This window comes from Pseudomonas sp. TMB3-21 (genome assembly GCF_054898145.1).
The window spans coordinates 3,660,146-3,717,816 of sequence record NZ_CM142718.1 but is presented as its reverse complement, the minus strand read 5'-3'; the positions used below and the strand labels follow the sequence as shown (position 1 = coordinate 3,717,816).

Here is a 57,671-nt window from a genome sequence, read left to right as displayed (position 1 = left end):
AGTGTCGAATTGCTCAATTCGACAACGAACTGTTCACCATTGTCCGGCGTCTTCAGATTCAGGATGAAGTGCTCACCCGCGACTTTGCTGCCATCCAGGCTGATGCCGAGGTACTCCAGCCAGAGCTCTGTGCTCATGCCGCGGACCATATCTGGCCCACCGGTTTTTGGCGGAACGCCTTTGGGTACGCCGTGGCGCAGTTCGTAGGCCGCAGCGAGGAAACTGTTGCGCACGCCGGCACTTTCCTTCTGATAGCCGACCTGCTCGTAGACGTCCGCCAGCGAGTCTTTTGCCTGGCTGTTTTGCGGCTCGGCATACACCAGTTTATTGAGAATCTCGTAGGCTTCGCGGTATTTGCCCTGGTCGAACAGGGATTTGCCTTTGGCTAGTATCTTGTCCGCGCCGCCCATCATTTCGACGTACAGCGGTGCCGAGTCTTTTGGTGAAAGCGGCATCAACGTCGCCGGGTTGGCATCCCAGTAGCCCAGGTAGCGGTTGATCACGGCACGGCTATTGTGCTCCTCCGAGCCGTGGTAGCTGTGAGTCGCCCAGTTGTTTTTCAGGCTTTCGGGCAGCTTGTAGACGTTATGAATCTCGTTGATGGTGACGCCCTGGTTAGCGGCGTGCAGCACCGCGTTGTTCAGGTTGGCGTAGGCATCGCGTTGCGCGCGCATGACGTCCTGAATCCGCTCATTGCCCCAACGTGGCCAGCTGTGGGAAGCAAGCATCACGTCGGCCTGTTGTCCGTAACGATACAAGGCGTTGTTGATGTTCTTCGACCAGACCAGCGGATCACGCACCAGGGCACCGCGCAGCGTGTATATGTTATGGATCGTGCCGGTGATGTTCTCGGCGGCCCAGAATGCCTTGAACTGCGGAAACCAGGTGTTCATTTCCGATGGCGCTTCGGTGCCCGGCGTGTTCTGGAACTCCATCACCACCCCGTCAATGGTCAGGGTCTCGAAATCTTTCTCGATATAGCGGTTGGGCTCAATCAGCCCCATGGCGCCAATCGAGGTGTTTTTCCCGATGGCCATATCGACATGGCCGTATGGGCTGTGCGGCAGCAACAAACCGTACTGCAAGAAGGCGCGTCGGGTCATGGCCGTACCGGCGTAGACGTTTTCAGCCACGGCATGCTCCATGAACCCTATCGGCGCGATCAGCGGAACCTTGCCGCTGCGCACGTCTGCTTCATCGACCACGCCGCGGATACCACCGAAATGGTCGGCATGGGAGTGAGAAATCACAACCGCTACGACCGGGCGCTTGCCGATTTTTTCATTGATAAAATCCAGCGCGGCCTTGGCGGTTTCCTTCGACAACAGGGTATCGAACACAATCCAGCCGGTATCGCCCTTGATGAAGGTGATGTTGGCCAGGTCAAAACCGCGCACTTGATAAATCTTTTCCGGAACGACCTCATACAGACCGAAGGCCGTGTTGAGTAACGCCTGGCGTTGCAGCGACGGATTGATACTGTCGTAGTCCTTACCTTCCAGCAGGAAATCATAGCTGCCCATGTTCCAGGCGACATTCCCGGCCTCGGCCATGATCTTGTTATAGGACGGTGCTGCAATGAAGCCTTTTTTCGCTTCTTCAAAGTCGCGCTTGTCCGCAAACGGCAGCGCCTGGCGCACACCCTTTTGCAGTTCGATCGTGTACGGCGAAGGCGCTTTGCCTTTGCTGTCGAAATGGGCAGTTGATGCTGAGGTTGGATCATTGCTCACGCCATTTGCACCGGCTGCAAAAATGGCCGGGCTGACGCTGCTGCCAAGCGTGATTGCAAGTGCCAGATGAAGGGTCTTGTTGTGCATGAAAGTGTTCCTGCGCCAGAAGGATCGCCAATGAGCGTCAATGCTGTCGAGTGCCCACAGCGCCTGTATGTGCGTCGACTGCTTGACCGGTACGGTCATGAATAGCATATTCATTTCATTACGAAAAATTCCGTTTTGATACCTTTCGATAACATAAAGGTTATGAGATGACACCACGTCGCTTACGTCAGTTTCTGGCATTGATTGAACATGCTCACTTCGGTCGAGCGGCGAAAGCATTGGGGGTTTCACAGCCGGCATTGAGCAAAAGCATCCAGTTACTGGAAAGTGAATTGGGGGTCACGCTGTTTGATCGACGCACTGAAGGCGTCGTGTTGACAGCGTTTGGCCAGTTACTGCGTGAAAAGAGCCAGCGCCTGTTGATGGCCGAGGAAGACCTGCGGCGAGACATCGCTTTGCTGGCGGGCGGCGATATTGGCGCACTCAGGGTTGCGTTGGGCCCCTACCCGAGTATCGCCAGCGGTTACACCAGCCTCGCGCGATTGCATGCCCGCCATCCTCAAATCAAGATCACTGCCCACGTCGCCGGTTGGCGAGAAGTTGCGCATCAGGTCGCCACGGGGACAGTGGATCTGGGGATCGCCGAAATCAGCACCTTGCAAGGCCGGGAAGAGTTCACCACTGAGCTGCTGGGTGAGCACGAGGGTCGACTGTTCTGCCGTCCTGGCCATCCACTGCTGTTACAGCATCGTTCACTGAAGCTGGCGCAGACGCTCGCTTACCCGTGGGTGGCCTCGCGTATTCCGCTGCGGCTGGCTACCCATCTGCTTCCGGCAACTTTGGGCCGTGCCGGCACTTACGATGCAATAACGGGTGATTTTGTACCGGCGATTGAATTGGACGTGCCAATGCAAATCGTCAAATTCGTAGAGCACAGTGATGCCCTTGCTTTGGGAAATTTGTCGACGTTTGACCGGGAAATCACGGAGGGAGAAATCGTAGCACTGTCCATCCGCGACCTCGCACTGCGTACCCGTTACGGCTTCATCTACCTCAAAGAGCGCTCACTGCCACCCGCGGTCGAGGCTTACATGAGTGAAGTGAGAGCCGTGGAAGCAGAAATCTGTGAACGGGAAAGCCTTCTTGCGCACATGAGGATGGAGTAATTCACTGGGAGTGCGGGCTCGCACCAAGCCTCCCACTTGCTTGCAGCGCCTTGGCTAGAGAGAGTTCGGCTTGACAACGAGCGGGCGATCTTGAGCGTCGAGGCCCGCAAGATCTACGATGGTTACCGTGAAGTGGGTGGCAATTTCATCGATACGGCCGATCAATACCGAGAAAAAAGGGAACGGATTTATTTTCCAGAAATAAATCCGTCCCCTATGGTCCCTTATGGTCTTTATGGTCCATCCCTGATCGCAATGCGCGTGAACGATGAAAGCTGATCTACAGGCCGCGAAAACATCCTAGTGTGTGGCTAATCCAGAATGAACAAATCCCCTTCCACATCCGAATCTCCGTGTTTACGACTCTGCGCCGCGGAGTCGTACAGGATCAGCAAAGCTTCCCCATGCTGCTCGCCCGATTCGAACAGACACATGGCTTCAGCGTGATCGTCGCCTTCTCCGAAAGGCACCTCCAGCACCTTCTCCAATTGCTCGGAAAAAACCACGCTTTCCTCCTCGGACGCAAAACCGCCGCGCCAGCGAAAGACCGTTACCGGGCCGTCCTGGTCCATGGTCGGACCCGCCAGCATCAGCAGGTCGTCACCGCTGACGCACAGGTCACGTATGCCCAGGCCATTCAGCGCGAAGAAGTGCTTGCGATAGCGGCGCCCGTCCGGGCCTATCTTCTTCAGCACCAGCGTGTCAGTCGAGGCGTCGTCCAGCTCAGGTTCGATCTCCAGCAACAAAGCCCAGCCCCGCAGGACAGGCCCACGCAGCCCCAGCAGAAGACGCGAGCCGATCACCGCCAACCCTTCTATATCGAAGCCGTTGTCTTTACCCGGGATACTCAGGAAGTCGCGTAGCTGAGGATCTTGCGCAATTTCCGCGGTCAGGTCGTTACCGAGTTCGTTGCCCCGCAGCTGCGCTGCCGTACGTCCATCGGCGTCCACTTTTCGGGCGAGTACATAGCTGTCGTTCTGCTGCACCACAGGGATGCGGGCCAGCAGAAAGCGATTGCCGTCCGCCTCTACCGTCGACAGGCGCTTGATATTCTTCTTTGCAGAAGCGCCTGCCTCAGCCTTCTTGCGCTTCAGGCTATGGGAGCCAACCACCCAGAGGTAGCCACTTTCCTGGACATAGGCCAACCCCTCGATATCGATTTCGGCGTCGTGCTGCGGCAGGGGCAGAGCCAGATAATCCAGGAGCGAAAACGATTGGTGCTCATCACACCTGACGACCTCGCCGGGCGCAGCACCGTGGATTTTCAGGCGTTCCAGGCTCGTGGTTTCGTCGTTGGCCACCCAGAGCGTGTCGCCGATCTGCTGAGCGACCGATAGGCCATCGCGCAACGACGCAAACGCCGGATCAAAGCTCAACAGCGCAAAATTGCTTCGGTCGCTCATGAACGATCTCCTGTCTTATGGCGCGGCGCGCCGGTTATTCAGAATTGGATTTGGAGCCTGTTCTTTGTCCAGTGCATGCACTCGTCCAGGTCGAGTGGTCGATCGCTGATGCAACCTACCCCCAGCAATCAATCCTGATCCATCACCTCAACCACGCCCTTGTCCTCGCCCAGAAACCCGCCACTCTGATGCTGCCACAGCCGCGCATAAACACCGTTCTTCCCGAGCAATTCAGCATGGGTGCCCTGCTCGATGATGCGCCCGTCATCCATGACGATAAGCCGATCCATAGCCGCAATCGTCGACAGGCGATGGGCGATGGCGATCACGGTTTTGCCCTGCATCATTTCATCGAGGCTTTCCTGAATGGCCACTTCGACTTCCGAGTCCAGCGCGCTGGTCGCCTCATCGAGCAGCAGGATCGGCGCGTTCTTGAGCATCACCCGGGCAATCGCAACGCGTTGACGCTGGCCGCCGGACAGCTTGATGCCGCGCTCACCCACCAGAGTGTCGTAGCCGGTATGACCTTGTTTATCGCTCAACTGGCTGATAAATCCGTCGGCCTGGGCATTAGCCGCCGCCGTGCGGATTTGTGCGTCGGTCGCATCGGGGCGGCCGTAGGCGATGTTGTCGCGAATGGAACGGTGCAGCAGGGAGGTGTCCTGCGTGACCATACCGATGGAGCTGCGCAAACTGTCTTGCGTCACGTGCGCGATGTTCTGGCCGTCGATGCAAATTTTCCCGCTATCGATGTCGTAGAAACGCAGCAGCAGGTTGATCAGCGTGGATTTGCCGGCACCCGAGCGGCCCACCAGGCCAATTTTTTCGCCCGCGCGGATGTTCAGGCTCAGGCCATCGAGCACCTGGCGTTCGCCGTTGTAGTTGAAGCTCACATTTTCGAATGTGACCGCGCCGCCGGAGGTCACCAGCACGTTCGCGTCCGGCGCATCTTGCACTTTGGTGCCCAGCGTCAGCGTCGCCATGCCGTCCTGAACGGTGCCGATGCTTTCGAACAGCGAGGTCATTTGCCACATGATCCAGTGGGACATGCCGTTGATACGCAACGCCATGGCGGTGATTGCTGCCACGGCACCTGCGCCCACTTCCCCCTGATGCCATAACCACAGGGCATAGCCGCCTGCTGCCATGATCAACATCACCACCAATGCCTGGTTGACGATCTCGAACTGGCTGACCAGGCGCATCTGGCGAAAGCCGGTCTGCTTGAAATCTTCCATTGCCGCACGGGCAAAATGCGCTTCACGATTGGAGTGAGAGAACAGCTTCACCGTGGTGATGTTGGTATAAGCATCCGAGATGCGCCCAGTCATCATCGACCGCGCATTGGCCTGTTCCTGCCCGACTTTCCCCAGGCGCGGCACGAAGTACACCATGGCCAGCCCGAACAACACGATCCAGGCCACGAACGGCAGCATCAGTTTCAGTGCAAAACCGCCGGCCAAGGCGATGATCGCGATGAAATACACGCCGATGCCGGGCGCGATTTCGATCAGAGTGAACAGCACATCGCGCACGGCCAGCGCAGTCTGCATCACCTTGGTCGTGACCCGTCCGGAAAACTCGTCGGAAAAAAACGACAGGCTCTGCCGCAGCATCAGGCGATGGAAATCCCAGCGCAGCCGCAACGGCAAATTGATCGCCAATATCTGGTGCTGCACCATGGTGCGCAACGCCACCAGCCCGACACTGGCGACCATGACGATGCCCATGCCCCACAACACGCGGCTTTCCTGCGCCGCCGCATCACCGCCGGCCTGCCAGGTCGAGAGCAGGTCCACGACCTGGCCGAGGAAGGAAAACAGCCAGGCTTCGTAAATCGACACAGCGGCACTGAGCAGCGCAAACGCCAGGATATAACCGCGGGCGCCGCGGGTGCAGGCCCACAAAAACCGGGCCAGGCCGTTAGGTGGCGGTGGTATCTCGTCGGGAGGAAAAGGGTCGAGCCTTCGTTCAAACGCACGAAGCATGGTGGTCTCCAAAACGATCAAGTTGAGGGGATTCTGCCATTTAACGGCCGCTTTGAGGGTTTTGTGACGTCGGGATGTGGCGCTTTGGGCGGCTTGCCTAAGCGTTGTCTGCATCAAGCACCACATCGAAGAACGATGTGATCAGCCGACTGGAACGGCGCTCGGCCAGGCAATACAGGTAGGTTTCGGTGTAAAGAGGATCGCCGTCGATACGGATCGTGCGGATGCGCGGATCGGGGATGAATTCCGCTTCGGACACAACGCCCAACCCCATACCTCGCACCACCGCTTCGCGCAGGGCCTCGCGGCTACCGATTTCCATCGCGATACGCGGGACGATTCCGCCCGCCATTAGAGCCTGCTCCAGGACCAGTCGAGTCGTAGAGCCGGGCTCGCGTTGGAGCAGCCGCTGGCCCTCCAGCTCTTCAAGTCGTACGCAATCGCGTCTTGCGAAAGGATGATCCTGATGGGCAAACAGGATGATGGCGTGCCGCGCATAGTGCACGGCGCAGAGTCCCGGATCATCATGACGTCCGGCGAGTACCGCGATATCGGTCACGTAACCCTCAAGATCCGCGAGCACCTGCGCTGAGTTGCCCACCCGTATCGAAACGTCGATGCGCGGGTAGCGTTGCAGGTAGCTGTCGACCATCTCGATCACGTGAAAAGGCCCTACCGCCCCGAGCTTCAGTTCGCCGCTGTCGAGCTGGCCGGATCACGCAGCAGGTTGTGCGCATCCAGATCCAGTGCGGCCATCGCCTGGGCAATGGGCAGCAATTGCCGACCGACAGCGGACAACTCGATACGCCGCCCGCGACGATGGAACAGCTCAAGGTTGTATTGGCGCTCCATGCCTTGAACTTGCGTGGTGAGCGTCGGCTGGCTCAGCCCCAAGGCACGCGCGCCGGCGCTGAAACTGCCATGCCGGGCAACGGCCAGGAAGGCGCGCATTTTGGCGGTCGACATCCATAGACTCCATCAATAGTTAGCTGCGAAAACCCATATTGAATTGATCGTATGACTGTCACGTGACATTTCTAGCCTTGGGCAACTCCAACTCATTTGCGGAATTGCCATGAAAAAACTTTCCCGATTTTTGCGCGTCGCCGCTTTCGCTTGCCTCTCACTAAGCGCCAGCCACGCGGTGGCCGCCGAGAAATTGCGGATAGGTTTGATCCCTTCCGAAGATTCACAAGCCATGATCGAGTCCAGCAAGTTGGTGCTCGCCACCCTTGAAACCAGACTGGGCATGCCCGTCGAACCCTTTGTTGCGACCGACTACAACGGCGTCATCGAAGCACTGCGCTCCGGCAAACTGGACGTGGCTTACCTGGGGCCGTTCTCCTACGTTCTGGCCACTTCGGTCGCGGATGTCGAAGCGTTTGCCGTAGCCGTCACGAAAAAAACCGGCCAGAGCGCTTACAAGAGTCTGATTCTTGCGCGCAAGGACAGCGGCATTCGTCAACTGGCCGACCTCAAGGGTCGCACCTTCGCGTTCGTCGACCCCAGCTCTGCATCCGGTCATCTGTTCCCTAAGGCCGGGCTGGAACAGGCGGGCTTTGATCCGGCAAAACTGTTCTCGCGAGTGATCTTCTCCGGTTCGCATGACGCCAGCATCCTCGCGGTGGCCAACCAGAAAGTGGATGCGGCCGCCGTCGCCGATCGCATCCTGGCCAACGCTGTGGCCCGAGGCCTGGTAAAAGAGGATGACTTCCAGGTGGTGTGGAGTTCTCGTCCGATCCCGGAGTCGCCAATGGTCTGGCGCAAAAACCTCGACCCGGCACTCAAGGAAAAAGTCGCCGCCGCGCTGGCTTCGATCAAGGATTTGCCGTGGGGCGATCAGGGCCAGCTGGATGGCTTCCAGCCCACCACCGACGGCGCTTATGACGTCGTGCGCGACACAGCCAAGGTGCTCGATCTGGATTTGCGGAGGATGAAATGATCAGCATCCGCCAACTGACCAAGCACTACGGTCCGAACCCGGTATTGCGCGGGATTGACCTGGACGTTGCAGCGGGAGAATTTGTGGTGGTGCTGGGCCAGTCAGGCGCGGGCAAATCCACGTTATTGCGCTGCATCAACCGGCTGGTTCAGGCGGATTCCGGGACGCTGACTGTGGCCGGAATCGATGCACTCGCCTGCCGCGACACCAGCGTTCTGCGACGTCAGGCGGCGATGATTTTCCAGCACCACAACGTCGTGCCACGCCTCAGCGTACTCAAAAACGTACTGACGGGTTGCCTGGGCAGTGTTTCAACCCTCACCTCGATCATGCAGTTGTTTCGTCGTGAAGAGGTGGCGTTGGCCATGCAGTGCCTGGAGCGCGTAGAGCTGGCGCACAAGGCCCACGAACGGACCGACGCCCTTTCCGGCGGGCAGATGCAACGCGTGGGCATCGCACGTGCCTTGGCGCAACGACCCAAGGTGATTCTGGCGGACGAACCGGTGGCCAGCCTCGATCCGAAGACTGCGCGCCTGGTCCTGCAATATTTGCGCGATGCGACACGGGAGCTCGGTATCACGGTGCTGTGCAACCTGCATCAGGTTGATTACGCCCGCGAATTTGGCGATCGAATTGTCGGCTTGGCGCACGGAAAACTGGTGTACGACGGCGATGCTTCAAGCATGACCGAGGCCGACTTGCAGCGCATTTACCCGGGCCAGGCAGACGAATCGCAAGATGCTCCACCGATAACGCCCAGCCCGAAAAACCACGCCGCGCAACTGAGGGTTGGCGCATGAAACAGCAAAGCTATCTGTGGACCGTAGACCTGCCGAGTGGAACGCGAGGCTGGCTGACCACCAGCGCGATGGTGCTCGCAGTCGTTCTGACACTTCACTGGAGTGCCACGGGCGCACAGTTGAGCGTCGGTGAGCTGGCGGCCGGGTTGCCACAAATCGGTGATTTCCTCGCCCGCACTGTTCCACCCGATTTAAGCATTCTCCCGCGATTGCTCGCGCCTGCGATCGAGACCATTCAAATCGCTATCTGGGGGACATTGCTCGGCGTGTTACTGGCCATTCCACTGTCGTTTCTGGCGGCGCGCAACCTGAGCAAAAACCGCCTGATCTTCCACACGACCCGGCAATTTCTCAATGTTACCCGCAGCATCAACGAACTGATCCTGGCGCTGATATTCGTTTCGGCCGTAGGCCTGGGCCCCTTCCCCGGCGTGCTGGCTCTGGCGCTGCACGGCATGGGCATGCTGGGGAAGTTCTTCGCCGAGAGCATTGAGGAAATCGACCAAGGCCCGATCGAGGCGCTGCAGGCCACCGGTGCGCGGCCGGTGCAGGTCATCGTCTTTGGCGTGTTGCCCCAAGTGATCACCGCCTGGATCGCCGTGGTGCTTTATCGCTTCGAAGTCAACCTGCGTTCGGCCACGGTACTCGGCATGGTTGGTGCCGGCGGGCTTGGATTCGAGCTGGTGAGCAGTCTCAAACTCTTCAAGTATCAGGAGACAGCCACCTGCATCCTCGTCATCACCCTCATGGTGATCGCGGCCGATGCGGTGTCCGGCAGACTGCGTAACGCGATCCAGAGCGGCGCTCACCACTAAGAATTCCTTAGATTGAATCAGGTATCGGCTCAGCCGATTGAAGCCTGCGAATTATCGATTTGAGCTGTTGTTGAAGCCCCCCGAGTATGGGGCCACCTCCAACAACAAAAACCAAGGACCCGTCATGATTGCCCGATTTCACAATCCAGTTGATACACGTTTCGGCTGGGGCAGCCTTCACGAGCTTGCCGACATCACTGAAAACCAGTCAGTCGCCCTGGTGACCTTTCCGGAAGCGCGTGGGCTGGGACTGATCGATCGCATCCAAGACCTGCTGGACGAGCGGCTCGTGTATGTGATCGAGAATGTCCAGCCCAATCCGGACGTGGCTCAATTGCGTGATACCTATGAACGATTCTGGCAACAGGCCGGTGAATGCCACGCGGTCATTGCAGTCGGCGGCGGCAGCGCCATCGATACCGCCAAAGCATTGGTCGTGGGAACTGAATCGGGGCGCTTCGATGAATTGCTCGCGTTGTTGGCAACCGGCAAACCGTTTGTCCCGGCGCGCAGCAAGCTACTGATTGCGGCGCCAACCACCGCCGGCACCGGCAGCGAGGTCACGCCTTGGGCGACGATCTGGGATTCGGCCAGCCATAAAAAATACTCGCTACACCTGGAATGCACCTGGCCCAAGGTCGCCATCGTCGACCCGCAATTGATGCTGACCGTGCCGGGTGGCGTGACCGTTTCAACGGGTCTGGATGCCTTGTCACACGCGTTGGAATCGGTGTGGAACGTCAATGCCAATCCGGTCTCCGACACCTTCGCGATCTCCGCGATTGCCGACATCCTCGAATGCCTGCCCTTGCTGCGCCACGATCTGACCAACCGAGAACTGCGTTCGCGCATGGCCATGGCCGCGCTCAAGGCCGGGCTGGCATTCTCCAACACCAAGACCGCCCTCGCCCATTCCATCTCCTATGAAATGACCCTGCGTTATGGCCTGCCACATGGCATCGCCTGCTCTTTCACGCTGCCGCTGGTGCTCGGCCTTGCCTGGGGCCACGACGCCGCGCGGGACTGCACCCTTCAGCGAATATTCGGTAACGACCTGAAAAAAGCCCAGGGTCAGCTGCGTGATTTCCTGCACAGCCTGGGCGTTAAAACGGAATTTTCCGACTACGGCGTCACGGCCTCGCAGGCCGAAGAAATGATCCATTGCGCCCTGCAGGGCGCGCGCGGCAAGAACTTCATCGGCGCAAAAGCTGCCTAGAACCTGCCAAGCCAAACCACCCATCTGGAGATTTTCCATGCATTACCAACAACCTTCCAATGTACAAGCCGTGGTCCTCGACTGGGCAGGCACCGTCTTTGATTTCGGCTCGTTCGCCCCCACGCAAATTTTCGTCGAGGCCTTCGCCGAGTTCGGCGTGGCGGTTTCTCTGGAAGAAGCACGCGGCCCGATGGGCATGGGCAAATGGGACCACATCCGCACGTTATGCAACCAGCCGCAGATCGCTGAGCGTTACCGTGCAGTGTTTGATCGCTTGCCGGCCGATGAAGACGTCACAGCGCTGTACGAGCGTTTCATGCCGCTGCAAATCGAGAAAATTGCGCTGCACTCGGCGCTGATTCCCGGCGCCCTGGACGCCATTAATGCGCTGCGTGAGCAGGGTTTGAAAATCGGTTCCTGTTCGGGCTATCCAGCTGTCGTCATGGAAAAGGTGGTGGAGCTGGCTCGCCAGAATGGTTATGTCGCCGACCATGTGGTCGCGACCGACGAAGTGCCCAACGGTCGCCCGCACCCGGCGCAGGCGCTGGCTAACGTGATCGCCCTGGGCATCAGCGACGTCGCCGCTTGCGTCAAGGTCGACGACACCTGGCCCGGCATTCTCGAAGGTCGCAGCGCTGGCATGTGGACGGTCGCCCTGACCTGCTCCGGCAACGCACTGGGCCTGACTTACGATCAGTACAAGGCGCTGTCCGTCGAGAAACTGGCCGAAGAGCGCGAACGCATCTGCAAGATGTTCGAAGGCTCTCGCCCGCACTACCTGATCGATACCATCGTCGAGCTGCCGGCCGTCATCGAAGACATCAATGCCCGCCTGGCGCGCGGGGAAACGCCTCAAGGTTGCTGAGCCCGTCGCTACTAAAGTGGCAGTGGCCGTCATCCGGACGGCCACGACCGCAATTGAGCCAGAACCCACGGAAGCTCTACTCCCTTTCTCACGCCTTCCCGTACACCGCTCGGCTGATTTAGCAGCGCTCTGGCTGATCCCTCCGAGGGGTGATGTTAGCATTCAGGAATTCATCACCCTTTCAGGAAAGCACGCCAGCGCTGTTGCTGCCCCCAAAAGCCCTGTTAATCAGGGCTTTTGCTTTGCCTGCGAAATAATCCACGGCCTATCAGGGAACCCTGCATGATCGATCTAAGCACCTGGAACCTCACCATCCCGGTTGGCGCGCCAGCCAGAGTCATCGAAACGCCGCGCCTGGTGGACGGTTATTCGGATTCGTACTTCCGCTCCGGCAATACGCTGTTTTTCTGGGCGCCGGTGACCGGCGGCACTACGTCCAAATCCGAGTTTGCACGCAGCGAACTTCGCGAGACTTACAAGGATGGTGAACTGCGCAACTGGAAGTACCCCAAGGCCGATCACCGGATGACGGCCAGCCTGTCAGTCAACAAGGTGCCGTCCGAAGGTCGGGTGGTCATCGGGCAGATTCATATCTACCAGGGCAAGGGCCCGCTGCTGAAGGTCGAGTATGTCTATGACAAGGCCAGGCAGACCGGCAGCGTGATTGCCAACTATCGACTCAAGCCGGGCAGCGCGGACACCAAGGTGGTGATTGCCGAGGATGTCGATTTGAACAAGCGGTTCACCTACGAGGTTCGCTTGAGCTCGGCGGGCTACCTGCATGTGATTTCGCAAGGTAACCGGTGGGGCAAGCAGCTCAGCAAAAGCTGGCAGAACAAATTTCTGTATTTCAAGGCCGGGGCCTACACCCTGGACAACACTGGCTACAAGTCCGAAGGCTCGCAGGTGACGTTCAACAAGCTGGAGGTCAAGCACAGCAAGGGTTGACTTGGCGAGCTCGACCACGCCGCCAGACAAGCGGTAACGCGAAGTCACGATGATCGGCAACTCGGGCCAGCGCTCAGCTACGAGCCCAGGCAGGCCGTAGCGCTGGCTCAGGTGCGCGAGCGTTTGGCGCATCAGGGAACCCTTTAGATCGGTCGCTGCGTCACAAACGGAGTATCGGAATGCTTGCACGATGGCAGTGGCTATGGATTCAAACAACCAAGCGTCTCTGGTTCAGGGCGGGCCTGTTCTCACTGCTGGGAGTATTGACGGCGCTGATCGCAATCGTGTTCAGAGACTATATTCCGATCGCGCTGCCTGGCCAGATAGGCGCTGACGCGGTCGACAAGATTCTGAGCATCATTGCTTCCAGCATGCTGGCCGTCACTACATTTTCACTGAGCACCATGGTGACAGCCTACGGCGCCGCGAGTACCGGGACCACGCCCCGCGCAACAACGCTGGTCATGCAGGACACCACCACCCAGAACGCGCTGGCAACGTTCATTGGCTCATTCCTGTTCAGCCTGGTCGGCATCATTACCCTCAGCACCGGCGCCTATGGCGCCCAGGGCCGGGTGATTCTGTTTGCCGTGACCATCGCGGTCGTCATCCTGATCGTCTACACCCTGCTCAGGTGGATCGATCATCTGTCCAAACTCGGCCGGGTCGGCGAAACGATCGATCGGGTTGAAGCCGCCACGATCAGCGCTCTGGTCAGCAGGCGCAAGCTGCCCTACCTCGGAGGCACCGCCTACGCTGAGCGGCTGAAGCCGGACCTGCAGGGCAGCAGGATTCTCAGTCGCGAGGTGGGTTACGTTCAGCATATCGACGTGCACGCACTGGAAGCCTTCGCGCAAAAACATGCCCTGCTCATATACCTCGAGATCCTTCCGGGCAGTTTCGTCAATGAGGGCGATTTATTGGCCCAGGTGGTGAGCGGGCAGGCAGTAGTGATCGATGACGCTCGTGTAAAGCGAATCCTGTCTGCCATCACCATCGGCACCTGCAGGACCTTTGAGCATGATCCGCGCTTCGGTCTGTCCGTACTTTCCGAAATCGCATCAAGAGCGCTCTCGCCCGCGGTGAATGATCCGGGCACGGCCATTGATGTTATCGGCAGGGGAATTCGCGCATTCAATACACAGGCCAGACCGATGGATCCGGGCAAGCCTCAAACGCTGTGCAGCTGCGTTCATCTTCGCGGGCTGTCCATGGAAGACATGTTCGACGATTTTTTCTCGCCTATCGCACGTGACGGCGCAGCTTTGATCGAGGTGAACATTCGCCTGATCAAAGCGCTTGCCAGCCTGGCGCAATCGAACCGCGGTTTATACGGCGATTTGTGCGCCAGCCACATCCGTGTCGTTCAAGAGCGGGCTGAAGCGGCTCTCACCCTCAAGGCTGACAAGGCGCGCCTGAGAGCCTGCATCGCCGCCTCGACCCAATGAGCGATTGTGTGCTTTTGCAGGCTCCGGACTTGCTGGTCATATCAGGATGTGGTCTGGTGGCGACAGCATCAGGCAGTCGCAGCCGTTGCCACAGTCAGTTTTTGCCGTCCAAGCCCTCCATCATGAGGTTTCATGCAAATCGAATTACAGGAGATCAGCGACCATCTCTGTCGCTTCGCTCCGTTTGACTCGCTTCCAAGGGAAGTGATCGAGACTATCGCGCGGCGTATCGAAGTCAGTTACTTCAAGGCCGGCAGTGAGATTCTGGAAGCGGGTGCGGTCATTCAGGACTTGCACTACGTGCGCAGTGGCGCAGTCGAGATTTATCGACGCAACGGCGAACTTTATAACCGCCTTGTGGAAGGCGATATCTTTGGTCAGGCCGGGCTGTTGCGCAGTAACAAGGTGCGCTTTCCGGCGCGGGCGCTGGAGGACAGCCTTGTCTATTTCATTCCCGCCGACCTGTTCGCCGACCTCTGCGCGCAACATGATGCCTTCGCTGACTTTGTCGAAGCCGAGGGCCATTCCAGGCTCAAGACTGCAGTCGAGGCACAAGGCCGTGCCAGCGAACTGATCCAGCTCAGATGCCGTGCCTTGCTCTCGCGCTCACTGGTGTGGGTAGCCTCTGACGCCACGGTGGGCGATGCGGCCAGGATCATGGCCGAACAAAGTGTGGCGTGCGTGGTAGTGATGTCGCCCGCCGGGCTTGAGGCGGGAGAAATCCAGGGCATCGTCACCGACCGGGACTTGCGCACCCGCGTAGTCGCAGCCGGGCTTGACGGTGAAGCAACGCAGGTCAGCCGGATCATGACCGCAGACCCGGTATCGATCGACGCAGACGATTCAGTGTTCGAAGCCATGCTGATGATGCTGCGGCGCAATATTCATCACCTTCCCGTGCTCAGGAATGGTCGCCCGGCGGGGTTGATCAACCTGTCGGACATCATTCGCTACGAGTCCCACAGCAGCCTGTACCTGGTGGGCAGGATCTCCAACCAGACATCGGTTGAAGGTCTGCGATCGCTGCTGAGGGACCTCAAAGGCACTTACATCCGTATGGTGCGCGATGGCGCAACGGCGCACATGATTGGCAGTGCCATTTCCGGGATAGGCAGAGCCTTTACACAGCGCCTGCTCGAGCTGGCGGAAAAGAAACTCGGCCCGCCGCCGGTGCCCTACTGCTTCATGGTGCTGGGCTCGATGGCACGGGACGAGCAATTGCTGGTCACGGACCAGGATAACGCGCTGGTGCTCGACGACCGTTTTGATGCGGCGCTGCATGATGGGTACTTTCGCAGCCTGGCCACGTTTGTCAGCGATGGTCTGGCCGCATGCGGCTATACCTATTGCAAAGGCGGAATAATGGCGAGCAATGATCAGTGGCGCCAACCCCTGAGCGTGTGGCGCAATTACTTCAAACAGTGGATCGAAAAGCCGAACCCGGCAACGCTGCTCAACAGCTGCATCTTTTTTGATCTGGACGGGGTTTATGGTCAGCTCGAGTTTGTTCAGGAACTCAAGGAACTGTGTGCCAGCAAATCCGCGTCCAGCCCTGGCTTCTTGAATTCAATGGCCAGAATTGCGCTCAACAGGACGCCACCGCTGGGGTTTTTCCGCACCTTCGTCGTCGAGACCGACGGTCAGCAAAAACGGATCATCAACCTCAAGGGGCGTGGCACCGCGCCATTGACCGACCTGATCCGTATTCATGCCCTTGCCTGCGGCAGCAAAGCGCAGAATTCGTTTGATCGCCTGGACGCTATTGCTGCGGCCAACGTCATGCCGCCTGAGGCGGTGAAACACCTCAGGTATGCCCTGGAGTTTCTCTCCATGGTACGCATCCGGCATCAGGCAGACGCGCTTGAGCACGGCACCAACCCCGATAATTACATCGAACCCGAGCGCTTTTCCCACAGTGAGCGGCACAACCTCAAGGAGGCGTTCCAGGTCTTGAGCAATGGGCAGAACTTTCTGCGCTTCCGCTATCCGGTAAAGGGACGACTTTCGCAATGAAAGACGTCAAGACTGATCCTGATAATCGAATGCAGGACTGGTCTGCCCGGTTCGGACAACTGGCGCTGGAAGCCAGGCATCCGGCCTTGCAGAAGTTCTATCAAGCCGGGGTCGTCTGCGCACAAACAGCCATCGATAGTGTGCAGTTGCTCGCAATGGATGTGGAGACCACCGGCCTTGACGCTCAAACACACAGCATCGTCAGTATCGGCTTGCTACCGTGCACCCTGCAGCGGATTCGATGCCGGGATGCGCAGTATTGGCTGGTAAAGCCCAGTTCGGAACTGAGCGGAAAATCCGTCACATTCCACCACATCACCCACGCAGAGATTTCAGGAGCGCCGGCGTTCGGGGAGATAGTCGAGACGCTTCTGGACGCCATGGCCGGGAAGGTCATGGTCGTTCATTACCGGAACATCGAACGCGGATTCCTCAATCAGGCTTTTCTGAAACACCTGGGTGAAGGGCTGCAATTTCCGGTCATCGACACCATGCAACTGGAAGCACGGATCCACAGGCAGAAACAAGGATGGTGGACGCGGCTCTTGCGCCGCCCGCAACAGTCCATACGACTGGCCGACAGCCGCGCCCGGTACAACCTGCCGATCTATCACGCCCACCATGCGCTGACCGATGCCCTGGCCACCGCAGAGTTGTTACAGGCACAGATTGCCACGCATCACGGCCCGTCTGCGCCGGTCGGAACGCTGTGGAACTGAAATGTGTAAGCGAAGGAAGAATTTCTTGAAACATGCGCTGCCCGTTCTGGGACAGAGGCGTGCCCCGAATGGACAACGCCTCTGCCGAACGTGAGCGCGGAGCGCGATCACTACCGCTCGCTATCGGGGCTCGGACATCAGCCCTTTTACCAATGAGATACAGCCGATCATCAGCACGATGGCGAATGGCAAGCCAGTGGACACGGCCATCGCCTGGAGCGCGACAAGCCCCCCGCCCAACAGCAGCGCAATAGCAATTACGCCCTCGATCACCGCCCAGAATACTCGTTGCGGCACAGGCGCATCGACCTTGCCACCAGCGGTAATGGTATCGATGACCAGTGAGCCGGAATCCGAAGAGGTAATGAAGAAGACGATAACCAGAACAATGCCCAGCAGTGAGGTGATCTCCTTGAGCGGGAGGCCTTCGAACATCGCAAACAGCTTCAACTCCAGGACGGCGTCCTTGACCCCCATCAGGCCTTGCACGGTTGCCTGATCAATTGCAGTGCCGCCAAACGTGGTCATCCACAGCACTGAAACGACTGAAGGCACGAGCAGAACCGAAATCAGGAATTCCCTGACGGTGCGGCCACGACTGACACGGGCAATGAACATGCCTACAAACGGAGACCAACTGATCCACCAGGCCCAGTAGAACGCCGTCCAGCCTTGGGTGAACTCCGTATCAGTGCGTCCGAACGGATTAGACAGGGCGGGCAGGTATTCCACATAGGTCACCAGATTCTTGAAAAACCCGGTAAAGATGGCCAACGTCGGGCCAACGATGATGATGAACACTAGCAACAGCAGGGCCAACCCCATGTTGATCTGGGACAGCATCTTGACGCCCTTGTCCAGCCCGGACAGCACCGACCAAAGGGCGATCAGCGTGATCCCGACGATCAACACCACCTTGCTGAGATTGGTGGATTTTATACCGAACAGGTATTCCATACCGGCAGCTGCCTGCTCTGCGCCGATGCCAAGGGAGGTCGCCAGGCCGAACAAGGTGGCAAATACCGCGAGGATATCAATGATATGCCCCGGCCAGCCCCAGACGCGCTCGCCAAGCAACGGGTAAAAAATCGACCGGATGGAGAGCGGCAAACCTTTGTTGTAGGAAAACAACGCCAGAGACAACGCGACGATGGCGTAGATCGCCCAAGGGTGCAGGCCCCAGTGGAAAATCGTCGCCGCCATCGCCAGATCGGCCGATGCCTTTGCATCGCCTGCCGCCCCGCCCAGTGGCGCCCAGTCCGTGCGGGCTCCACTGGCATCAAGCGTGACACCGCCCATTGATGCCGCAAAGTGCGACATAGGCTCGGCAACGCCGTAAAACATCAGGCCAATGCCCATTCCCGCGGCAAAGAGCATCGAGAACCAGCCGACATAACTGTGGTCCGGAGTTGCATCCCGGCCGCCCAATCTGACCTTGCCCAATGGGGACACGATCAACGCCAGACACAACACTACAAATATATTGGCGATGCTCATAAAGAGCCACGCCAGATGCCCCGTCAACCAGTTGCGAATCGCACTGAAGAGCGGTTCCACTTCATTCTGAAGTGCGAGCGTCATGACGACGAACAGCAAAATGGTAGCGGCGGATATGATGAAAACTTTTCCGTGAATATCGAGTGAGAACGAAAACTCTCCCTTGATATTGTCTTGCCCGATGACGTAATCGGTATCAATCAGATTGGCAGCTCCACTAGGGGCTGGGATGCCGTCGTCGCTGGCAGATTGACCAGTAACGGTCGGATCATTCACAGGTTTGTTACCCATGAGGGGCTCCTTGCTAAAGCACGCAGACGCGTGTGATGGTCTTTTTCCACGCTGTTACATGGCATAAGCTGGGGTAGTACATACCTATCGTAACAAGATTTCGGAAACATTCCGCAAAAGGTCTGGGCGGATTCCGCGATTGGAAGCCTCAAACGAGTGCACAGGTGAGCTTGAAGGAACAATCATGAGGCCGCCCGCAAAAGCATTCAGACGCCTTTAGCGGCGTGCCCAAGTTCTCGTATCAGCTGTCCAGCCACGAATGCTTCGACAGCACCTTCACTGGCGCCCGCCTGGAAAGCTGCGCAACAAGCTGATGCGTCGCCGTCACAGATACGGTAAACGGCAATGACACTGCCAGGCCCGCTGCCTGTGTGTCCGCACAGCGAATGTCCGCCCTCGATCGAGCTCTGCATCACACCAAGGCCATAGCCCGGGGCGATCCATGGGCGTCCGGGAATCGGCCCGCCCAATGTCCGTACAGCCTGCATCTGCTGAAGCAGGTCCGTGGGAAGAAGGTCTGCGCCGAGGAGCCGATCCAGGAAGAGCGCCGCTTGCGAAACGGGGCCGATCAGCAAGCCATGATAGACCCACGCGGGGTCGTAATTCGAGGTACTTGCGAGATGGGTGTTTTGTAAGTCTGCTCGCGTTCTAGCGAAGTAAACGTTCGACAGCCCCAGCGGAGTTAACGCTCGTTGACTTACAGCCTCATCAAGCATCAGATCAGTCAGCTGTTCGATAAGCCTGCCGATGAGCAGGTAGCCAACATTCGAGTAGCGCCAATCAGTTCCCGGGCTATATCGAAGTCGAGCACCGTCGAGGCGTTGCATCATTTCATCTGCCGACCAAGCGGACTCGTTACTAACGACGGCTGCGTGATACTCCGCCAGTTCACCATAATCGGCGAGACCTGCCTCATGCCGTAACAGCTGACGCAACGTGAAAGGCTGATCAAGAATGGGGTCGTCCAAGCCGACCCGCCCATCACGCACCAACGACAGGGCTGTCGCAGCCAACACTGTTTTCGTAAAACTCCACCAGGGGACCATCAGTTCTGATCGGTCCGACGTGCGTGGCCGACCATTTGACAGGAGTGAACTGAGCATGGGTTTCCTTGAAGAATCCAGCGAATAGACAGGTCGACAAGATACTCCATCCACTCTTCTTCAGCCCTTGGCAATGTCCGGCGTCAGTAGCCATTCGGCACTGTCATTCCAGACGTCCATGCGGGTTATCTTGCCGTTACGCACTTCGAAGCGATCCATATAACGGTTACCCGAGAAACTGCGGCCATCGGGCCATTCGCCGTACAGCGTGCCGTTGGAATACACCACCGTGTGGTCGCCCCGATCCATCCAGTCGAAATTCCCCAACTGCTTTTTAACCCACGCATAGCGCGAACCGTTGAACGCGGTGATCGCCTTGGGATCAGGCATTGCTCGCCCCCCGGTGAACGTGATCTTCACATCGTCACTCATGAACGAGGCCGCCCGGACCGGATCCGGAGCCATGGAAGCCTCAAGAAAATTGCTAACAATTTGCACATCTTCATTCGTTTCAAACATGGATAGAACTCCTTTGAGAAGGGAAATCCGCTTAAGCAAAAAATGCCTCTACATGGTGCGAGCCGCTTTAATCTGGCGCGTCATCAGCGTTCAAACCTGCGCAAAACCAGCGGTTTTAAAGGTGACTGCGAGTGGCATCTTACTTGCTAGCAATAATTGTGCAAATGCTAGCAATCAGGAGAATCCACTATGGCCACCCGGCTTCCAAACTTGCAACGCCTGCTATTTCCCGTGGCTGCGGCAGTCACGCTCACTGTGGCAATGTCCGGTGGCGCGCAAGCGGCCGAACCGCCCATCAAGGTCGGTCTGGTCGCCGCCCTTTCGGGCCAGTCGGCCAAGTCCGGCGAAGCCCTGACGCGCGGCCTGACCATGGCGATCAATGAGGTCAACGCCAGCGGCGGCGTGCTGGGGCGTCAGCTGGAGTTGGTGCGTCGCGATGACGAAAGTAATCCATCCAAGGGCATGCTCGCCGCGCGCGAACTGGTTCAGCGAGAAAAGGTCACCGTGCTGTTTGGTGGCCTGGATACGCCAGTTTCTCTGGCCATTGTGCCGCTGGCCAATCAGTTGAAAGTACCGTTCATGGGCATTTGGGCTGCGGGTACGAAAATCACCGAGAACGGTGCAGCCGATAACTATGTGTTCCGGGTCTCCGCGGTTGATGAACTGGTGGACGAGGCGCTGGTGAAATACGGCGTCGATAACGGCATGAAAAAACCGGGAATGATCCTCATCAATAACCCATGGGGCGAGTCCAACGAGGCGGGCTTCAAGCGCGCCCTGGAAAAACGTGGCCTGGCCAATGCCGGCGTAGAACGGATTCAGGACAGCGATCTGGATGTAGTGCCACAACTGACCCGCTTGAAAAACAGCGGTGCGGACACCTTGCTGATGGTCGGCAACGTGGGTCCTTCGGCGCAGGTGGTCAAATCCCTCGATCGCATGGGTTGGGACGTGCCGGTGGTTTCTCACTGGGGCCCGGCAGGTGGTCGCTTCGGCGAGCTGGCGGGGCGGAACGCTTCGCGGGTGCATTTTATCCAGACCTACGTGTTCACCGAGCACAACAGTGCCAAGGGCGATGCACTGCTCGCCGCATTGAAAACTGCTTACCCGCAGATCAAGACCCTGGCTGACGTCACCCCGGCGGTGGGCATCGCCAACGCCTACGACGCGTTGCACCTTGCGGTTAAAGCCATCGAAAAGGCCGGCAGCACCGACGGCCCGGCGGTTCGCAACGGTTTCTACGCAATCAGCGACTACGACGGCTTGATCAAGCACTACAAGCAGCCGTTCAGCGCAACGAAGCATGATGCCCTGGGGCCTGACGACTACATCTTCACGCACTTCGTCAAAGACCAGATCGTACCGCTCAAGCCGCAGGAGTAAGCGATGTTCACCGCCGCCATCATTACCGGGCTCGGCCTGGGCAGCATGTACGCGTTGCTGGCGTTGGGTTTTCACCTGACCTACGTCGTTTCGCGCACCGTCAACTTTGCCCAGGGCAGCGCCATGATGGTCGGTGCGGTGCTGGGTTACACCTTTGCCATTACCTGGGGCTGGTCGTTGTGGCTGGCCCTGCCCCTGACGTTGATCCTCTGCGCGCTGTATGGCCTGGCCATCGAGCGCTGGCTGGTGCGACCTTTCCACAGCCGAGGCTCACAGGCCTGGCTGATGGCAACAGTCGCGGGCGGCATTCTGGTGGACAACCTGACGCTGTATACCTTCGGCAAGGAGCCTCGGCATTTCGAGAGCAGCCTGGTGAACATGAATGTCGAGCTGTTCGGCAGCAATGTCGGTGCTCTGCAATTACTGATTCCGCTGGCAGGCGCGGCCATTGCGTTGGCGTTGTATCTGGTGCGGCGTTACACCCGGCTGGGCAAGGTACTCGAAGCCTGCGTGCAGAACCCCCGCGCAGCGATGCTGATGGGCATCAACGTCAATCGTGTGGTTGCCATCGCCTTTGCAGTTTCCACGGTATTCGCTGCGGTGGCGGGTTTGCTTATTGCGCCGCTGTTCAGCGTCAACGCGGAGATGGGCATGTTGTTCGGCCTGAAAGCGTTTGCGGTGGCCATTCTGGGCGGCATCGGCAGCGCAGGCGGCGTATTCGCCGCCGGGCTGCTGTTCGGCGTGGCGGAAGCGTTGATCACGTTGTACTTCGGCTCTGCATTCACTCAGATATTTACGTTTGCGCTGGTCATCCTGGCGCTGGCGATTCGTTCCAACGGTCTGTTCGGCAGCCAGGCACTGGTGAAAGTATGAAAAACATCCAAACCTTTGCCGCTCCGGCGTTCATTGCTGTGCTCGCTTTGGCCTGCGGCGTCATGGCGTTCACGCTCGACAGCTACTCGTTACTGGTTTTCACCCTCTGCGCTCTCGCGGCGGTGGTCGGTATAGGCCTCAATATCCTGATTGGCCTGAGTGGGCAGATTTCCTTTGGGCACATCGCCTTCTACGCGCTCGGCGCCTACGTATCGGCGCTGTTGACCCTGGCGGGCTGGCCTTTGTGGCTGGCCCTGCCAATGGCCGGCGTTCTTACCGGCCTGATTGGCGCGCTGTTGGCGATCCCCGCACTTCGGGTCAGCGGTCCGTATCTGGCGATGATCACCATCGCCTTCGCTTTTGTGGTGCATCACAGTCTGATCGAATGGCGGGACGTAACGGGCGGTTCCAATGGCTTGATGGGTATCCCGCTGCCGGCATTCGCTGGCCTTGATCCGGCGATCTTGCTCGCCCTGTTGGCCGCAGCGCTGATGATCGGCGCGCTGTTGTTCTATCAGCGCCTGAGCCACAGCAGTTGGGGCAAGGCCATGCGCGCAGTGAAAGCCTCGGAAATTGCTGCGCGCTCGCTGGGCTTTAACCCGGTTATCAGCAAAACCCTGGCGTTCGCATTGTCTGCTGCCATCACCGGCCTGGCGGGCGGTTTGCTCGCGCCGCTGCTGATGTTCATCAACCCGGAATCCTTCCCGTTCTCCCAGTCCATTTTGTTTGTGCTGGCCGTCATCGTCGGCGGTAGCGGCATGCTGTTCGGACCACTGATAGGCGCACTGTTGATCGTGCTGGTGCCGGAACTGCTGTCGGATTTTGCCGAATATCGCTTGCTGATCTTTTCCGTACTGCTGCTGATTGTGCTGTGGATCGCGCCCAACGGTCTGCTGGGCGCCCTCGCCCGCCGCTGGATCAAACCGGCCCGCTTGCTGGCGCCAGTGCAAATCAATCAGGAATGCATCGCCGCTCATTTACGCAGCCGTGGCCCGTCCCAAGGGTTGCGGGTGACTGATATCGGCATTCGCTTCGGCGGCGTCCAGGCAGCGCAAAACGTCAGCCTGTATGCGCCCGCTGGCAGCATCACCAGCATCATCGGCCCCAACGGTGCGGGGAAAACCACTGTGCTGAACATGATCAGCGGTTTTTACGCGCCGGACAGCGGCCAGATCGAACTGCAACAGCCGCTGGCCGGCCTGCCAGCCTGGAAAAGCGCCCGCGCCGGCATCGCCCGCACCTATCAAACCACCCTGCTGTTCGGCGAAATGTCCGTACTCGACAACCTGCTGGTAGCGATGCAAAAGGGTCGCCTTGGATTGCCATTCAGCCTTGCGACGAAGGCGCAGCGCAGCCTGGCGCTGGACTTGCTGGCACTGGTGGGCTATCGCGGCGAAGTTAATATTGCTGCCGAGGATTTACCGCACGTGGATCGCCGCCTGGTGGAAATCGCTCGGGCACTGGCGACTGCGCCTGCGGTGTTGTTGCTGGATGAACCGGCAGCGGGCCTCAGTCGTCGCGACACCGACAATCTGGCCGTACTGTTGCGCAAACTGGCGGACTTTGGCCTGACGGTGATTCTGGTCGAGCACGACATGTCGCTGGTGATGTCGGTGTCCGAGCACTTGTTGGTGCTTGACGCCGGCAAGCCGATTGCGTCGGGTCCGCCGGCTGAAATACGGCAGAACCCGCAGGTGATCGCCGCGTATCTGGGGGGTACCGATTATCAGGCCACGCCACGCGCACAGAGCTGGGATGGCAGCCGCGATGCGCGTCTGTACGTCAAGGATCTGATAATCGACTACGGCGCATCGGCGGTGGTCGACAAGGTCAGTCTGCTGGTCAACCCCGGCGAGCTGGTGGCCATTCTTGGCGCAAACGGTGCGGGCAAGTCGAGCCTGCTGCAGTGCCTGGCCGGCCTGCATCGCGCCAGCGGCGGCAGCATCCTGCTCGACAACGAAAACATCGAACAGGCCAATGCCAGCACGGTTGCGGCAATGGGCCTGGCGCTAGTCCCGGAAGGCCGTCAGGTTTTCCCCTACCTGAGCGTGCGCGACAATTTGTTACTCGGTGGTTATTCACGTCGCGAACCGTTTGATGCCGACGCCGAAATCGACGCCATCCTCAAACGCTTCCCGCGCCTGCGCGACCGCATCGACAACCCCGCCGGGCTGCTTTCCGGTGGCGAGCAACAGATGGTCGCGGTGGGGCGCGGCCTGATGGCCAAACCAAAGATCCTCCTGCTCGATGAGCCGTCTCTGGGCTTGTCGCCTGCCATGATCGGCGAGCTTTACGATGCACTGGCCGCGCTGCGCGACGAGGGCGTGACCATCCTGCTGGTGGATCAAATGGCCAACCTGGCTCTGCAAGTGGCGGATCGCGCCTATGTGCTGGAAACCGGCATCATCGTCAAAGCCGCCGGCGCTGCCGAATTGCGCAACGACAAGCAACTGGCCGTTGCTTACCTCGGTGAGGGAGCCAGCGCTTGAACGCTTTGAAGATCGTTAATGCAAGGCTCGGCGACGGCAATCGCCTCACCGAGTTGTACGTTGAGAATGGCTGTTTCGTCAGCGCCTTGAGCCCGGCCACCCGTCAATGGGAACACCTTGATCTGCACGGCCAGCTCTTGATGCCGGGGCTGATCGAAACCCACATCCATCTGGACAAGGCCTGCATCATGCAGCGCTGCCAGCTGCATGAAGGTACGCTCGCCGAAGCGGTCAGCCAGACCCGTGCGGCGAAAGCCGAATTCACTGAAGACGATGTCTATCGGCGCGGCGCTCAGGTGCTGGACAAGGCGATAGTGCAAGGCACGACGCACATGCGCACCCACGTCGAGCTGGACCCGCAGATCGGCTTGACCGGTTTCAACGCCATTCGCCGCTTGCAGGCTGACTATGCGTGGGCGATCAGCCTGGAGATATGTGTGTTCCCCCAAGAGGGCCTGCTAAACAATCCAGGTACCGAGGCGCTGCTGTGTCAGGCGCTGGACAGCGGCGCAACGGTTCTCGGCGGTTGCCCGTATATGGACAGCGACCCGCTCGGGCAGATCCAGCGCCTGTTCGAACTGGCGACCCGCTACGACTGCGACCTGGACCTGCATCTGGATTTCGATTTGAACCCAGAGGGCATGACAGTCATGGAAGTTGCCCGCTGCACGCAACTGCACGGCTGGGGCGGACGCGTGACCATCGGCCATGTGACCAAGCTGTCGACTCTGCCCAAAGAGCCGTTGACGGTACTGGCTCTGCATTTGGCCAAAACGGGCGTACAGGTGACATGCCTGCCCAGTACCGATCTGTTTCTGATGGGGCGCGAGGCGTTTCACAACAAACCCCGAGGGCTTGCACCCCTGGCGCATTTGCACGCCTGCGGCGTCACCTGTTCAGTGTCCACCAACAACATCGGCAACCCGTTTACGCCTTATGGCGATGCTTCGTTGATCCGTCAGGCCAACCTGTTTGCCAATGTCAGTCAGATGGGTACGGTGCCGGAACTGCTGCAGTGTCTGGCCTGGGTTTCAAGCGAGTCGGCACGTCTGCTGAGGCTGACCGATTACGGCCTGTTGCCCGGTTGCCGCGCCGACTTCATCGTGTTCGATGCGCCCTCGCCAGCAGCGATCATCGCTGAACTAAGCGCGCCGTTGATGGGGTTCAAAGGTGGACGGCAGACGTTCAGTCGACCCGCTGGCGTGTTGTTGGGGCCGTAGTTTTTTCTGGACCGGGCGAGGTTCTGAATGGCCCTCGAAAAAATCAGGTCAGTGGATGAAGCTGCTGGCTGAAAATGCTGAGCGGGCAGGTCTTGCTCCAGACTTGATCAATCGCTCAACGCCTGTTTGAGGTTGAACTCGGCGGGCACGCTTTGCTCCAGCGCCAGTTGCCCTTCCAGTTCGTCCAGATGTTCCAGCATGACTGCCACGGCCTTTTCGTTGTCGCCTTTTTCAAGCGCGTCAACGATTTCCTGGTGTTCATCAGACGCGCAGGATGGCACGTCATTGCGCTGATACAGCGCCACGATCAATGAACTGCGCACCATCAGATTGGAGAGGATGTCGCTAAGCACGGCGTTGCCGCTGATCTCCCCCAGCAGCAAGTGAAACTCGCTCAACTCACGGACGATGGCCCTTCTATCCGTATCGTTGGTTGCCTTGCGCTCGTTGTTCATATGGCTGGCAATGCGCTGGCGATGTTTGCGCATGACGGCCGGGGTAATGGCCTCGACAATCGCCCGCTCAATGGCCCGACGAGCACTGAAGATATCTCGCGCTTCACTCGCGGTTGGCTGAGCTACCATGGCGCCGCGATTGGCTTCGATGGTCACCACTTTTTGCATCGCCAGCCGCTGCAGCGCTACTTGCACATGGTTGCGGTTGGCCTGCAGGGTTTCGACTATGTGGGCTTCGATCAATCGAGTGCCGGGCGGCAGGCGATGCTGCGCAATCGCCCTGAACAACGCATCGACAATACGTTGCACCTCAAGCTGTTTGGCGGTGACAGTGCTCAACCCCATCCTTTCCTCTATCGTTCAGAAAGCCTCATGCCAACACACAAGGCTGCGGATGGCGGGCAATCGGCGGCATTATCCGCCAGCGGCCCCGACCCGGCAAATGCGCGATTGAGGATCAGCCCGCCTGACCGAGGCCAGTGCCCTCGCCTCGCGGGTCATGCATGGCGCTGCGCCGACCGTCTGCATCTATGGAGATGACCCCAGCGTGGCCAGTCATAGGGCTGCGAGCAGGAATGATTTCCACCTCGTGCCCCAGTGTCGCCAGGCCTTCGATCGTCGTGGCGCTCATGTCGCCCTCCAGCTTGAGGTTGTCAGTGCTGTCGAAAAAGCTGCGGCCCAGCAGGAAGCGCGGGGTTTGCAGCGCCTGATCGATGGGCTGCTGATAGTCGATCAGTTGGGTCGCCAAAACCATCTGCGTCTGCGGTTGACCATCGCCCCCTTGCGTGCCGAAGAACCAGCGCCGGCCATCGTCACCCAGGTAGCAGGACGGATTAAGCGTGTGCGCCGGACGCTTGCCGGGCGCACAGCCGTTGACGTGCTCAGGGTTGGCATTGAAACCCGCCGCACGGTTCTGCCACAGCACTCCGGTGTCACCGAGAATGCAGCCCGAACCAAAGTCGTGAAACAGGCTCTGGATAAGGCAGGCCGTGCGCCCCTCGGCATCGGTGGCGGCCATCCATACCGTATCGGCGGGACGTCCCGGTTCGTTCCACGGCGCTGCACGCTGATCATCGATGGCATCGGCGTAATGGCGGATCTGCCCGTCATCGAGATTGGCTGCAAAATCCCAGGGATTGCTCAGCGGATCGCACAACTGCCCGTTACGGCGTAGCAGGCCCTGTTTGATGGCTTCAACCAGATAGTGGTAGTAAAGCGCGCTGCCGTTGCCGACTTGCGCCAGTGGCTTGTGCTGCATTACGGCCATGGCCTGCAACGTATAAAGGCCCTGGCTCGGCGGCGCGACATTGTAGAGTCGGCCTTCGCGGTAACGTACCGAAACCGGTGCCATTTCCTTTGCGTGCGTGGCGGCCAGATCGGCTGTGGTCAAGCCGCAACCCAGCGCCTCAAATGCGGCGCCGAACGCCTGCGCCAGTTCGCCCTTGTAGAAATCCTCGACACCTTGTCTTGCCAAGTGCCGGAGGGTATTGGCCAGCTCCGGCTGGCGCAGCGTATCGCCCTCGCGTAGCCAGCGCCCATCGATATTGCACAGACGATGCAGGCTCGGCAATTGCTCGATGAGTGGCTGGCGCAGGGTCTGCCAGAACAGGTGCGACTGCGAAATCGGGATACCTGCATCAGCCACGCTCGCGGCGTCTTCCAACAAGTCTGCCCAGCCCAGCCTGGAGCCCCATTCATGGCGACTGACGTTCGCCGCAGTCTGCCAACTCGCCATCGCACCCGCCGTAGTGGCGACCGATGCCGGACCTCGCACGCCGATGGCTCCACCCTCAGGCAAACGTTGCCCGGCCTGCCCGATCCCCACGATGGTGCGCACCTTGCTGTCGTGGATCATCCACAGGGCGTCCCCGCCCAAGCCGGTCATGTGAGGAAAAACCGCTGCAAGCATGGCACTCGCCGCCAGCATTGCATCGATGGCAGTGCCGCCCGCGTCGAGAATCCGCATGCCTGCGGCACTGGCCTGGGCATGAGGCGTACAAATCACAGCACGATTGGAGGTGGCGATCATGGTTTCGAGACCCTATCTTTGCTAGCTATCTAAATAGTCATTGTTAGCAAAGCAATTAATATGCCTCCTGTGTCTGTCAGGGTCGGGGTCAGGCAGCGAAGCTTGAATTTGCTGCGCCCCCATTGCTTCAAACCTGAGGGCTGCGACAGGTCGCAAACATATCCAGGCCTGGTTGATAGGCTTGGGTCTGTACGTCCAGCAGCCCCAGCATGGAGTGGAACAGGTTGTCCTGACTCAGTGGTTGCGTGCGTGCCTGTTCGAGGCAGCGGCGGTTCAGGCCGACGTCCTGTTCGTAGCCGGCGGAAAACCAGGCCAGCATGCCGATATGTTTTTGTTGTTCCGGCGCGAACAGATAAGGCGTGCCGTGCAGATACAGATTGAATTCGCCGAGGGATTCACCGTGGTCGGACAGGTAGACCATCGCCGTGTCGACCTTGTTTTGATGGCGGCGCAACACATCGATCAAGCTGGACAACACGTGGTCGGTATAGACGATCGTGTTGTCGTAGGCATTGACGATGCTGTCCTTGCTGCAGTCATTGAGCGCGTTGCTCTGGCACACCGGGGTGAACCGCTCGAAGGCCTTGGGGTAACGCTTGAAATACTCCGGCCCGTGGCTGCCCATTTGGTGCAGCACCAACACCGTATCGCGCTGCAGGTTATCGATATACACATCGAGCCCCAGCAGCAGGATCTCATCCCGGCACTCGCTGTGGTCGCACAACGCCGGGTCGGTGGCTTTGCTCACATCCTCGATGCCGACCCGGTCGCACACCCCTTTGCAGCCGGACTGGTTATCGCGCCAGTGCACGTCAACGCCGGCACGCACCAACACGTCCAGCAGGCCCTCGCGGTTCTGCACCTTGCTGGCGTTGTAGTCCTTGCGGCCCAGATTGCTGAACATGCAGGGCACCGACACCGCGGTTTCGGTACCGCATGAATGCACGTTGGGGAAAGCGATGACCCCCGCCTGCCTGGCCAGTTGCGGCGTGGTGTCGCGGCCATAACCCAGGATGCCGAAATTGTCGGCGCGCGCGCTCTCCCCTACCACCAGCACCGTCAGCGACGGTCGCCGATGGGCCAGCGCCGCGGGCGAGCGATGGGCGTCGTCACCCACTTTCACGAAGGGCTCGCGGGCAGACTCCACCTGTTCACGCAGGTAGCCGGCGGTTGCGCCGATGATGTTGCTGGGCACTACCATCAGGCGCAGTTCATGGTGATTACGAAAAAGCGAAGCCAGGCCTTGGTAGTTGCTCCAGGCCGTGGCGCCCACCAGCACGGCGGCGATGCAGACTAACGCCAGCCTGGCGGCCAGTTCCCTGGGCCAGGCCCGATAAGCAACAGGGGCCTTGAACAGGATCAGCGACGGCACCACCCCCAGCAGAACGATATGCCACAGCAAACCCAGCGAGAGCAGATCGCGAACTTCAGTGACATTGGTTTCGGCGACATTGCGAAACATGCCGGCATCGATCATCACGCCGTAGTGGTTCATGAAGTAAGCGACCAGCGAGCTGACCAGACAAAGCGCCACCAGCATGACTTTCTGAATGTACGGAAAACTCAACAGCGTCAGCGTAATGAAAAACACGCCATACAAGATCACCGCGAACGCCCCGCGCAGATGAAGCACCTGGGTCATGGAGCCCAGGTGCTGCCACAACACCGAGTTGAAGGCCAACAACAGAAAAGCGCTGGCCAGCAGCGACACAAATTCAGGGCGAACGGGTCTGATACGCAACATGGCAGCCTGCGAAATAAGGGATCAGGAAGGGGTGCGCCATCCGCCTGGAACAGCGCTTTCTTGCCGGCAACGATAGGCAGGAATCAATCAATTTTTTGTGAAAAATTTCCCAATAAAACGCGGCTGAGAAAGCCTGTTTCTAATGGGCTTCGACGCACAACCTGTAGCCCAACCCGTGCACCGTGTGCAGTAAAGGTTCAGCCACGTCCTTTTCCAGTGAACGGCGCAGCGTATGGATATTGCTGCGTAAACTTTCACTGCTGGGCGTATCCCGCCGCCACAGCATCTGTTCAAGTTCCTGGCGTTTGACCAGGTGCGGACTTCGGCGCATCAACAACTCGAGCAACTTCATATGGGTGGGATTGAGTTTCAAAAAGCGCCCGCCGCGGGTGACTTCCAGAGTGTCGAGGTCATAGTGCAAATCACCGACACTCATCACCCGGCCACCCTTGCGCAGGCGCCGTGCCGCCACGGCCTGCACACGGGCCAGGACTTCGGCCATGGCAAAGGGCTTGGTGATGTAGTCATCGGCGCCCATGGCGAAGCCTGTCAACCGGTCTTCCAGCTCGTCCCGGGCACTGAGCATCACGATCGTCACTTGCGACTGGGCGTGTTCGCGCAGGCTCTGGCAGATCACGTTGCCGTCGATGCCGGGCAGCATGATGTCGAGGATGATGGCGTCGAACGGCTGCGTAGCCGCCAGGTTCAGGCCGCGCCGGCCATCCAGCGCGCCCACCGCTTCGTGCCCCTTGAGCTGCAGGTATTCGAGCAGGTTGTCATGGATGTCCTGATGATCCTCGATGACCAGAATCTTCATGGCATTGCGCTCCGCAACGACGACTGCACTGTCGGGGTTTGCAGCAAGGGTGCCTGCAGGGCTGCTCGACCATAAAACAGCAAGGCTGTGAGCCAGGTGCTGAACCACACGAAAAGACCTGCCCACAGTGTGTGCGACATGAAGTGCCAGCCCTGCATCACCCGCGTCGTGCCATAGACCATGCCCAGAACGAACACTGCCCAAAACACCACCCTGCTCCACCGCCAGCGATAACGTCGGGCGATGAAATAAAACACGAACAGGCTGAAGGCACTCGATGCGTGACCACCCGGCCAGCAGCGGCCTGCACCTGGGCGCGTCCACGGTTCGAAGTTCTCGAACCACAGGCTGTGCAGTTGCGTGCCGCCATAGAGTGTCGTTTCCACCGGGCAATAGACGCTGGTGTGGCTTTTGAAATAGTGAATCACCGCCGTACTGATGGCGAACGCCACGATCATGTAAAAGAAATCGCGACGATGGCGGGCGCACCACTGCAGGCCCGTGACCAGCCGAGCCAGCCACCGCTGTTGCCGTCCGGCCAGGAGCGGGCCAGTAAACGACAGCAACGCACCGGCAATCGCCAGGGTACCGGCCAGGTTGGGCAGGATTCTCGCCCACTTGTGTGTGATCTTCTCGAACAGCCGATCATGCTGCAGCGGGAACATGGCCGCGGCCGGGTCGTACAGCCGGTCGCTGATCATACGGTCCAGATGAGTCAGGTCGAAGGCCACAAATACGCCCAGTACCAGCAGCAATGGCAGCACCAGATTAAGCAGGTAGTAACGTGCGCGAGCACTCATCGCTGTGGCTCCTGCGCCAGGCTTTGCCACTGAGCCGACGCCACTGAACCGAGGATGCGTGCCGGATGCACACCGTCCACCGCGACGAACACCGCCTCGGTGAATTCACTGGAGCGCCCGCCACCGGCAATGCCTGCCTCGCGCTCGAAGTGATCGATGCAGCCGCTATGGGTAACCACCACCAGATTCTCGCCGGGATGTTTGTGCGCCACGGCGGCGCGACTGAAATCTCTGTCGCATTCACTCGCCCAATCGGCGGTCGGCACCTTATGGCCGGCGATCGCCTCGGCAGTCTGGCGCGTTCGTACCGCCTCGCTGGAAACCGTTTGCGCTCGGCTCAGCCCGAGCTTGCGCAAGCCTTCACCCACCTGCGCCGCCGCATCGCTGCCCTTCACGGTGATACCGGTCGGCTCACCGGCGCAGATGTGCCCGGAGCGATCGCAGCGTTCCGCATGGCGGATCAACAGCAACACGTCACCACTCTGCCAGTGCGCCGCGACCTGGTCATGAAACAGGCGCGGATCGCCACCCAGCTCGACCACGCGCGAAGCACTCGCCAGCCAGGCACAGACAATCGCTATGCTCGCCGCCAGCAGCATCAGCCAACGCGCAGGGTGGCGCGCCGGCGTAGTTTTTTGGACAGGTTCAAGGGGCCCAATGGCCGGGGAATCTTCGATCAGCATGTACGCCATGGCATCGCTCGGTTGCAGAGGGGTATGGCGCCATCGAGAGAGAATGACCGGCACCACGCAAGTGGCGCCAATCTAGGGTTCGAGCAGTTGTTGGGCGGTGAAGGATTTGTGAAAAATAAGTCGGGCTGGTTCGTGGTCGCTTTTATCCGATCAGACCGTCGGGACAACCGTGCTTTGACTTCAAAAAAGTCTCAGCCCACTCCCGATTGTTTTCCGAAAGCGTGTATTTACTTGTGAGCCAATAACGCTTTTCGATCTGCCTTCTCTTGCTTCATCGCGGCGATCTCGCGCTCGCAGGCTTCCACGTCGAAGGAGTTGTCCCATTTAGCGATCGCGATCGTGCCGATCCCGTTACCAATCAGATTGGTCACAGCCCGTGCTTCGTTGAGGAATCGGTCGATGCCCAGCAGCAAAACCAGACCGACCAAGGGGATGGAATGGATGGTGGTAAGGGTTGCAGCAAGCGTTACGAACCCCGCCCCCGCCACACCCGCCGAACCTTTGGAGGTCAGGAGGAACACACCCAACAGGATCATCTGATCCATAAAGGTCAGCGGTGTATTGGTTGCCTGTGCAATGAAGATGGCGGCCATGGTGAGGTAGATGCAGGTGCCGTCCGCATTGAAGGTGTACCCCGTTGGCAACACCATGCCCACTACCGACTTTTTGCAGCCAAGCTTTTCAAGTTTCACCATCATTCGCGGCAGCACAGCTTCGGTTGAACAGGTGCCCAGCGTGATGAGAATCTCGTCCTTGAAATAACGCAGAAATTGCATCAGCGGCATACCCGACCATCTCGCAACCGCACCCAGCACCACCACGATGAAAACCAAGGTCGTGATGTAGAGCGCGATCAGCAACTGGCCGAGCGACAGCAAGGTGCCAATGCCGTATTTGCCGATAGTGAAAGCCATACCGGCGCCGGCACCAATCGGGGCCAGTCGCATGACCATTGCGACGATCTTGAACAGGCCTTGCAGGAACAGATCGATGGTGTTGATGAGTGGCTTACTTGCCTCTCCCAGTTGAACCAGTGCAACACCCATCAGTACCGAAAGCAGGATGACCTGAAGCATGACGCCGTTGGAGAATGCCCCGACGAAGGTATGCGGAATGATATTGAGGAAGAATTCAACGGTGCCGCCTTGTTGAGTGGCGGCTTGGGTGTACTTGTCAACAGCGCTTCCATCCAGTGCGCTAGCGTTGATATTCATACCGACGCCGGGCTTCACGATGTTGACGACGATAAGGCCGAGAACCAGAGCGATGGTTGAAAGAATCTCAAAATAGATCAGCGCTTTTACACCAATCCGTCCGACCTCTTTGATACTGCCCATCTTCGCAATACCAACAACGACCGTGCCGAAAATAATCGGTGCCAGGAGCATTTTGATCAGCTTGATGAAGCCGTCGGCGAAAGGCTGGAGCTTGGCGCCGATATCAGGAACGAAGTAGCCAATTGCTGCACCGATGACGATGCCGATCAGCACTTGCACATACAGCTGGCTATACCAGCGGGTTCTGGAGATTTCCACGAAAGCACCTCATTTTATTGTTGTGATGGGCATGTGGCTTGGCGTCAGTGGGTGACGCCGGAGTCTGCGGCCTCTGTCACAGAGACCGCAGATCGAGGTTGATCAGCCTTCGCCCAACTCGCGCATGACTGCGTACAAGGCGGACTTGGCTTCGAAGCCAACACCTGGAATATCCGGCAGCCCGACGTAGCCGTTTTCCACCTGAATGCCGTCAGCGAAGCCGCCGAAAGGCTGGAACACATCCGGGTAGGATTCGTTACCGCCAAGGTGCAAACCCGCAGCGATGTTCAGGGACATTTGGTGACCACCGTGAGGAACCACGCGACGGGAAGACCAACCCATTTCCTCCATCACTTTGAGGGTGCGCATGTACTCAACGAGCCCGTAGGACAGCGCACAGTCGAACTGGAGGAAGTCGCGATCCGGGCGCATTCCGCCGTGGCGCAAAAGGTTACGGGCATCCTGGTGGGAGAACAGGTTTTCCCCGGTCGCCATGGGCAGTTCATAGTGATTGGCGAGCTCTGCCTGGAGTGCGTAGTCCAGCGGGTCGCCGACTTCTTCGTACCAGAAGAGGTTGTATTTCTTGATGGCTTCCGCGTAAGCAATACCGGTCTGAAGATCAAAGCGACCGTTGGCATCGACCGCCAGTCGACGTCCGTCCCCGACCACTTCAAGTACGGCTTCGATGCGCCGGATATCTTCGTCCAGTGGCACCGCGCCGATCTTCATCTTGACCACGTCGTAGCCGCGATCCAGATAGCTCTGCATTTCTGCCTTGAGCTTTGTCTGATCTTTGCCAGGGTAGTAGTAGCCGCCCGCTGCGTAGACCCAGACCTTGTCGTCTGCCACGCCATTGCGGTAGCGATCGGCCAACAGGCGATACAGCGGCTTGCCTTCGATTTTGGCCACGGCATCCCACACAGCCATGTCGATGGTGCCGACTGCGACCGAGCGCTCACCGTGACCCCCTGGCTTCTCATTCGTCATCAGGGCCTTCCAGATGGCGAACGGATCCAGGTTGTTGTTCTCATGATCGACAAGCGTATCTGGATCAGCTTCCAGGACACGCGCCAGGAATCGATCACGCATCAATGCGCCTTGACCGTAGCGACCGTTGGAGTTGAAACCGTAGCCGATGACAGGCTTGCCATCGCGAATCACGTCCGTGATGACAGCGACAACCGAGCAGGTCATCTTCGAAAAATCGATGTAGGCGTTGGCAATCGGGGAGGCAATGGAAACAGTTTTTTCGCGGATGTCTACGATGCGCATGACGGGTTCCTCTTGTTGTTGATGGCCCCACGTTATGCTTTGCGATGACACCCGCCCAATGCTATTAATGCCGCACCCTATGCACAGGAGGCATGGCCTTGGAACTCGTCTGGCTGGAAGATTTTTCTGCTCTTGCGGAGTACGGCAGCTTTGTCCGGGCGGCTGAAGCACGGCACGTCACTCAGCCGGCGTTCAGTCGCAGAGTGCGGTCATTGGAGAGCTGGATGGGCGTGCAATTATTCATCCGCACCCCTCAAGGCGCTACGCTGACCGAGGCTGGAAGGCAGATTTTACCCAGTGCGCAGGAGGCGGCCAGGCGCTTGTACAGAATACGCAATGAGGCTCAGGAGGTGGCGGGTATGGCAGCCAAATCCCTGCACTTTGCCGCCACCCATTCCCTGTCGTTTACCTTCTTTCCAAAGTGGCTTCGCAGCGCTGAGAAAGGTGCCCCTATCGAGGCTGTGCAACTGCACTCGGATAGCATGGCCGTCTGTGAGCAGATGCTGATACACGGCCAGGTTCAGTTTCTGCTCTGTCACCGCCACCCCGACGTGCCGCCTTTGTTGGCACCTGATCAGTTCGTCGGCAAGAAGGTTGGCGAGGACGTTCTGATTCCACTGGCGAGCGCTTCTGCCAATGTCGGCACGTCTGCAGCGACATTGCCTTACCTGGCTTATACCCACGAGTCGGGACTGGGGCGCATCGTCGCTCATCGACTGCGCGGCAAGGAAGATTACCTTCACCTCAAGCCTCTGTTCAGCAGTCACCTTGCCGCCGTGCTGATGTCCATGGCCTTGGAGAGCAAGGGCGTAGCGTGGTTGCCGAAGAGCCTGACGGAACAGGAAATGGCAGACGGACGCCTGGTCAGGGCGCTCGACGCAAGCTGGGACATCCCACTGGAAATTCATCTCACTCGACCGTCTGCTCCAATCAGTCCTTCTGCAGAAGAGTTCTGGGCGAAGCTGGGTGCATCTGGCTGACGCCGATTTCCATTACCCAAGTCGGCGCTCAGACGAGCTCGCGCCTCATCTCCGCCCATTCAATCAACGCCTGGATCGACGGCCCGAGCGCATCGGAGCAAAACCATCGATTAATGAGGATCTCCCATGAAAATCGGCATCATCGGAACCGGCAACATTGGCGGCACCCTCGCTCGAAAGCTCATGGCTGCAGGTCATGAAATCCGCGTAGCTAACTCTGGAGGGGTCAACGGCGTTCGCGCATTCGCCGAAGAAATCGGAGCAGAACCAGTAGACATTCGCGACGCGGTGGATGGCGTGGATGTGATCGTACTGTCGATACCGCTACCGGCATTGAGCGCACTCCCTTCTGACCTGTTCACCGCTGTACCCGAGAGCGTCCCGGTGGTGGACACCAGTAATTACTACCCTGATTTGCGTGATCCCCGGATTGCTGAGATTGATCAAGGGATGACAGAGAGCGTTTGGGTGACGAAGCAGATCGGGCGTCCTGTCGTCAAAGCCTTCAACAATGTGCTGGCCTATGCCCTGGCTGAACTGGGCCTCCCGGAAGGTAGTGAAGGTCGCTTGGCGGCAGCGGTAGCGGGTGATGATCGCGAGGCGAAAGAGACAGTGATGTCGCTGGTGAACCAGACAGGCTTCGATCCGGTCGACGGCGGTTCTCTTGAAGAGTCCTGGCGGCAACAACCGTCCACACCAGGTTACTGCTGTGACTACGACGCCGAGACCATGCGCAAGGCTCTATCGGTAGCCGTCAAGGGGCAGGCAGCAGCGAAGCGCGATCAACTGCCCAAACACTTCCAGTGGCTCGGGCCAAACCCAAGCCATGGCAATGTTGTAGCCATGAACCGCTCCCTCAACTCGCTGGATTAACGTACACCTGCCACGAGCGATTCAAGCGACAGCCGTGCCCCTTAAAATCAAACCTTGCCCAAAACATATGATTATTCGTATATTCGATTCTCCATATGTATTGAGCGCCGCACATGATCACCCCTACCGACCTGTTCAAAAGCCTGGCCGACGAAACCCGGGTTCGCGCCACGTTGCTGATTGTCGATCAGGGTGAGCTGTGCGTCTGCGAGTTAATGTGCGCCTTGGGCGATAGCCAGCCGAAAATCAGCCGTCACCTTGCGCAACTGCGCAGCAGCGGTTTGTTGCTGGATCGCCGTCAGGGTCAGTGGGTCTATTACCGACTCAACCCGGACCTGCCCGATTGGGTGCACGAAATCCTGCAGGTGACGTCGCGGGCCAATGCCGCATGGCTCAAGGGCAATACCTCGCGACTGCAGAACATGGACGGGCGTCCTGTACGCGAAACCACCTGCTGTTGAAGCCCGATTCAAGATCCGCGTTCTTCCTTTTGACTACCCTCTCAGCCCCAGGCCTGTGCGCCGTTGATGTCCGCTTGAAGCGGAAGGAGCAATTCATGCGAGTCCTGTTCATGTGCACAGCCAACAGCTGCCGGAGCATTTTGTCCGAAGCCATTTTCAATCACCTTGCGCCGGTAGGGTTCGAAGCTGTCAGTGCGGGCAGCTTTCCCAAGGGACAGGTGTTGCCGCGCAGCCTTTCGACGTTGCAACAGGCCGGCATTTCTACCGACGGTTTGCACAGCAAAGGCAATGACGCGTTCGAAAGCAACCCGCCGGACATCGTCATCACCGTCTGCGACAAAGCGGCCGGCGAATCCTGCCCGGTGTACTTCGGTCCGGCACTGAAATGCCATTGGGGGCTGGAAGATCCATCCGACGTGAACGGTGACGAAGCACTGGTCGATGCAGCCTTCCGCGCTACAGTGGCGCGCATCGAGCAACGTTGCGCAGCGTTTCTCGAATTGCCGTTTGACCGCCTCAATCGCGATGAACTCAAGCGCGAGCTTGATCGCATCGGCACGCTTTAAGGAGGACTCATGTCCGAGCACCTGCCCAATCTCGATTTAACCTTGTTCGAAGAAAAATCCACAGCAACTCCGCACGAACATAAACCGCGCATCCTTTTGCTGTACGGCTCGACCCGCGAACGGTCGTTCAGCCGCCTGCTGGTCGAAGAATCTGCGCGCCTGCTGAAGCACTTCGGTGCAGACGTGCGCATCTTCAATCCATCCGGTTTACCGCTGCCGGACGATGCGCCAGTCGAGCACCCCAAAGTGCAGGAATTGCGCGAACTGATGCTGTGGTCGGAAGGCCAGGTCTGGTGCTCGCCGGAGCGGCATGGCGCGATGTCGGCAGTGTTCAAGGCGCAGATCGACTGGGTTCCACTGGAGCTCGGAGCAGTCCGCCCAACCCAGGGCAAAACGCTGGCGGTGATGCAGGTGTGCGGCGGCTCCCAGTCCTTCAACGTGGTCAATCAACTGCGCGTGTTGGGACGCTGGATGCGCATGTTCACCATCCCCAATCAGTCGTCAGTGCCGAAGGCCTACATGGAATTCGACGAAGCCGGCCGAATGAAACCGTCGCCTTTCTACGACAGGGTTGTCGACGTGATGGAAGAGCTGGTGAAGTTCACGGTATTGCTGCGCGGGCATCAGGCGGAACTGGTCGATCGGTATTCGGAGCGTAAGGAGACTGCGGAGCAGTTGATGGCTCGGGTTAATCAGCGGTCGATTTGAGGGTGTTGTGGTGTTTGGCATCAGAGGGCAACACTGAGTCTCGTCATCCATCCAGTAGGGCGGCAGCTGCCAGCCACGTCAGGAACGCGCTCACATGCACCTGCCGTTCCCACCCTGGCACGCACACCGCAACGTAACGCGGACCCGGCAAGCTTACTTCTGGTCTATAGGCCACTATTTCCCCACGCCTGAGGCTGTCGGCTACCAGTACATTGCTTGCCAGCACCAGCCCATGACCCGCGACCGCAGCGCTCAACGCAAAATGCTCATCGTCGAACTCACGCATCTGCGCGGTTTCAAGCCAGTCCTGGCAAGCTGCGGCCGCGCACCAGCTTTCCCAGTTGATGGGAAATGCTCCCGGAATCTTCCAGTGCAGGTTGATCAGTTCGATCTGATTTACGTTCAGCGATGCCAACAGACCTGGGGCGCCGTAAACGGAGAATTGCTCGTGCATGAGCTCCTGACAGAACAACTTCGGGTCATCGCGGCTGACCGAGCGAATAGCAAGATCGATACTCGAATCGCGCAGCAGGTCGACTAGTTCGTTACGTGTATCGACCCGCACATTAAATTGCGGAAAGCTCCGATAGAAACCAGCCAGCCGTGGAATTAGCCAGGCTGCGGCCAAACCGGGCGTAGTGGAAATAGTCAGGACTTCGGGAACAGTGTCCGGATAGAAGGCCTGCAGGCTGCGGTGAATATCTAATAATGCGCGATGAGTCTGGCGATATAACAACTCGCCCTCTTCGGTCAATGCCACACCTTGTCCCGCTCGCTTGAACAGCATTGCTCCAAGGCGGGATTCCAACGTCCTGACTTGATGTGATATGGCCGCTGGGGTGACTGAGAGCTCCTCAGCTGCCGCTTTAAAGCTACCCAGTCTCGCCGCCGCCTCGAAGGTGCGTAGCGCGTTAAGTGGAAGAGTCGAAAACACGCATGGCTTCCTTAGATGAACTGAATTGATGCGAATTGAATTTATCTCATTTTTCACGGTGTGTGCGGCTCGATACAGTCGCGGTAGTCGATCTACTCAACCTTTGGAAAACACCATGCAAGGCCCTTCGCGAAAAATTCTTCAAGCCATCCTCTATGAATCAATCGCTGTGACGGTGCTGTCACCCAGCATCTCGTGGATATACAACGAAGGTCTGGCGCATGCGGGTGCCCTGTCGTTGATGTTGTCTGCAAGCGCACTGCTGTGGAACGTGCTGTTTAACTACGCTTTTGAATGTTGGGAAGCGCGTCAGCCGCAGCGTGCTCGCACGTTGGGCAGACGTTTGCTCCACTCACTGGGTTTTGAGGGTGGGCTGGTTCTACTATTGGTGCCACTGGTGGCATGGTGGCTGGAGATTTCCTGGTGGGCTGCACTGGTGACCGATCTGGGGCTGTTCGTGTTCTTCTTCTTTTACGCGCTGGCGTTTCAGTGGTCCTTCGATAGGGTGTTTGATGTACCAGAGTCCGCGAAGGGGGACGTTTCGGTTAGCCCATAATCCGTAACGTGTAGGCTGCGGCGAATACAACACGGTAGCTGCAGCCTGTCGCTCGACGAGACTAACGTCATCCGCGGCGCGGAGTTACTTCAACGCCGCTACCACGGCATCGAAGAATACCATCGGGTCGATCGGCTCTTTATCAACCGGCTTGGGCTGGGCACCGAAGGTGACGATCACCACGTTATTGGCGGGGTTGACGTAGATGTTCTGGCCCTGGATACCGACCGCCGAATAGGCGCCGTCTTTGACCGAAGGCTCGGTCCATGCCGTCCACCACATGTAGCCGTAGTCCAGGGACTTGCCGCCTTTGAGGGTGGTCGGCAGCGTCGCCTCCTTGACCCAGCCTTCGGGCAGAATCGACGCGCCATCGATCTTGCCGCCGTTCATGAAAAACTGCCCGAAGCGGCCATAATCGCGCAGCGTGGCGCTGATACCGCTGCCACCGATTTCCACGCCGTCAGGCGAATCGAGCCACCAGCGGGCATCACTCTCCATACCGAACGGCTGCCAGATCTTCTGCGATAGATAATCGGCCAGCGGCATCTTCACAGCGCCACGCACAATCTCGCCGAGTACCTGCGTTTCGCCAGTGCTGTAATTGTTGACCGTACCGGGCTCAGCCGCTCGCGGCAAACTTGCCATCAACGCCATGGCCGAACGCGGTTTCTGCGATATCTGCGCTTTGAGCAGCGCGCGACGATCAGACGCCGGGTCGGTGTAGGTCTCGTTCCACTTCACGCCCGAAGACATCATCAGCACGTCGCGCACGGTCACGCCTTCGTAGGCGCTGCCCTTGAGCTCGGGAACGTAATCCACCACTTGCGCATCGAGACCTTTGATAAGGCCATCTTTGATGGCTGCACCCGCCAGCGTTGAGGTGATGGACTTGGCAATCGACATCGACATCCAGCGGGTGTTCTCGGTGTTGCCGCGCTGGTAGGTCTCGAACACGATCTTGCCGTCCTTGAGCACGAGCATCGCCGTAATGCTGTCCAGCGCGATGAAGTCATACAGGTCGTACTTTTTGTCCCCAACAGTGAAGCGAACGTTGGGCAACTGTTTGTCCGACTTCGGCAGCGCGTACGGTTGATCGCCGGCTTTGATTGGATGGGTGGGAAACAGCCGGTCGATGTTGCGGTAGGTACTGACTGCCAGATCGGGGAGCATGGTGCCGTCATAGATCTGCTCCACGGTGCCAATCGGTTCCTGGGCGTGGGGATAATCGTCAGCCCATGCGCCCGGGGTGATACCCGCAGCGAGCAGACTCAGCGAGAGAAGCAGCGACCGACCTGGCGCAGCCGGACGAGCAATAGCGGATGAGTACATAACCTATCCTTTTTTTGTTTTTGCCATTCACGGAAGTTGGGACACGCGCCCGCTTGAACCATAGCCTACTGATTGGAGTTGCGCCCTCTCCAGTAGCCCATGCCCCGATCAGGGCTCACCTGCTTCGGCTCAGCAGTCGAGGGTTTGCTCAGGTCGTCAGCCTGCCTGCCGAGGTACCAGCCAAACGCGCCCCAGAGCAATGCGCAGGCTGCGCCTACCAGCGCCACCATTACTGCGCCCTGACCGATCAAGTCCAGGCCAGTCTTCACCCACCCACTCAGCGCATCGCCGGCCCGGTAGACGACCGTATCGATAAAGCCTTTCGCCTTGTATTTGCTCTCGGCGTCCAGCGGTGCGAAGAGCATTTCCCGTCCAGGCCTGACGAAGGCGTACTCACCGATGCGCCTGACGATCATCAGCGCCGCCAACATGGCGAACGTCGGGGCCAAGGCGAGGCCGATAAAGCCCACGCAGACCAGCATCGGTACGATCGCCAGCAACGCGCGCACCCCCAGCTTCTGAGCGATGCGCCCGGTGATAAACAACTGCGACAGCAAGGCACCGGCCTGGACGATCACATCGATGATGCCGAACACCCTGATCTGCGACTCGCGATCAGGAAAATGCTCGGCCACCAGGCGGGCCTGCTCGAAATACAGAAAGGTCGTCACGGTGGCGAGCAGCACGACAAAAACGGCAATTGCCGACAAGTACGGTGACTTCAAGACACGTGTCAAGCCACTGAACGGGTTGCCCCTCACCGGCTTGCTGGTGCTCTCGGTAAGCGGCGCACCTGGTCTGCCGACGCCACCGATTTCCCGCCAGCGCATCAGCGGCGCTTTCAGTGCAAGGGCGACGCCCAGAAGCACGGCTGCCAGCAGCACCAGACCGGACTGACCAATGATCCCGACCAGCAGTGCACTCATTGCCGGCCCCACCAGGCCACCGACACTGGCGCCAGCTGCGATAAAGGCGAACAACCGCTTCGCCTGATGCCCGTCGAAGACATCCGCCATCAGGCTCCAGCCCACCGAGACCACGAACAGGTTGTAGACCGAGATCCATACGTAAAACACTCTGGCCAGCCAGACGTTGTCAGCGCTGAGCTGAAACAGCCCGGCGAACGCCAGCAGGTTCAGACAGAAGAATCCGTAGACCCAGTCGACGAAGTGAATGCGCGGTACCCGGGAGCTGAGCCAGGCGAACAACGGCACGGCAACCAGCATGACCACGAAAGTGGCGGTGAACAGCCATTGCAGGTTTTCGATACCGGCCATGATGCCCATCGACTCGCGAATCGGCCGCAACATGAAATAGCCGCAGAACAGGCAGAAAAACAAAGCGAACCCCGCAAGCGCGGGATTCAGCTCGTGACGCTCGGCGTTGATGGCGACGCCGAGGCGCTGCATCAGAATAGCTGACAGCATGATGACTCTCCTGATGCGCGACTTAACGGAAGCTGACACCGGTCAACTGTTCGCTGACCGTCCACAGGCGAGCGGTAGCCACAGGGTCTTTGGCCGCTGCCGGTACGCTGGCGAGCCCCAGCGGACCACGCTTTTCCTCTTCACCAATCGGGCCGTAATAGGCGCCCGGCTGAGCATCCGGCGCGGTGGCCGCGTATAGCGTCGGCAGCGCACCCTGAGCGGCGGAGTGGTAGCGCTCGCGATCCTTGGCCCAGTTGCGCCCGAATTCGCTGTCCAGGCCTGGACCGCGCTTGATCAGCTCGGTCACCGCCACACCAGGGTGCGCGGCAATGCTCTGAATCCCCCAGCCTTGCGCCTCGCTGCGGCGTTGCAGCTCGAAGGCAAACATCAGACTGGCCAGTTTCGACTGGGCATAGGATCGAAATGGGTTATAGCCCCGGTCGGCCTGCAGATCGTCGAAATTGATGCTGCCACCCGCGGCCGCGATGCTGGACAGCGTCACCACCCGTGCGCCGTCGCTTTTGCGCAGTAGCGGCAGTAGATGAGCGGTCAAGGCAAAGTGGCCCAGGTAGTTGGTGGCCAGTTGCATTTCGAAGCCATCGGCCGAGGTGCCACGTTGCGCGGGGGACATGATCGCTGCGTTATTGATCAGCCCATCGAGGTGCGGCAAGGTGGCGTTGAGGCGTTCGCCCAACGCCTGAACCGATGCCAGATTGGCCAGGTCCACCGCTTCGAACTGCACGTGGGCGTCAGCAACTTCCTGCTTGATACGGGCAATTGTTTCCTCGCCGCGCTGCGGATTGCGTGCGGCGATCACGACCCGAGCGCCAGCCGCGGCGAGGGCTTTGGCATCCTCGTAACCCATGCCGCTGGTGCCGCCAGTCACCAGGAAAATACGCCCGCTTTGCGAGGGCATGTCCGCCAGGCTCCAATCCGGCTTGGGCACGCTTTGCGCCACGGCATTTCCTGCTTCAAGCACACAGCTAATGGCCAGGCCAAACGTCATCAGGGTATTGCGCCACGCCGAGCGGGCAGCACGCAGGGGTTGTATCTGCAGAGTATTTGTCATTGTTGGAGCCTCTCGCGGGTAGTGACCTGATGTACCGCGACAGAGCGGTACGTCGACGTGAGGCATTGTTGATCCGTGGGTTGCTGGCGATAAGCCGTACTGAAATGGACGCTGTGTACGCCCAGACGTACAATCCGGCATCCCTCTTATGAAGAGCAGCCATGCGCCAGCCAAACCTGACCGATGTTGCACTCTTTGCTGCCGTTGTGGAGGCTGGCGGTTTCCGGGTGGCGGCGCAGAAACGTGGCATGTCGGCTTCATCCATCAGCGATGGTGTACGCCGGCTGGAAAGCGACCTGGGCGTCAGGCTACTCAACCGCACGACCCGTAGCGTGATCCCGACGGAAGTCGGTGCCCGCCTGCTGGAGCGGCTACGCCCGGCGCTTGAGCAAATAGGCGCAGCCTTTGGCGACCTTGATAACGATGCGCTGAGGCCGGTAGGCACCTTGCGCCTGAACGTCCCGGTGCCCGTCGCTCGTTTCGTGCTGCCTAAGCTGATCCCCCGGTTTCTGGAGCGCTACCCCGGGGTCAGCATTGAAGTGACGATGGAAAACACCTTCATCGATGTCATCGCCGCTGGTTACGACGCGGGCGTGCGCTACGAGGAAAGTGTGGCCAAAGACATGATTGCCGTGCCCATCGGCCCACGTCGACAGCGCTTCCTGGCCGCTGCATCGCCTGGTTATCTGGAGAAGAGCGGCACGCCGCTGCATCCCCGCGACCTTCTTAACCACCGCCTGATCGGTCATCGCTTCGAAAGCGGCAAGCTGGGGGTGTGGGAATTTGAAAAAGACGGCACCACCATTCGCGTACCACCTCAGGGACCGCTGCTCAGCTCATCCCAGGACCTGGAGGTGGGTGCTGCGTTGGGCGGTGTCGGTATTATCTACACCTTCGAAGAATACCTTGGGCCGTTGATCAAGCAGGGCACGCTGTTACCGGTACTGGAAGACTGGTGGCAGGCATTCGACGGGCCTTATCTTTATTACAACGACCGCAGGCATGTGCCCTCGCCGCTTCGGGCGTTTATAGATTTTCTGAAAGTTGAGACGGGGGGCGGGCTTTAGAGGAGTGTCGTACATCAGGCTGAGCGGCGACGTTTTGCCCGAAGTGCGATCAAGTCAACCGATGCAAAAAAGCCGCGATCATCGCGGCTTTTTACGATCAGAGTGCAGGCGCAACTCTATCCAGCTTCCATGCCAACGCATCCAACGCGTCGCAACCGTCCTGCAGCAAAATATGCGCAGCACTGGCGAGATGTTCCAGATCATGACCCCCGGCATCTTTTACGCTCAGGCAACTAACGCTGTTAAGCATATTGCGTACGGTATTGATGCGATGTCTGGCGTTTTCGAGAAGGGCCGAGGCCTTGGCTTCGGTGTCGATGTAGAGCGTGGGGGTGCTGCTGAGGTTGCCTTGCAGGGGGCGAAATTCTGGCATGGAAAAATTCTCTTGAGTTAAGAGCTCCCACCCATCGCGGCTAAGCAAATCAGGTGGCAGCCGTACGCGGGTTAGCCGACCGGACAAGAGAATCCGGCACACCCGAAGGTGTCCCACGCACGACCGCCATAAATAGAAACACAGGCAGCAAAAAGCGCCTCCATTTCGGGGGCGCTCGTGCACTCTTGTTCGACCGGCTAAAGTCGATCACCGATGTGTCGGCGACGGGCGAACTATAGGTGAGTGAATGGGTGATGTAAAACCGGGTTTATGCGTTTCGGAGACGTCCTACACCGGAAGACATCGATCACTCGTGGATTTGCTATGGACAGTATGTCCCCTATGGTTTGGCTGAAACCTACGCACAAGCTTTCAATTGCTCTTCGTCAGTGCCACTGCCTTCACTGGTGTCTATCTCGCCGTTACGGTCGATATGAATTTCCGTTGTCGGCCATTGGGGCGTAATGCTGATGCAACGGTTCAGGCCCTTCGCATTCCACCAATCCAGACGCATGAAGAACTCATCGTCAGGAAAGATATGTCCTACATCACCCGTTGTCTTCCCGGGCAGCAGTTCACCGCGAACGATGGTGTGCTGGGTGTTCAGGACGTAACTGATTTTTCTGGTGCCGTCTTTTGAGTAGAAAACAACAACTCGTGGTATGGCTACGTACCAGCACGCCGCAGCACCTATAAGAACCAGCCCTGCCCACCGCCCAATATGTCGTGGGCGCTTTTCATTTGCAGACATGTTTTTGAACCCCTGTACCCCAGTCAGCAATTGGCACTGCCAACACCTTGTCCATGATGATTTGTGCAGTGACACCGCCGTTCGGATACTCCTTGTAGAGTTCCATACCGAGGATGATCGACACCCTGTCAGGAGCATCGTCCCATGCCCGCATCCCATCGACGCCTTCCGTCCTTTGTGGGCCATCAAACCTCTTAGGGTCTTTGAGGAAGCGCCAACTGTCTGAGCCTATTTGCTCAACTCCAGCGCCGTCCAATTGCACGCTGTCAGAAAGTCCACCGGCTAATCCGACATAACCATAATAGATGTTCGACCAGATGTCGTAGTAGAAGTCATATGCCCCTTGTTTGTGCCAAGGTGCACCAAACAGTTTGGCCAACTGGGGCTTGTGATCCCAATCCTGACCCTGACCCACCTGTTTCGTCCAGATGGCGAGAGCCTTCGCCTTTTTTCCAAGTGCCATAGTGTAAAACTGGGGGTCTTGCCCTAGGCGCAGGTAGAGCGGAAGTTCCATATATTTCTTGGTTTCCGTCTCAGGATCAAAGCCGTTTAGTTCTTTCATTTCCAAGACTGCTGGGTCTTTGATTGCGATTCATCTCATCAGCGATGTAACCGGCCAGTTGCTCCATCATGTCAGGGTCTTTGCATGCAGGAAGTGCTTCCGGCTCCGTCTTGGCTTCAGGTTCTCCGGCACTGGCTTGAGGATCTACCAAGGCATTGGCCGCCAGAGCCTTCTCTTTCAAATTTGGATCAGCTAGCAAGGTCGCCATCATTTCGTCGTCCACGGTGCCATCTGGACGGAACGCTCCCAGGGCCATGAAGTTGATGATGGTTGCACCGCCAGCATCGCCCATGACAAACCCGCCACCTACATCGCCTGACCCAGTGATGATGGTTCCGCCATGGCTGGTAGGACTGCCAAGGTGGGCCATAGGACGGCCGTTCACTTGGATCGATGGAAACCCTGTGGTAATAGCAGCGCCACAACCACATGTATCGCCAACACGTGCGGAACCCATAAAGTTGATATTTACGTCGCCACTGGCGGAGGCAATCGGGGTGGTGCCATGGCCGGGCAAAGGGCAGACATGCTTGTCACCAGTCGTGCAGAAGAAATCATGTATCGTCCTTGAATCGTTGCGAGGAGTCCTGCTTGTGGCTGGGGTAGTCTGACCCTATCGGGAAGCTCGAACAATGGCTGCAGGACAAATCCTAGAAGTCTCGCTCAAAACCTTCCGCGTTTTCGTGTCATTTGCTTTATCTAAACGATACCGGAGAGTTGTGAATCGCCCTTGGTTTCGTAGTATCCGATTGACTCCATTTGGCTGATAGCTGGCTGTCGAGATGGGCAGCTATCGGCCGATTGTGTTGAAAAAGTCGATGTTGATATCCTCAACCTTCTCGTGGATTGGTTCTGGATAGATTCTCATGTTGACTGGCTTGAATCATTTTACGTTGGCGGTTGTAAACCTCTCTCGCAGCATTGAGTTTTACGTGACTCTACCCGGCTTTAGATTGACTGCCCGCTGGGAGACGGGGGCTTATCTTTCCCTTGGTGATCTCTGGCTTTGTCTGTCTCTCGATGAGAGCCGTGTGGCGGCAGAACAGCCTGATTACACCCACTATGCGTTTTCGGTGGGGCAGGATGATTTTGAAGAAGTCACAGCTAACTTGCGGCTTCGTAACGTTATTGAGTGGAAATCCAATTCGAGCGAAGGTAGCTCGTTTTATTTTTCGGATCCCGATGGGCATCGCCTGGAAGTGCATGTAGGCAGCCTAGCTTCAAGGCTTGAGCAATGCCGGCGCCAGCCGTATGCAGGTATGGAGTTTTTTGACTGACCGTTTTCGTCTGATTTTATTGACAAAGTAGCTCTGGCATCTGGCCTGCGGCAAAATATCTGCATTGGCCAGCAGGGAAGCACACAGCATGATGGGACAGCTATCGAGTGGGCAGGAGCGACTGTTTTACTCGTTCAATCTTGAAGATCACATCCCAGCCAATCACCTTCTGCGCAGCATTGATCAGTGTCTCGATCTCAGCGACCTGCGCCATTACCTCGCCGATTTTTACAGCCCGATTGGGCGTCCGTCGATTGGTCCCGAACTGATGATCCGCATGCTGATCGTGGGCTATTGCTACGGCATTCGCTCAGAGTGTCGGCTGTGCGAAGAGGCCCATTTGAACCTGGCGTATCGCTGGTTCTGCCGGTTGAGCCTTGAAGATGAAGTCCCCCAACCACTCGACCTTTTCCAAAAATAGACACGGCCGTTTTCGGGACAGTGATCTGTTTCGCTGGCTGTTCAATGAAGTGCTGCGACGCTGCATGGACGCAGGCCTGGTCAAAGGCGAAGGCTTTGCCGTGGACGCCAGCATCATCAAAGCGGATGCCAGTCGGCAGCGCGGCGTACCGGGTGATGAGTCGGTCAACTGGAGCGATCGGGCCCTGAGTACCCGCGCCGTGCGTGAATACCTTGAGGCCCTCGATGAAGAGGCTCTGGCCGAAACGCTACCGAAGCGCCTATCGCTGACTGATCCTCAAGCCCGCTGGACCGCCGCTCCAGGTGGCCCAGCGTTCTACGCTTATTCCACGAATTATCTGATCGATACCGAGCACGGCGTGATCATGGATGTGGAACCCACACCGGCTCATCGAACCGCAGAAGTCGAGAGCACCAAGACGATGATTGATCGGGCCGAAGCGCAGTTCGACATCAAGCCGGAGCGCCTCATCGGCGATACCGCGTACGGTACTGCGCCGATGTTGGCCTGGATGGTGGAGGAAAAAGACATCGAACCTCACGTGCCGGTGTGGGACAATACCGAGCGCAAGAACGACAGTTTTTCGAGTAACGATTTCCACTGGAATGAAGAGGCTGAGGAATACCGCTGCCCGCCCGGCAACCCATTGCGCAGCGGATGGCGAGCCTTCAAGAATGAGCGTTCACACGTCACCAAAGCCAACACCATCATCTTCCGATCCCGGCAGACCGACTGCGCTACGTGTCCGATGAAAGCCAAGTGCTGCCCGAACACAGCGTTCCGCAAGATCGCTCGCAGCGTCCATGAAGCCGCTCGTGATGTGGCTCGGCGCATTGCAGCAACGCCGGCATATCAGCGCTCTCGCCACGAACGTAAAAAGGTCGAAATGTTGTTTGCCCACCTCAAGCGCATCCTGAAATTGGATCGCCTGCGGCTACGCGGCATGAGTGGCGCGCCGGATGAATTCACGCTGGGCGCTGCGGTGCAGAACCTGCGACGGCTGGCTAAATTTTCATCTCAAGGGCCACCAGTCACGGGATAGGTGCGCCTGCACCAAGCCAAAAACCTCAAACTAACCCACTAACTGAGCAGCAAAGGTCAACAAAGGGCCGAAAAACCGCTCAATGTGGTGAGTAGGTTCTCCGGTGGTGGTCGTGCCTGAGTTCAGGCCATTTGAAAATCCGACTTTTTCAACAGAATCGGTCGTTTTGTGCCTCTCGCCAAAGGCGGCAATCGCCAAAGAGGACATTGTCCTCCGGGTTGAAAAAGAGGTCGGCTTTACTCTGAGATTGTCATGCGTGGATCTGGGTAGAGTTTTCATCTCGCTCCCACTTGCCAACACATGCTCGACTAAAATCCAGGAGCACCACCCTCCAACCTCGTCTCGATATTGTCTGCGCCATGAAATAACTTTTGCGGGACAAATGAGACTCTGCGCCTGAACCCTCCCGCAGGAACATTCCCGAACGGATTCAGACACAGATACTCTTCATGAGCGGAAGGACTCAAACTCCTCTCAATGCACTCCCCCCGTGAACCTGGGCTTTGGAACAGGATCGACGACACCCGGTCAGGCTTTGATGTCTTTAGCAAGCATCGATTTTGGAATGAGCAAGATCAGCACACAGCTAATGAGCAGGCATCCACCCAGCACGTAGGTACCATTGTTTATGTCGCCCGTAAGTGTCTCTGCGGTGGCCGTAATCATGGAACCGGTAAACCCCGAAAGGTTGCCAATTGCGTTGATCATGCCGATGCCCGCCGCTGCTGCCACACCCGACAAGACCGTGCCTGGCAATGTCCAGAAAATCGGCATCAGGCTCAGCAAGCCTGAGGCGGCAACACTGAGAAAGAAAATGGACACTGGCAGGTTATCGGCAAAGATGGCGCTGCAAATCAGCCCGACCCCACCGATGAACGCTGGAATAGCCGCATGCAGTCGGCGCTCGCCGGTTTTGTTGGAGTGCCAGGCATTGAGTGTCATCGCGACGAGCGCGGTGGTGTAAGGGATCGCGGTCAGCAAACCGATGTGCAGGGTATCGGAAACACCCGTGGCCTTGATGATTGTCGGCATCCAGAACGCCAGCCCGTAAAAACCGGTATTGAATGTCAACAGGATCAGCACCAACAACCACACTCGACCATTGAAGAGCACATCCCGAAGGCTTGACGCCTTCGTGGTGTTATCTCGATCGAGGTTGTTTTTCAGCATGTGTTTTTCTGCTGGCGTCAGCCATTTTGCATTGTCGATTTTATCGACCAGCAAGGTGACCACCACCACAGCCATGATCAGCGACGGAATGCCTTCGATGATCAGCATCCACTGCCAGCCGGCCATGCCATTGACACCCTGCATCGCCTTCATCAGCCAGCCAGACAGAATCCCGCCCAGGGTCAGGCTGATCGGCAAGGCCATCAGAAAGCCGGCCATGACGCGGGTCTGCCTATGGGTGGGAAACCAGTAGTTAAGGTAGAGAATCACACCTGGGAAGAAACCGGCTTCGCAGATCCCCAACAGGAAACGCAGCAGGTAGAACATCGTTTCCGATTCGATATGGAAGAACTTTGCGAGCGGCACCGTAAAAGCCACGGCCATGGAGACGATGGCCCAGGAGATCATGATGCGAGCGATCCACAGACGCGCTCCAAAGCGATGGAGGAACAGGTTGCTAGGCACTTCGAACAGGAAATAGCCCCAGAAGAAAATACTCGCACCCAGCGCGTAGACGGTGTTGCTGAATTGCAGATCGTTGAGCATATCGAGCTTGGCGAAACCGATATTGACTCGATCCAGGTACGCCGCCATGTAGCAAAACAGCAGGATCGGCAGGACACGCCAGATGACCTTACGGTAGGTGCGATCCTCGGAGGTAAGCTCCGCCGAGCCCTCTCCTTCGAGAGGACGCTGAGATACTGATTCCATGTGTTGACCTCAAGGCATTTGTCATGCCGATTGTTTTTATTTTGGCTTGCGACCTTGGGTTCCTCGGACTGACCTAACGCAATCCGTACGGATAAAGAGATCTGCAAGCTGCCTTGTTACCGGTAACATTTTTAATGTAGCAATTAGTTTCGGAGCAAAGCAAGCAGGCTCGGTTAAAAATGTCAGGTGCTTTCGCGCGGTACGATCTTGAACTCGACGACATCACGCTCTCGAGGCCGTGGCGACCCGAGGCGCTGCGCAGCGGCACTGGCCACCAGCAATTGGCCCGCGCGCTGGCCAATACCGTAGGGATCAACCGAGACGGTGGTGATGGTCGGAGTGCAATACCGTGAGACTTCGAAATCACCGAAACCAGCGATGGCAATATCCGTGGGTACACGTCGACCTTGGCGATGGCACTCCATGATCGCCCCGAACGCCGACAGGTCACTCACGCACATCACGGCCTGCGTATCGGGCCACTTTTCCAGCAGCCGCTTCACGGATTCCCCGCCATGACTCATCGTGATGGGTGATTCCCCATACTCCATCACTCTCGGCTCGCCTCCCCCTAGCGCCGCGACAGCCTCAAGGTAACCTTGCTGACGTTGCTGGCCCCGGTGATCGAGTACCGACGCACCACCGATGTAGCCAATCCGCCGGTAACCTTGCCGATACAGGTGCTCGTACATTGCCGCGGCAGCGGCCACGTTGCTGAAGCCTACCGATTGCTCGATAGGATCGTCCGGAATGTCCCAAGCCTCGACAACCGGCACTTGCGCCTGACGTAGCAGCTTGCGGGTCTCTTCCAGATGGGCACTGCCTGTCAGCATCACCCCCACGGGCCGATGGCGCAGCAGCGTGCGGACCAGCAATGCCTCCTGCTCCAGGTGGTAATCCGTGTCCCCCAACAGCAAACACAAGCCATGTTCGCTAACGGCATCATTCAGGCCTCGCACGGTGTCGGCAAAGTTGGAGCTCGCCAATGACGGCACCAGCGCCACGATAAATTCCGAGCGCCCGGTGGCCAGGGTTCCCGCGGAGGCATCAGGCAGGTAGCCGAGCGTTTCAATCGCCGCGTGGACAAGCTTCTGAGTGCGCTCTGAAACGTCGCGACCGGCCAAGACCCGGGACACTGTCATCTTCGAAACACCTGCCAATTTGGCGACGTCGGCCATTCGTGGCGGTGTGCTGATTCTGCCTAAATCCTCGTGACTCATGAACGTCCTGTTTTTCCTGAAAATGACGGGCGAGAAACGCCGCTGATACTGATTGTTGCCGATTATACATGCGTGCCAGTGGGCATACCTCCACTCCCTGCAGGCTACCCGTGCGCCTATTCGAATAGCGGTTTTAGGTCTTTACAAATAAATTGTTACCGGTAACATCAGATTATTCGAACGCTGGCAGATGCTAATAACCACTGTTTTTCTCAGCCTCATCTGCCGTTCCAGCTCGCCGTTGACGCCCCTCTAACAAGAGATAAAACCGATGCCTGAAAACACTCCTCTGCGCCTGCGAAGTCAACAATGGTTTGACGATCCCAGCCATGCAGACATGACCGCAATCTACGTCGAACGCTTCATGAACTACGGCATGACGCGTGAGGAGTTGCAATCCGGCCGCCCTATCATCGGTATCGCCCAAACTGGCAGCGACCTTGCACCCTGCAATCGTCATCACCTCGAACTTTCGCAACGCACCAAGGCAGGCATTCGCGATGCCGGGGGCATTCCCATGGAGTTCCCCGTGCACCCCATGGCCGAACAGACCCGACGTCCCACTGCCGCGCTGGATCGCAACCTGGCTTACCTGGGCCTGGTCGAGATTCTTCACGGCTACCCGCTCGACGGAGTGGTGATGACGACCGGTTGCGACAAGACCACCCCCGCCTGTCTCATGGCGGCAGCGACAGTTGATATGCCGGCGATCGTCCTGTCGGGCGGCCCGATGCTTGATGGACACCACAAGGGCCAATTGATCGGCTCCGGCACAGTGCTGTGGCATGCGCGCACCTTGCTCGCCGGCGGTGAGATCGATTACGAAGGGTTCATGGAAATGACCACGGCGGCCTCTCCTTCGATTGGTCACTGCAATACCATGGGCACAGCGTTGTCGATGAACGCGCTTGCCGAAGCGCTGGGCATGTCCCTGCCAGGCTGCGCGAGCATTCCGGCTGCCTATCGGGAGCGCGGCCAAATGGCGTATGCCACTGGCAAGCGCATTGTCGACATGGTTCGTCAGGATATTCGTCCAAGCCAAATCATGACCCGCGAAGCCTTTGAGAATGCCATCGCGGTGGCCTCGGCTCTGGGCGCCTCGACCAATTGCCCGCCGCACCTCATCGCGATCGCGCGGCACACCGGAATCGATTTAAGCCTGGAAGATTGGCAACGTATTGGTGAAGACGTGCCCTTGCTAGTCAACTGCATGCCCGCCGGCAAATACCTCGGCGAAGGTTTTCACCGCGCGGGCGGTGTCCCAGCCGTCATGCACGAACTGCAAAAAGCCGGCCGACTCCACGAAAACTGCGACACGGTCTCGGGTAAAACCATTGGCGAGATCGTCAGCAATGCGGCGGCCAGCGATACCGATGTAATCCACGCGTACGAAGATCCTTTGATTCAACGGGCAGGGTTCATCGTGCTGAGCGGTAATTTCTTCGACAGCGCCATCATGAAGATGTCGGTGGTGGGCGAAGCGTTCCGCAAAACCTACCTGTCTGAACCCGGCGCGGAAAACAGTTTCGAAGCCAGGGCCATCGTTTTCGAGGGGCCTGAAGATTATCAAGCCCGCATCAACGACCCCGCCCTGGATATCGACGAGCGCTGCATCCTGGTCATTCGGGGCTGCGGCACCGTGGGTTATCCGGGCAGCGCCGAAGTGGTCAACATGGCCCCACCCGCAGCACTGATCAAACAAGGCATTGACTCCCTGCCCTGCCTGGGTGATGGACGCCAGAGCGGGACCTCGGCCAGCCCGTCGATTCTCAACATGTCCCCTGAAGCCGCGGTGGGCGGCGGCATCGGTTTGCTGCAAACCAATGATCGCCTTCGCGTCGACCTCAACGCTCGCCGGGTCGATCTTCTGGTGGATGAGAGCGAAATCGCACGCCGCCAGGCGGCGTTCAAACCTTCCTTTCCAGCCTCGCAAACGCCATGGCAGGAACTCTACCGACAGCAGGTCGGCCAACTCTCGACCGGTGGTTGCCTGGAACCCGCGACCTTGCACCTGCGGGTCATCGCACGCAGCGGCGACCCACGTCATTCCCACTGATTCGCCCCTTCTGCCGAGGTTCTTTTCATGCCCCAAACAAACGTTGCAATGACATTGTCGGATTTGAACACGCCAGCCCGGGACCTCGCGCAAGGCACGTGGATCGGTCGCGCGTGGATTCCTGGCGCCATGGCAGGGCCTGCCGTCGTCCTCCTCAAAGACCTGCAGGCCTACGACATCAGCGTTCGGGTGGCGACCGTTTCGGCCCTGCTTGAGCTCGATGACCCGGTTGCTTACCTGCGCAGCCTGCCATTGGAGCAGGCGTTGATCAGCGTTGACGACCTGCTGCGCAATAGCGATGCCTCGATGCGGGACGAAACACAGCCGTGGCTGCTGGCGCCGATTGACCTGCAAGCGGTAAAAGCTGCCGGGGTGACCTTCGCCACCAGCATGCTTGAGCGGGTGGTCGAAGAGCAGGCCAAGGGCGACCCGGCCAAGGCCGACAGCATTCGCGCAACCCTGGTCGAGAGCATCGGTACTGACCTCGGAAACATCGTGCCGGGCTCTCCCCAGGCCGCCGCGCTCAAGGAAGTGCTGATCAGCCAGGGCATGTGGTCGCAGTACCTCGAAGTGGGCATCGGCCCGGACGCCGAGATATTCACCAAGGCTCAGCCGTTGTCAGCGGTGGGTTATGGGTCGGACATTGGTATCCATCCGAAGTCCAGCTGGAACAATCCAGAGCCCGAAGTGGTATTGGCCGTTTCCAGTCGTGGCCAGGTCCAGGGCGCTACGCTGGGCAATGACGTCAACCTGCGCGATTTCGAAGGGCGCAGTGCGTTGTTGCTTTCCAAAGCCAAAGACAACAATGCGTCGACTGCACTTGGGCCGTTTATCCGCCTGTTCGATGAAACCTTCAGCATCGAGGACGTGCGCTCGGCAGAAGTCGCACTGCGGGTCGTCGGCGAGGATGGTTTCATCATGGATGGCAGCAGCTCCATGAACCAGATCAGCCGCGACCCTCTGGATCTGGTCGCTCAAACACTTAATGAGAACCATCAATATCCGGACGGCTTTGTGCTGTTCCTCGGCACGCTGTTTGCCCCCAAGCAAGACCGCGATCTTCCCGGCGGAGGCTTCACCCATAAAGAGGGTGATCTGGTCGCCATCAGCAGCGCCAGGTTCGGCACACTGGTCAATCGGGTCACCACAAGCGATCGCGCACCGGCCTGGCAGATGGGTTATCGGGCCCTGCTCGACAATTTGCACGGCCGTGGCCTGGTGTCTGCCGCGATCAAACCACGCTAGCATTGAGAATTCCATGAACGCTTACGCCGGACACAACTTTATCAACGGTGCACGCAGTGCCCAGGGGCATTCGCGCCTGCGCAGTTTCGACGCCAGCACGGGGCAGGAACTTCCAGGCTTCTTTACTGAAGCCACTGAACACGAAGTGGACGCAGCCGCTCAAGCGGCCGCATCTGCCTACCAGCCATACCGGACGTTGTCTGCCGTTCGACGGGCCGCGTTCCTCGACGCCATTGCCGATGAGCTCGACGCGCTGGGTGACGACTTCATTGCGACGGTTTGCCGCGAAACCGCGCTACCTGCCGCACGTATTCAAGGGGAGCGCGCCCGAACCAGCGGCCAAATGAGACTGTTTGCCAAGGTGCTGCGGCGTGGCGATTTCTTCGGTGCGCGTATCGATCGTGCCTTGCCCGATCGCCAGCCCCTTCCCCGCCCCGATCTGCGCCAGTACCACATCGGCATCGGCCCGGTCGCGGTATTCGGCGCCAGCAATTTCCCCTTGGCCTTCTCTACCGCCGGCGGCGATACCGCCGCTGCGCTCGCGGCGGGTTGCCCGGTGGTATTCAAGGCTCACCCTGGCCACATGGCCACGGCTGAATGGGTGGCGTCGGCCATCATTCGCGCCGCTGAACAGACGGAAATGCCGGCCGGCGTCTTCAATATGATTTACGGAGGTACTGTCGGCGCCTGGCTGGTAAAACATCCGGCGATCAAGGCAGTAGGCTTCACCGGATCGCTCAAGGGTGGCCGAGCACTGTGTGACATGGCGGCGGCGCGGCCAGAACCTATTCCGGTGTTCGCAGAGATGTCGAGCGTCAACCCGGTACTGGTGCTGCCAGAGGCCCTCAAAACCCGCGGTGCGAAAGTTGCGGCCGAGCTCAGCGCCTCTGTGGTGCAAGGTGCATGGTGCATGGTGCAAGGTGCAGGACAGTTCTGCACAATACCGGGAATGGTAATCGCAATACGCTCTCCCGAGTTGGATGCGTTCATCGATGATCTGACCCGGCAGATCAACGCTCAACCTACACATACGATGCTCAACGCCGGCGGACTGTGCAATTACGCCGATGGCCTGACACGCCTGCATCATCATCCGCAGATCCACCATCGGGC

At 58.6% G+C, this 57,671-nt stretch carries 47 protein-coding genes and 4 pseudogenes (2 of these 51 running past the window's edge); 27 read left to right on the top strand and 24 right to left on the bottom strand.

Features of this window, described 5'->3' with window-relative positions; genetic code table 11:
* A protein-coding gene (locus tag ACYZTS_RS17050) for an alkyl/aryl-sulfatase (protein WP_461990672.1) crosses the window boundary here: on the bottom strand, positions 1–1,817 show its 5' portion. It extends 220 nt beyond the left edge of the window; only the first 1,817 of its 2,037 coding nucleotides appear in the window; its start codon is at positions 1,815–1,817; its stop codon lies beyond the left edge, outside the window.
* A gap of 167 nt (positions 1,818–1,984) precedes the next feature.
* On the opposite strand from ACYZTS_RS17050, the gene ACYZTS_RS17045 reads away from it, so the two are divergent.
* Positions 1,985–2,944 (top strand): LysR family transcriptional regulator, encoded by a 960-nt coding sequence (locus tag ACYZTS_RS17045; protein WP_461990670.1) that lies wholly within the window; start codon positions 1,985–1,987, stop codon positions 2,942–2,944.
* Positions 2,945–3,034: 90 nt separating this feature from the next.
* Positions 3,035–3,223 (top strand): hypothetical protein, encoded by a 189-nt coding sequence (locus ACYZTS_RS17040; protein ID WP_461990668.1) that lies wholly within the window; start codon positions 3,035–3,037, stop codon positions 3,221–3,223.
* 32 nt (positions 3,224–3,255) lie between these two features.
* On the opposite strand, the gene ACYZTS_RS17035 is transcribed toward ACYZTS_RS17040, so the two are convergent.
* From ACYZTS_RS17035 to ACYZTS_RS17025, 3 genes and pseudogenes are all read right to left on the bottom strand, one after another.
* Positions 3,256–4,347, bottom strand: coding sequence for a DUF3616 domain-containing protein (locus tag ACYZTS_RS17035; protein WP_461990666.1), 1,092 nt, complete (start codon positions 4,345–4,347; stop codon positions 3,256–3,258).
* Positions 4,348–4,475: 128 nt separating this feature from the next.
* Positions 4,476–6,335, bottom strand: a complete 1,860-nt coding sequence (locus ACYZTS_RS17030) for an ABC transporter ATP-binding protein (RefSeq protein ID WP_461990664.1) — start codon at positions 6,333–6,335, stop codon at positions 4,476–4,478.
* Positions 6,336–6,432: 97 nt separating this feature from the next.
* Positions 6,433–7,301: pseudogene (locus ACYZTS_RS17025) on the bottom strand (LysR substrate-binding domain-containing protein).
* A 109-nt stretch (positions 7,302–7,410) separates the two neighbouring features.
* Between ACYZTS_RS17025 and phnD the strand changes: the two are divergent.
* The 9 genes from phnD (at position 7,411) to ACYZTS_RS16980 (ending at position 17,101) form a co-directional block, all read left to right on the top strand.
* Complete coding sequence (phnD, locus tag ACYZTS_RS17020; protein ID WP_461990662.1) at positions 7,411–8,277, top strand: phosphonate ABC transporter substrate-binding protein; 867 nt, start codon at positions 7,411–7,413, stop codon at positions 8,275–8,277.
* A complete protein-coding gene (gene phnC / locus ACYZTS_RS17015) occupies positions 8,274–9,077 on the top strand; it encodes a phosphonate ABC transporter ATP-binding protein (protein ID WP_461990661.1) in 804 nt (267 codons plus the stop codon). Before phnD ends, phnC begins: the two co-directional genes overlap by 4 nt.
* Complete coding sequence (gene phnE, locus ACYZTS_RS17010; RefSeq protein ID WP_461990659.1) at positions 9,074–9,892, top strand: phosphonate ABC transporter, permease protein PhnE; 819 nt, start codon at positions 9,074–9,076, stop codon at positions 9,890–9,892. The genes phnC and phnE overlap by 4 nt, the downstream gene beginning before the upstream one ends.
* Before the next feature lie 124 nt (positions 9,893–10,016).
* The gene (gene psrA, locus ACYZTS_RS17005) at positions 10,017–11,108 is read left to right on the top strand and encodes an iron-containing alcohol dehydrogenase PsrA (RefSeq protein WP_461990658.1); all 1,092 of its coding nucleotides are present in this window, start codon (positions 10,017–10,019) and stop codon (positions 11,106–11,108) included.
* A 37-nt stretch (positions 11,109–11,145) separates the two neighbouring features.
* The gene (gene phnX / locus ACYZTS_RS17000) at positions 11,146–11,973 is read left to right on the top strand and encodes a phosphonoacetaldehyde hydrolase (protein WP_461990657.1); all 828 of its coding nucleotides are present in this window, start codon (positions 11,146–11,148) and stop codon (positions 11,971–11,973) included.
* A gap of 282 nt (positions 11,974–12,255) precedes the next feature.
* Positions 12,256–12,921, top strand: coding sequence for a polysaccharide lyase family 7 protein (locus tag ACYZTS_RS16995; protein WP_461990656.1), 666 nt, complete (start codon positions 12,256–12,258; stop codon positions 12,919–12,921).
* A 179-nt stretch (positions 12,922–13,100) separates the two neighbouring features.
* Positions 13,101–14,369, top strand: a complete 1,269-nt coding sequence (locus ACYZTS_RS16990; protein WP_461990654.1) for a DUF2254 domain-containing protein — start codon at positions 13,101–13,103, stop codon at positions 14,367–14,369.
* A gap of 132 nt (positions 14,370–14,501) precedes the next feature.
* Positions 14,502–16,382 (top strand): DUF294 nucleotidyltransferase-like domain-containing protein, encoded by a 1,881-nt coding sequence (locus ACYZTS_RS16985; protein WP_461990652.1) that lies wholly within the window; start codon positions 14,502–14,504, stop codon positions 16,380–16,382.
* Entirely contained in the window at positions 16,379–17,101 is a 723-nt protein-coding gene (locus ACYZTS_RS16980) for a 3'-5' exonuclease (RefSeq protein ID WP_461990650.1), read from the top strand. The genes ACYZTS_RS16985 and ACYZTS_RS16980 overlap by 4 nt, the downstream gene beginning before the upstream one ends.
* Before the next feature lie 120 nt (positions 17,102–17,221).
* On the opposite strand, the gene ACYZTS_RS16975 is transcribed toward ACYZTS_RS16980, so the two are convergent.
* The 3 genes from ACYZTS_RS16975 to ACYZTS_RS16965 all read right to left on the bottom strand — a co-directional run bounded on the left by ACYZTS_RS16975 (position 17,222) and on the right by ACYZTS_RS16965 (position 20,451).
* Positions 17,222–18,889, bottom strand: a complete 1,668-nt coding sequence (locus ACYZTS_RS16975) for a BCCT family transporter (protein WP_461990649.1) — start codon at positions 18,887–18,889, stop codon at positions 17,222–17,224.
* Between the two features lie 206 nt (positions 18,890–19,095).
* Positions 19,096–19,992, bottom strand: coding sequence for a serine hydrolase domain-containing protein (locus tag ACYZTS_RS16970; RefSeq protein ID WP_461990647.1), 897 nt, complete (start codon positions 19,990–19,992; stop codon positions 19,096–19,098).
* Between the two features lie 60 nt (positions 19,993–20,052).
* A complete protein-coding gene (locus ACYZTS_RS16965) occupies positions 20,053–20,451 on the bottom strand; it encodes a nuclear transport factor 2 family protein (protein WP_461990645.1) in 399 nt (132 codons plus the stop codon).
* A gap of 189 nt (positions 20,452–20,640) precedes the next feature.
* On the opposite strand from ACYZTS_RS16965, the gene ACYZTS_RS16960 reads away from it, so the two are divergent.
* From ACYZTS_RS16960 to ACYZTS_RS16945, 4 genes are read left to right on the top strand one after another with little or no spacing between them, the layout of a single operon-like run.
* Positions 20,641–21,834: an ABC transporter substrate-binding protein gene (locus ACYZTS_RS16960; RefSeq protein WP_461990643.1), complete on the top strand. Its 1,194-nt coding sequence runs from the start codon at positions 20,641–20,643 to the stop codon at positions 21,832–21,834.
* A 3-nt stretch (positions 21,835–21,837) separates the two neighbouring features.
* Positions 21,838–22,707, top strand: a complete 870-nt coding sequence (locus ACYZTS_RS16955) for a branched-chain amino acid ABC transporter permease (RefSeq protein ID WP_461990641.1) — start codon at positions 21,838–21,840, stop codon at positions 22,705–22,707.
* Positions 22,704–25,196 carry a branched-chain amino acid ABC transporter ATP-binding protein/permease gene (locus ACYZTS_RS16950; RefSeq protein ID WP_461990639.1) on the top strand — a complete coding sequence of 831 codons (2,493 nt, stop codon included), beginning with the start codon at positions 22,704–22,706 and terminating at the stop codon, positions 25,194–25,196. The genes ACYZTS_RS16955 and ACYZTS_RS16950 overlap by 4 nt, the downstream gene beginning before the upstream one ends.
* Positions 25,193–26,416 carry an amidohydrolase family protein gene (locus tag ACYZTS_RS16945; RefSeq protein WP_461990637.1) on the top strand — a complete coding sequence of 408 codons (1,224 nt, stop codon included), beginning with the start codon at positions 25,193–25,195 and terminating at the stop codon, positions 26,414–26,416. Before ACYZTS_RS16950 ends, ACYZTS_RS16945 begins: the two co-directional genes overlap by 4 nt.
* A 107-nt stretch (positions 26,417–26,523) precedes the next feature.
* Here the strand turns inward: ACYZTS_RS16945 and ACYZTS_RS16940 are convergent, their stop codons facing one another.
* The 8 genes from ACYZTS_RS16940 to ACYZTS_RS16905 form a co-directional block, all read right to left on the bottom strand.
* Positions 26,524–27,216, bottom strand: coding sequence for a GntR family transcriptional regulator (locus ACYZTS_RS16940; RefSeq protein WP_461990636.1), 693 nt, complete (start codon positions 27,214–27,216; stop codon positions 26,524–26,526).
* 112 nt (positions 27,217–27,328) lie between these two features.
* Positions 27,329–28,900 (bottom strand): gamma-glutamyltransferase family protein, encoded by a 1,572-nt coding sequence (locus ACYZTS_RS16935; RefSeq protein WP_461990634.1) that lies wholly within the window; start codon positions 28,898–28,900, stop codon positions 27,329–27,331.
* Positions 28,901–29,027: 127 nt separating this feature from the next.
* Positions 29,028–30,644: a phosphoethanolamine transferase gene (locus ACYZTS_RS16930; RefSeq protein ID WP_461990632.1), complete on the bottom strand. Its 1,617-nt coding sequence runs from the start codon at positions 30,642–30,644 to the stop codon at positions 29,028–29,030.
* A 139-nt stretch (positions 30,645–30,783) separates the two neighbouring features.
* The gene (locus ACYZTS_RS16925) at positions 30,784–31,461 is read right to left on the bottom strand and encodes a response regulator transcription factor (protein ID WP_461990630.1); all 678 of its coding nucleotides are present in this window, start codon (positions 31,459–31,461) and stop codon (positions 30,784–30,786) included.
* Positions 31,458–32,261: a phosphatase PAP2 family protein gene (locus tag ACYZTS_RS16920; protein WP_461990629.1), complete on the bottom strand. Its 804-nt coding sequence runs from the start codon at positions 32,259–32,261 to the stop codon at positions 31,458–31,460. Before ACYZTS_RS16920 ends, ACYZTS_RS16925 begins: the two co-directional genes overlap by 4 nt.
* Positions 32,258–32,953: a lipopolysaccharide core heptose(II)-phosphate phosphatase PmrG gene (pmrG, locus tag ACYZTS_RS16915; RefSeq protein WP_461990627.1), complete on the bottom strand. Its 696-nt coding sequence runs from the start codon at positions 32,951–32,953 to the stop codon at positions 32,258–32,260. The genes ACYZTS_RS16920 and pmrG overlap by 4 nt, the downstream gene beginning before the upstream one ends.
* A 227-nt stretch (positions 32,954–33,180) precedes the next feature.
* Positions 33,181–34,488: a C4-dicarboxylate transporter DctA gene (dctA, locus tag ACYZTS_RS16910; RefSeq protein ID WP_461990626.1), complete on the bottom strand. Its 1,308-nt coding sequence runs from the start codon at positions 34,486–34,488 to the stop codon at positions 33,181–33,183.
* 102 nt (positions 34,489–34,590) lie between these two features.
* Positions 34,591–35,760, bottom strand: coding sequence for a mandelate racemase/muconate lactonizing enzyme family protein (locus tag ACYZTS_RS16905; protein WP_461990624.1), 1,170 nt, complete (start codon positions 35,758–35,760; stop codon positions 34,591–34,593).
* 98 nt (positions 35,761–35,858) lie between these two features.
* On the opposite strand from ACYZTS_RS16905, the gene ACYZTS_RS16900 reads away from it, so the two are divergent.
* The 5 genes from ACYZTS_RS16900 (at position 35,859) to arsH (ending at position 39,348) form a co-directional block, all read left to right on the top strand.
* Positions 35,859–36,740: a LysR family transcriptional regulator gene (locus ACYZTS_RS16900; RefSeq protein WP_461990623.1), complete on the top strand. Its 882-nt coding sequence runs from the start codon at positions 35,859–35,861 to the stop codon at positions 36,738–36,740.
* 126 nt (positions 36,741–36,866) lie between these two features.
* Entirely contained in the window at positions 36,867–37,613 is a 747-nt protein-coding gene (locus tag ACYZTS_RS16895) for an NADPH-dependent F420 reductase (RefSeq protein WP_461990621.1), read from the top strand.
* 113 nt (positions 37,614–37,726) lie between these two features.
* Complete coding sequence (locus ACYZTS_RS16890) at positions 37,727–38,074, top strand: metalloregulator ArsR/SmtB family transcription factor (RefSeq protein ID WP_461990619.1); 348 nt, start codon at positions 37,727–37,729, stop codon at positions 38,072–38,074.
* 95 nt (positions 38,075–38,169) lie between these two features.
* The gene (locus tag ACYZTS_RS16885; RefSeq protein ID WP_461990618.1) at positions 38,170–38,640 is read left to right on the top strand and encodes an arsenate reductase ArsC; all 471 of its coding nucleotides are present in this window, start codon (positions 38,170–38,172) and stop codon (positions 38,638–38,640) included.
* A gap of 9 nt (positions 38,641–38,649) precedes the next feature.
* Complete coding sequence (gene arsH, locus ACYZTS_RS16880) at positions 38,650–39,348, top strand: arsenical resistance protein ArsH (RefSeq protein WP_461990616.1); 699 nt, start codon at positions 38,650–38,652, stop codon at positions 39,346–39,348.
* Positions 39,349–39,391: 43 nt separating this feature from the next.
* On the opposite strand, the gene ACYZTS_RS16875 is transcribed toward arsH, so the two are convergent.
* On the bottom strand, positions 39,392–40,282 hold the full coding sequence (locus tag ACYZTS_RS16875) for a LysR substrate-binding domain-containing protein (RefSeq protein ID WP_461990614.1): 891 nt from the start codon (positions 40,280–40,282) through the stop codon (positions 39,392–39,394).
* A gap of 115 nt (positions 40,283–40,397) precedes the next feature.
* Here ACYZTS_RS16875 and ACYZTS_RS16870 point away from each other — a divergent pair, with 115 nt between their 5' ends.
* Positions 40,398–40,838 (top strand): PACE efflux transporter, encoded by a 441-nt coding sequence (locus ACYZTS_RS16870; RefSeq protein ID WP_461990613.1) that lies wholly within the window; start codon positions 40,398–40,400, stop codon positions 40,836–40,838.
* Positions 40,839–40,922: 84 nt separating this feature from the next.
* On the opposite strand, the gene ACYZTS_RS16865 is transcribed toward ACYZTS_RS16870, so the two are convergent.
* From ACYZTS_RS16865 to ACYZTS_RS16855, 3 genes are all read right to left on the bottom strand, one after another.
* Positions 40,923–42,167, bottom strand: coding sequence for a serine hydrolase domain-containing protein (locus ACYZTS_RS16865; RefSeq protein ID WP_461990611.1), 1,245 nt, complete (start codon positions 42,165–42,167; stop codon positions 40,923–40,925).
* 65 nt (positions 42,168–42,232) lie between these two features.
* On the bottom strand, positions 42,233–43,594 hold the full coding sequence (locus ACYZTS_RS16860) for an NTP/NDP exchange transporter (protein WP_461990609.1): 1,362 nt from the start codon (positions 43,592–43,594) through the stop codon (positions 42,233–42,235).
* A 22-nt stretch (positions 43,595–43,616) separates the two neighbouring features.
* On the bottom strand, positions 43,617–44,663 hold the full coding sequence (locus ACYZTS_RS16855; RefSeq protein ID WP_461990607.1) for an SDR family oxidoreductase: 1,047 nt from the start codon (positions 44,661–44,663) through the stop codon (positions 43,617–43,619).
* A 161-nt stretch (positions 44,664–44,824) separates the two neighbouring features.
* On the opposite strand from ACYZTS_RS16855, the gene ACYZTS_RS16850 reads away from it, so the two are divergent.
* Complete coding sequence (locus ACYZTS_RS16850; protein WP_461990605.1) at positions 44,825–45,730, top strand: LysR family transcriptional regulator; 906 nt, start codon at positions 44,825–44,827, stop codon at positions 45,728–45,730.
* Between the two features lie 97 nt (positions 45,731–45,827).
* On the opposite strand, the gene ACYZTS_RS16845 is transcribed toward ACYZTS_RS16850, so the two are convergent.
* From ACYZTS_RS16845 to ACYZTS_RS16835, 3 genes and pseudogenes are all read right to left on the bottom strand, one after another.
* Positions 45,828–46,103: a hypothetical protein gene (locus ACYZTS_RS16845; RefSeq protein ID WP_461990603.1), complete on the bottom strand. Its 276-nt coding sequence runs from the start codon at positions 46,101–46,103 to the stop codon at positions 45,828–45,830.
* A 358-nt stretch (positions 46,104–46,461) separates the two neighbouring features.
* Entirely contained in the window at positions 46,462–46,854 is a 393-nt protein-coding gene (locus ACYZTS_RS16840; protein WP_461990601.1) for a hypothetical protein, read from the bottom strand.
* Positions 46,841–47,974, bottom strand: a pseudogene (locus tag ACYZTS_RS16835) (polymorphic toxin type 44 domain-containing protein). The gene ACYZTS_RS16840 and the pseudogene ACYZTS_RS16835 overlap by 14 nt, the downstream one beginning before the upstream one ends.
* Before the next feature lie 308 nt (positions 47,975–48,282).
* On the opposite strand from ACYZTS_RS16835, the gene fos reads away from it, so the two are divergent.
* Entirely contained in the window at positions 48,283–48,693 is a 411-nt protein-coding gene (gene fos, locus ACYZTS_RS16830) for a fosfomycin resistance glutathione transferase (RefSeq protein ID WP_461990599.1), read from the top strand.
* Between the two features lie 88 nt (positions 48,694–48,781).
* A pseudogene (locus ACYZTS_RS16825) lies at positions 48,782–50,156 on the top strand (transposase).
* Positions 50,157–50,684: 528 nt separating this feature from the next.
* Here ACYZTS_RS16825 and ACYZTS_RS16820 read toward each other — a convergent pair.
* Together ACYZTS_RS16820 and ACYZTS_RS16815 are read right to left on the bottom strand one after the other, a co-directional pair.
* Entirely contained in the window at positions 50,685–52,037 is a 1,353-nt protein-coding gene (locus ACYZTS_RS16820; protein WP_461990597.1) for an MFS transporter, read from the bottom strand.
* A gap of 182 nt (positions 52,038–52,219) precedes the next feature.
* The gene (locus ACYZTS_RS16815) at positions 52,220–53,215 is read right to left on the bottom strand and encodes a LacI family DNA-binding transcriptional regulator (RefSeq protein WP_461996463.1); all 996 of its coding nucleotides are present in this window, start codon (positions 53,213–53,215) and stop codon (positions 52,220–52,222) included.
* Positions 53,216–53,528: 313 nt separating this feature from the next.
* On the opposite strand from ACYZTS_RS16815, the gene ACYZTS_RS16810 reads away from it, so the two are divergent.
* From ACYZTS_RS16810 to ACYZTS_RS16800, 3 genes and pseudogenes are all read left to right on the top strand, one after another.
* Positions 53,529–55,313 (top strand): IlvD/Edd family dehydratase, encoded by a 1,785-nt coding sequence (locus ACYZTS_RS16810; protein WP_461990595.1) that lies wholly within the window; start codon positions 53,529–53,531, stop codon positions 55,311–55,313.
* Between the two features lie 48 nt (positions 55,314–55,361).
* Positions 55,362–56,558 carry a fumarylacetoacetate hydrolase family protein gene (locus ACYZTS_RS16805; protein WP_461996461.1) on the top strand — a complete coding sequence of 399 codons (1,197 nt, stop codon included), beginning with the start codon at positions 55,362–55,364 and terminating at the stop codon, positions 56,556–56,558.
* A 13-nt stretch (positions 56,559–56,571) separates the two neighbouring features.
* Positions 56,572–57,671, top strand: a pseudogene (locus ACYZTS_RS16800) (aldehyde dehydrogenase (NADP(+))); it runs 476 nt beyond the window's last position.

Coding starts and splice junctions, on each gene's coding strand:
- ACYZTS_RS16955 (WP_461990641.1), top strand. CDS start 21,838: ATGTTCACCGCCGCCATCATTACCGGGCTCGGCCTGGGCAGCATGTAC.
- pmrG (WP_461990627.1), bottom strand. CDS start 32,953: ATGGCGTACATGCTGATCGAAGATTCCCCGGCCATTGGGCCCCTTGAA.
- ACYZTS_RS16865 (WP_461990611.1), bottom strand. CDS start 42,167: ATGTACTCATCCGCTATTGCTCGTCCGGCTGCGCCAGGTCGGTCGCTG.
- ACYZTS_RS16960 (WP_461990643.1), top strand. CDS start 20,641: ATGGCCACCCGGCTTCCAAACTTGCAACGCCTGCTATTTCCCGTGGCT.
- psrA (WP_461990658.1), top strand. CDS start 10,017: ATGATTGCCCGATTTCACAATCCAGTTGATACACGTTTCGGCTGGGGC.
- ACYZTS_RS16925 (WP_461990630.1), bottom strand. CDS start 31,461: ATGAAGATTCTGGTCATCGAGGATCATCAGGACATCCATGACAACCTG.
- arsH (WP_461990616.1), top strand. CDS start 38,650: ATGTCCGAGCACCTGCCCAATCTCGATTTAACCTTGTTCGAAGAAAAA.
- ACYZTS_RS16935 (WP_461990634.1), bottom strand. CDS start 28,900: ATGATCGCCACCTCCAATCGTGCTGTGATTTGTACGCCTCATGCCCAG.
- ACYZTS_RS16815 (WP_461996463.1), bottom strand. CDS start 53,215: ATGGCCGACGTCGCCAAATTGGCAGGTGTTTCGAAGATGACAGTGTCC.
- ACYZTS_RS16965 (WP_461990645.1), bottom strand. CDS start 20,451: ATGTTTGAAACGAATGAAGATGTGCAAATTGTTAGCAATTTTCTTGAG.
- ACYZTS_RS17030 (WP_461990664.1), bottom strand. CDS start 6,335: ATGCTTCGTGCGTTTGAACGAAGGCTCGACCCTTTTCCTCCCGACGAG.
- phnE (WP_461990659.1), top strand. CDS start 9,074: ATGAAACAGCAAAGCTATCTGTGGACCGTAGACCTGCCGAGTGGAACG.
- ACYZTS_RS16950 (WP_461990639.1), top strand. CDS start 22,704: ATGAAAAACATCCAAACCTTTGCCGCTCCGGCGTTCATTGCTGTGCTC.
- ACYZTS_RS16805 (WP_461996461.1), top strand. CDS start 55,362: ATGACATTGTCGGATTTGAACACGCCAGCCCGGGACCTCGCGCAAGGC.
- ACYZTS_RS16855 (WP_461990607.1), bottom strand. CDS start 44,663: ATGACAAATACTCTGCAGATACAACCCCTGCGTGCTGCCCGCTCGGCG.
- ACYZTS_RS16840 (WP_461990601.1), bottom strand. CDS start 46,854: ATGTCTGCAAATGAAAAGCGCCCACGACATATTGGGCGGTGGGCAGGG.
- ACYZTS_RS16920 (WP_461990629.1), bottom strand. CDS start 32,261: ATGAGTGCTCGCGCACGTTACTACCTGCTTAATCTGGTGCTGCCATTG.
- ACYZTS_RS16890 (WP_461990619.1), top strand. CDS start 37,727: ATGATCACCCCTACCGACCTGTTCAAAAGCCTGGCCGACGAAACCCGG.
- ACYZTS_RS16975 (WP_461990649.1), bottom strand. CDS start 18,889: ATGGGTAACAAACCTGTGAATGATCCGACCGTTACTGGTCAATCTGCC.
- ACYZTS_RS16990 (WP_461990654.1), top strand. CDS start 13,101: ATGCTTGCACGATGGCAGTGGCTATGGATTCAAACAACCAAGCGTCTC.
- ACYZTS_RS16905 (WP_461990624.1), bottom strand. CDS start 35,760: ATGCGCATCGTAGACATCCGCGAAAAAACTGTTTCCATTGCCTCCCCG.
- ACYZTS_RS16810 (WP_461990595.1), top strand. CDS start 53,529: ATGCCTGAAAACACTCCTCTGCGCCTGCGAAGTCAACAATGGTTTGAC.
- ACYZTS_RS16930 (WP_461990632.1), bottom strand. CDS start 30,644: ATGTTGCGTATCAGACCCGTTCGCCCTGAATTTGTGTCGCTGCTGGCC.
- phnC (WP_461990661.1), top strand. CDS start 8,274: ATGATCAGCATCCGCCAACTGACCAAGCACTACGGTCCGAACCCGGTA.
- ACYZTS_RS16980 (WP_461990650.1), top strand. CDS start 16,379: ATGAAAGACGTCAAGACTGATCCTGATAATCGAATGCAGGACTGGTCT.
- ACYZTS_RS16850 (WP_461990605.1), top strand. CDS start 44,825: ATGCGCCAGCCAAACCTGACCGATGTTGCACTCTTTGCTGCCGTTGTG.
- ACYZTS_RS16895 (WP_461990621.1), top strand. CDS start 36,867: ATGAAAATCGGCATCATCGGAACCGGCAACATTGGCGGCACCCTCGCT.
- ACYZTS_RS17035 (WP_461990666.1), bottom strand. CDS start 4,347: ATGAGCGACCGAAGCAATTTTGCGCTGTTGAGCTTTGATCCGGCGTTT.
- fos (WP_461990599.1), top strand. CDS start 48,283: ATGTTGACTGGCTTGAATCATTTTACGTTGGCGGTTGTAAACCTCTCT.
- ACYZTS_RS16870 (WP_461990613.1), top strand. CDS start 40,398: ATGCAAGGCCCTTCGCGAAAAATTCTTCAAGCCATCCTCTATGAATCA.
- phnD (WP_461990662.1), top strand. CDS start 7,411: ATGAAAAAACTTTCCCGATTTTTGCGCGTCGCCGCTTTCGCTTGCCTC.
- ACYZTS_RS16845 (WP_461990603.1), bottom strand. CDS start 46,103: ATGCCAGAATTTCGCCCCCTGCAAGGCAACCTCAGCAGCACCCCCACG.
- ACYZTS_RS16860 (WP_461990609.1), bottom strand. CDS start 43,594: ATGCTGTCAGCTATTCTGATGCAGCGCCTCGGCGTCGCCATCAACGCC.
- ACYZTS_RS17045 (WP_461990670.1), top strand. CDS start 1,985: ATGACACCACGTCGCTTACGTCAGTTTCTGGCATTGATTGAACATGCT.
- ACYZTS_RS16940 (WP_461990636.1), bottom strand. CDS start 27,216: ATGGGGTTGAGCACTGTCACCGCCAAACAGCTTGAGGTGCAACGTATT.
- ACYZTS_RS16970 (WP_461990647.1), bottom strand. CDS start 19,992: ATGCTCAGTTCACTCCTGTCAAATGGTCGGCCACGCACGTCGGACCGA.
- ACYZTS_RS16885 (WP_461990618.1), top strand. CDS start 38,170: ATGCGAGTCCTGTTCATGTGCACAGCCAACAGCTGCCGGAGCATTTTG.
- phnX (WP_461990657.1), top strand. CDS start 11,146: ATGCATTACCAACAACCTTCCAATGTACAAGCCGTGGTCCTCGACTGG.
- ACYZTS_RS16820 (WP_461990597.1), bottom strand. CDS start 52,037: ATGGAATCAGTATCTCAGCGTCCTCTCGAAGGAGAGGGCTCGGCGGAG.
- ACYZTS_RS16985 (WP_461990652.1), top strand. CDS start 14,502: ATGCAAATCGAATTACAGGAGATCAGCGACCATCTCTGTCGCTTCGCT.
- ACYZTS_RS16995 (WP_461990656.1), top strand. CDS start 12,256: ATGATCGATCTAAGCACCTGGAACCTCACCATCCCGGTTGGCGCGCCA.